This window comes from Heliomarina baculiformis, from assembly GCF_019966545.1.
Taxonomy (GTDB): Bacteria; Pseudomonadota; Alphaproteobacteria; order Rhodobacterales; family Rhodobacteraceae; genus Heliomarina; species Heliomarina baculiformis.
In genome coordinates this window covers 1-56,368 of sequence record NZ_JAIMIC010000015.1, presented here as the reverse complement: position 1 = coordinate 56,368, position 56,368 = coordinate 1, and the positions used below count along the sequence as shown (strand labels likewise).

General features: G+C 61.0%; 57 protein-coding genes (1 of these 57 cut by a window edge). 22 read left to right on the top strand and 35 right to left on the bottom strand.

Annotated features, from left to right (window positions below):
* From MF268_RS22935 to MF268_RS22875, 13 genes are all read left to right on the top strand, one after another.
* Positions 1-873, top strand: partial view of a TrbL/VirB6 family protein gene (locus MF268_RS22935; protein ID WP_224557930.1) — the 3' portion only. 129 nt of this gene lie to the left of the window's left edge; only the last 873 of its 1,002 coding nucleotides appear in the window; the start codon falls outside the window, past its left edge; its stop codon occupies positions 871-873.
* 2 nt (positions 874-875) lie between these two features.
* Positions 876-1,520, top strand: a complete 645-nt coding sequence (locus MF268_RS22930) for a VirB8 family type IV secretion system protein (RefSeq protein ID WP_238373086.1) — start codon at positions 876-878, stop codon at positions 1,518-1,520.
* 3 nt (positions 1,521-1,523) lie between these two features.
* On the top strand, positions 1,524-2,255 hold the full coding sequence (locus MF268_RS22925) for a TrbG/VirB9 family P-type conjugative transfer protein (RefSeq protein WP_238373085.1): 732 nt from the start codon (positions 1,524-1,526) through the stop codon (positions 2,253-2,255).
* A 2-nt stretch (positions 2,256-2,257) separates the two neighbouring features.
* Positions 2,258-3,715: a TraB/TrbI/VirB10 family type IV secretion system protein gene (locus MF268_RS22920; RefSeq protein WP_238373084.1), complete on the top strand. Its 1,458-nt coding sequence runs from the start codon at positions 2,258-2,260 to the stop codon at positions 3,713-3,715.
* A 110-nt stretch (positions 3,716-3,825) separates the two neighbouring features.
* Positions 3,826-4,836: a P-type DNA transfer ATPase VirB11 gene (gene virB11 / locus MF268_RS22915; RefSeq protein WP_238373083.1), complete on the top strand. Its 1,011-nt coding sequence runs from the start codon at positions 3,826-3,828 to the stop codon at positions 4,834-4,836.
* 126 nt (positions 4,837-4,962) lie between these two features.
* Positions 4,963-5,211 carry a FitA-like ribbon-helix-helix domain-containing protein gene (locus MF268_RS22910; RefSeq protein ID WP_009819916.1) on the top strand — a complete coding sequence of 83 codons (249 nt, stop codon included), beginning with the start codon at positions 4,963-4,965 and terminating at the stop codon, positions 5,209-5,211.
* A gap of 3 nt (positions 5,212-5,214) precedes the next feature.
* Entirely contained in the window at positions 5,215-5,637 is a 423-nt protein-coding gene (locus MF268_RS22905) for a type II toxin-antitoxin system VapC family toxin (protein WP_068247303.1), read from the top strand.
* Positions 5,634-8,384 (top strand): class I SAM-dependent DNA methyltransferase, encoded by a 2,751-nt coding sequence (locus MF268_RS22900; protein ID WP_238373082.1) that lies wholly within the window; start codon positions 5,634-5,636, stop codon positions 8,382-8,384. The genes MF268_RS22905 and MF268_RS22900 overlap by 4 nt, the downstream gene beginning before the upstream one ends.
* A complete protein-coding gene (locus tag MF268_RS22895; RefSeq protein ID WP_068247295.1) occupies positions 8,381-9,265 on the top strand; it encodes a hypothetical protein in 885 nt (294 codons plus the stop codon). Before MF268_RS22900 ends, MF268_RS22895 begins: the two co-directional genes overlap by 4 nt.
* Positions 9,262-9,411 carry a hypothetical protein gene (locus MF268_RS22890; protein ID WP_238373081.1) on the top strand — a complete coding sequence of 50 codons (150 nt, stop codon included), beginning with the start codon at positions 9,262-9,264 and terminating at the stop codon, positions 9,409-9,411. Before MF268_RS22895 ends, MF268_RS22890 begins: the two co-directional genes overlap by 4 nt.
* The gene (locus MF268_RS22885; protein ID WP_082705206.1) at positions 9,408-10,880 is read left to right on the top strand and encodes an ATP-binding protein; all 1,473 of its coding nucleotides are present in this window, start codon (positions 9,408-9,410) and stop codon (positions 10,878-10,880) included. The genes MF268_RS22890 and MF268_RS22885 overlap by 4 nt, the downstream gene beginning before the upstream one ends.
* 175 nt (positions 10,881-11,055) lie before the next feature.
* The gene (locus MF268_RS22880; RefSeq protein WP_238373080.1) at positions 11,056-13,104 is read left to right on the top strand and encodes a pseudomurein-binding repeat-containing protein; all 2,049 of its coding nucleotides are present in this window, start codon (positions 11,056-11,058) and stop codon (positions 13,102-13,104) included.
* Positions 13,097-14,287, top strand: coding sequence for a GIY-YIG nuclease family protein (locus MF268_RS22875; RefSeq protein WP_168578274.1), 1,191 nt, complete (start codon positions 13,097-13,099; stop codon positions 14,285-14,287). The genes MF268_RS22880 and MF268_RS22875 overlap by 8 nt, the downstream gene beginning before the upstream one ends.
* A gap of 42 nt (positions 14,288-14,329) precedes the next feature.
* Here MF268_RS22875 and MF268_RS22870 read toward each other — a convergent pair whose 3' ends face one another.
* From MF268_RS22870 to MF268_RS22860, 3 genes are read right to left on the bottom strand one after another with little or no spacing between them, the layout of a single operon-like run.
* Positions 14,330-16,261: a type IV secretory system conjugative DNA transfer family protein gene (locus MF268_RS22870; RefSeq protein WP_238373079.1), complete on the bottom strand. Its 1,932-nt coding sequence runs from the start codon at positions 16,259-16,261 to the stop codon at positions 14,330-14,332.
* Between the two features lie 12 nt (positions 16,262-16,273).
* A complete protein-coding gene (locus MF268_RS22865) occupies positions 16,274-18,148 on the bottom strand; it encodes a relaxase/mobilization nuclease domain-containing protein (protein ID WP_238373078.1) in 1,875 nt (624 codons plus the stop codon).
* Positions 18,141-18,689 (bottom strand): helix-turn-helix domain-containing protein, encoded by a 549-nt coding sequence (locus MF268_RS22860; protein WP_114273193.1) that lies wholly within the window; start codon positions 18,687-18,689, stop codon positions 18,141-18,143. Before MF268_RS22860 ends, MF268_RS22865 begins: the two co-directional genes overlap by 8 nt.
* 677 nt (positions 18,690-19,366) lie before the next feature.
* On the opposite strand from MF268_RS22860, the gene MF268_RS22855 reads away from it, so the two are divergent.
* Both MF268_RS22855 and MF268_RS22850 read left to right on the top strand, forming a co-directional pair.
* Entirely contained in the window at positions 19,367-20,158 is a 792-nt protein-coding gene (locus tag MF268_RS22855; protein ID WP_238373077.1) for a nucleotide-binding protein, read from the top strand.
* Between the two features lie 148 nt (positions 20,159-20,306).
* Positions 20,307-20,840 (top strand): hypothetical protein, encoded by a 534-nt coding sequence (locus tag MF268_RS22850; RefSeq protein ID WP_238373076.1) that lies wholly within the window; start codon positions 20,307-20,309, stop codon positions 20,838-20,840.
* Here the strand turns inward: MF268_RS22850 and MF268_RS22845 are convergent.
* Complete coding sequence (locus tag MF268_RS22845; protein WP_068247265.1) at positions 20,797-21,138, bottom strand: hypothetical protein; 342 nt, start codon at positions 21,136-21,138, stop codon at positions 20,797-20,799. The genes MF268_RS22850 and MF268_RS22845 overlap by 44 nt on opposite strands.
* Before the next feature lie 181 nt (positions 21,139-21,319).
* Here MF268_RS22845 and MF268_RS22840 point away from each other — a divergent pair, with 181 nt between their 5' ends.
* The 4 genes from MF268_RS22840 (at position 21,320) to MF268_RS22825 (ending at position 26,730) form a co-directional block, all read left to right on the top strand.
* On the top strand, positions 21,320-21,499 hold the full coding sequence (locus tag MF268_RS22840) for a hypothetical protein (protein WP_068247264.1): 180 nt from the start codon (positions 21,320-21,322) through the stop codon (positions 21,497-21,499).
* 159 nt (positions 21,500-21,658) lie between these two features.
* Positions 21,659-21,928, top strand: a complete 270-nt coding sequence (locus MF268_RS22835; protein WP_009819899.1) for a hypothetical protein — start codon at positions 21,659-21,661, stop codon at positions 21,926-21,928.
* A 418-nt stretch (positions 21,929-22,346) separates the two neighbouring features.
* Positions 22,347-23,366, top strand: coding sequence for an IS110 family RNA-guided transposase (locus MF268_RS22830; RefSeq protein ID WP_238373075.1), 1,020 nt, complete (start codon positions 22,347-22,349; stop codon positions 23,364-23,366).
* A gap of 385 nt (positions 23,367-23,751) precedes the next feature.
* Positions 23,752-26,730, top strand: a complete 2,979-nt coding sequence (locus tag MF268_RS22825) for a TrlF family AAA-like ATPase (RefSeq protein WP_238373074.1) — start codon at positions 23,752-23,754, stop codon at positions 26,728-26,730.
* An 86-nt stretch (positions 26,731-26,816) separates the two neighbouring features.
* Here the strand turns inward: MF268_RS22825 and MF268_RS22820 are convergent, their stop codons facing one another.
* The 5 genes from MF268_RS22820 to MF268_RS22800 form a co-directional block, all read right to left on the bottom strand.
* Positions 26,817-27,047 carry a DUF6429 family protein gene (locus MF268_RS22820; protein WP_238373073.1) on the bottom strand — a complete coding sequence of 77 codons (231 nt, stop codon included), beginning with the start codon at positions 27,045-27,047 and terminating at the stop codon, positions 26,817-26,819.
* Positions 27,048-27,097: 50 nt separating this feature from the next.
* Complete coding sequence (locus tag MF268_RS22815) at positions 27,098-27,355, bottom strand: WGR domain-containing protein (RefSeq protein WP_067296573.1); 258 nt, start codon at positions 27,353-27,355, stop codon at positions 27,098-27,100.
* Between the two features lie 85 nt (positions 27,356-27,440).
* Positions 27,441-28,373, bottom strand: a complete 933-nt coding sequence (locus MF268_RS22810) for a DUF2493 domain-containing protein (RefSeq protein WP_238373093.1) — start codon at positions 28,371-28,373, stop codon at positions 27,441-27,443.
* Positions 28,374-28,745: 372 nt separating this feature from the next.
* The gene (locus MF268_RS22805; RefSeq protein WP_238373072.1) at positions 28,746-29,777 is read right to left on the bottom strand and encodes a DUF7146 domain-containing protein; all 1,032 of its coding nucleotides are present in this window, start codon (positions 29,775-29,777) and stop codon (positions 28,746-28,748) included.
* Positions 29,778-29,780: 3 nt separating this feature from the next.
* On the bottom strand, positions 29,781-34,160 hold the full coding sequence (locus MF268_RS22800; protein ID WP_238373071.1) for a strawberry notch family protein: 4,380 nt from the start codon (positions 34,158-34,160) through the stop codon (positions 29,781-29,783).
* Between the two features lie 175 nt (positions 34,161-34,335).
* On the opposite strand from MF268_RS22800, the gene MF268_RS22795 reads away from it, so the two are divergent.
* A complete protein-coding gene (locus MF268_RS22795) occupies positions 34,336-34,629 on the top strand; it encodes a hypothetical protein (protein ID WP_238373070.1) in 294 nt (97 codons plus the stop codon).
* 524 nt (positions 34,630-35,153) lie between these two features.
* Here MF268_RS22795 and MF268_RS22790 read toward each other — a convergent pair.
* From MF268_RS22790 to MF268_RS22730, 13 genes are all read right to left on the bottom strand, one after another.
* On the bottom strand, positions 35,154-35,855 hold the full coding sequence (locus MF268_RS22790; RefSeq protein WP_238373069.1) for an RES family NAD+ phosphorylase: 702 nt from the start codon (positions 35,853-35,855) through the stop codon (positions 35,154-35,156).
* Positions 35,852-36,253, bottom strand: coding sequence for an MbcA/ParS/Xre antitoxin family protein (locus MF268_RS22785; RefSeq protein ID WP_238373092.1), 402 nt, complete (start codon positions 36,251-36,253; stop codon positions 35,852-35,854). The genes MF268_RS22790 and MF268_RS22785 overlap by 4 nt, the downstream gene beginning before the upstream one ends.
* Positions 36,254-36,311: 58 nt before the next feature.
* Positions 36,312-36,956, bottom strand: a complete 645-nt coding sequence (locus MF268_RS22780) for an antitoxin of toxin-antitoxin stability system (RefSeq protein ID WP_238373068.1) — start codon at positions 36,954-36,956, stop codon at positions 36,312-36,314.
* The gene (locus tag MF268_RS22775) at positions 36,949-37,368 is read right to left on the bottom strand and encodes a hypothetical protein (protein WP_238373067.1); all 420 of its coding nucleotides are present in this window, start codon (positions 37,366-37,368) and stop codon (positions 36,949-36,951) included. The genes MF268_RS22780 and MF268_RS22775 overlap by 8 nt, the downstream gene beginning before the upstream one ends.
* Positions 37,369-37,443: 75 nt before the next feature.
* Positions 37,444-37,641 carry a hypothetical protein gene (locus tag MF268_RS22770; RefSeq protein WP_238373066.1) on the bottom strand — a complete coding sequence of 66 codons (198 nt, stop codon included), beginning with the start codon at positions 37,639-37,641 and terminating at the stop codon, positions 37,444-37,446.
* A 1-nt stretch (position 37,642) separates the two neighbouring features.
* Entirely contained in the window at positions 37,643-38,020 is a 378-nt protein-coding gene (locus MF268_RS22765) for a DUF6915 family protein (RefSeq protein WP_238373065.1), read from the bottom strand.
* A 10-nt stretch (positions 38,021-38,030) separates the two neighbouring features.
* Entirely contained in the window at positions 38,031-38,522 is a 492-nt protein-coding gene (locus tag MF268_RS22760) for a DUF6878 family protein (RefSeq protein WP_238373064.1), read from the bottom strand.
* A 102-nt stretch (positions 38,523-38,624) separates the two neighbouring features.
* Positions 38,625-39,143: a DNA repair protein RadC gene (locus MF268_RS22755; RefSeq protein ID WP_238373063.1), complete on the bottom strand. Its 519-nt coding sequence runs from the start codon at positions 39,141-39,143 to the stop codon at positions 38,625-38,627.
* Between the two features lie 106 nt (positions 39,144-39,249).
* Complete coding sequence (locus MF268_RS22750) at positions 39,250-39,690, bottom strand: JAB domain-containing protein (RefSeq protein WP_238373062.1); 441 nt, start codon at positions 39,688-39,690, stop codon at positions 39,250-39,252.
* Positions 39,691-39,818: 128 nt separating this feature from the next.
* Positions 39,819-41,018, bottom strand: a complete 1,200-nt coding sequence (locus MF268_RS22745) for a DUF932 domain-containing protein (protein ID WP_238373061.1) — start codon at positions 41,016-41,018, stop codon at positions 39,819-39,821.
* Between the two features lie 125 nt (positions 41,019-41,143).
* Positions 41,144-41,773 carry a LysE family translocator gene (locus MF268_RS22740; protein ID WP_238373060.1) on the bottom strand — a complete coding sequence of 210 codons (630 nt, stop codon included), beginning with the start codon at positions 41,771-41,773 and terminating at the stop codon, positions 41,144-41,146.
* Positions 41,773-42,225, bottom strand: a complete 453-nt coding sequence (locus MF268_RS22735) for an Lrp/AsnC family transcriptional regulator (protein ID WP_238373059.1) — start codon at positions 42,223-42,225, stop codon at positions 41,773-41,775. The genes MF268_RS22740 and MF268_RS22735 overlap by 1 nt, the downstream gene beginning before the upstream one ends.
* A gap of 202 nt (positions 42,226-42,427) precedes the next feature.
* Entirely contained in the window at positions 42,428-42,832 is a 405-nt protein-coding gene (locus tag MF268_RS22730) for a single-stranded DNA-binding protein (protein ID WP_161763811.1), read from the bottom strand.
* A 566-nt stretch (positions 42,833-43,398) separates the two neighbouring features.
* Between MF268_RS22730 and MF268_RS25510 the strand changes: the two genes are divergently transcribed.
* The gene (locus MF268_RS25510; protein ID WP_420485457.1) at positions 43,399-43,581 is read left to right on the top strand and encodes an H-NS histone family protein; all 183 of its coding nucleotides are present in this window, start codon (positions 43,399-43,401) and stop codon (positions 43,579-43,581) included.
* 296 nt (positions 43,582-43,877) lie between these two features.
* Here the strand turns inward: MF268_RS25510 and merA are convergent, their stop codons facing one another.
* The 5 genes from merA to MF268_RS22700 are packed head-to-tail and all read right to left on the bottom strand — an operon-like array spanning position 43,878 to position 46,418.
* Complete coding sequence (gene merA / locus MF268_RS22720; RefSeq protein WP_216338284.1) at positions 43,878-45,311, bottom strand: mercury(II) reductase; 1,434 nt, start codon at positions 45,309-45,311, stop codon at positions 43,878-43,880.
* The gene (locus tag MF268_RS22715; RefSeq protein ID WP_238373058.1) at positions 45,308-45,448 is read right to left on the bottom strand and encodes a hypothetical protein; all 141 of its coding nucleotides are present in this window, start codon (positions 45,446-45,448) and stop codon (positions 45,308-45,310) included. Before MF268_RS22715 ends, merA begins: the two co-directional genes overlap by 4 nt.
* A 33-nt stretch (positions 45,449-45,481) precedes the next feature.
* Positions 45,482-45,700: a mercury resistance system transport protein MerF gene (merF, locus tag MF268_RS22710; RefSeq protein WP_216338286.1), complete on the bottom strand. Its 219-nt coding sequence runs from the start codon at positions 45,698-45,700 to the stop codon at positions 45,482-45,484.
* Between the two features lie 4 nt (positions 45,701-45,704).
* On the bottom strand, positions 45,705-46,010 hold the full coding sequence (locus MF268_RS22705) for a heavy-metal-associated domain-containing protein (protein WP_216338287.1): 306 nt from the start codon (positions 46,008-46,010) through the stop codon (positions 45,705-45,707).
* A gap of 18 nt (positions 46,011-46,028) precedes the next feature.
* Positions 46,029-46,418, bottom strand: a complete 390-nt coding sequence (locus MF268_RS22700) for a mercuric transporter MerT family protein (protein WP_216338288.1) — start codon at positions 46,416-46,418, stop codon at positions 46,029-46,031.
* A gap of 76 nt (positions 46,419-46,494) precedes the next feature.
* On the opposite strand from MF268_RS22700, the gene MF268_RS22695 reads away from it, so the two are divergent.
* Positions 46,495-46,911 (top strand): MerR family transcriptional regulator, encoded by a 417-nt coding sequence (locus MF268_RS22695; RefSeq protein WP_216338289.1) that lies wholly within the window; start codon positions 46,495-46,497, stop codon positions 46,909-46,911.
* A 238-nt stretch (positions 46,912-47,149) separates the two neighbouring features.
* On the opposite strand, the gene MF268_RS22690 is transcribed toward MF268_RS22695, so the two are convergent.
* From MF268_RS22690 to MF268_RS22655, 8 genes are all read right to left on the bottom strand, one after another.
* Positions 47,150-47,314, bottom strand: coding sequence for a hypothetical protein (locus MF268_RS22690; RefSeq protein ID WP_165375273.1), 165 nt, complete (start codon positions 47,312-47,314; stop codon positions 47,150-47,152).
* Between the two features lie 387 nt (positions 47,315-47,701).
* Positions 47,702-48,175 (bottom strand): hypothetical protein, encoded by a 474-nt coding sequence (locus MF268_RS22685; RefSeq protein WP_238373057.1) that lies wholly within the window; start codon positions 48,173-48,175, stop codon positions 47,702-47,704.
* Positions 48,176-48,274: 99 nt separating this feature from the next.
* Positions 48,275-50,431, bottom strand: coding sequence for a ParB/RepB/Spo0J family partition protein (locus MF268_RS22680; RefSeq protein WP_238373056.1), 2,157 nt, complete (start codon positions 50,429-50,431; stop codon positions 48,275-48,277).
* A gap of 114 nt (positions 50,432-50,545) precedes the next feature.
* Positions 50,546-51,679, bottom strand: coding sequence for a helix-turn-helix domain-containing protein (locus MF268_RS22675; RefSeq protein WP_111550029.1), 1,134 nt, complete (start codon positions 51,677-51,679; stop codon positions 50,546-50,548).
* A 203-nt stretch (positions 51,680-51,882) separates the two neighbouring features.
* Entirely contained in the window at positions 51,883-52,806 is a 924-nt protein-coding gene (locus MF268_RS22670) for a ParB/RepB/Spo0J family partition protein (protein ID WP_238373055.1), read from the bottom strand.
* The gene (gene repA / locus MF268_RS22665) at positions 52,796-53,941 is read right to left on the bottom strand and encodes a plasmid partitioning protein RepA (RefSeq protein ID WP_157729110.1); all 1,146 of its coding nucleotides are present in this window, start codon (positions 53,939-53,941) and stop codon (positions 52,796-52,798) included. Before repA ends, MF268_RS22670 begins: the two co-directional genes overlap by 11 nt.
* Positions 53,942-54,234: 293 nt before the next feature.
* Positions 54,235-55,119 carry a recombinase family protein gene (locus MF268_RS22660; RefSeq protein WP_111550027.1) on the bottom strand — a complete coding sequence of 295 codons (885 nt, stop codon included), beginning with the start codon at positions 55,117-55,119 and terminating at the stop codon, positions 54,235-54,237.
* Between the two features lie 58 nt (positions 55,120-55,177).
* Positions 55,178-56,308: a tyrosine-type recombinase/integrase gene (locus tag MF268_RS22655; RefSeq protein ID WP_238373054.1), complete on the bottom strand. Its 1,131-nt coding sequence runs from the start codon at positions 56,306-56,308 to the stop codon at positions 55,178-55,180.
* Positions 56,309-56,368 lie beyond the last annotated feature (60 nt).

Below are 56,368 nucleotides of genomic sequence, written 5' to 3'. Positions count from 1 at the left end.
CTCGTTGGTGCTAATTTGCTGATCCAAAGCGTTGAACTTACGCGTGCAACGATCGTCGCCCTTGGTCTGCGTTTGGCGTTGGTGAACGTGTTCCTGACCTTCGCGAACCTCTCTGTCCCCTATGACGCTTTGACAAACGCCCCGGCGGAGCTCGGCGCGGGGATACTGAACTCACTGTCAGGCGGCACAGTTGGGAACCTTTATGATGGAATCGACGATCTCTACTCCCAAGCCCTGAATGTCGGACAGGCGATCAGCCAGAATGGAGGCTGGCTGGCCGGTGCCATGACCAGCGTGGTCATGTTTCTTGTGGCCGCCGCCATGGCGACGATCACCATCATCGTTCTGTCGGCTGCCAAGATCATGTTGGCGGTATTGATCGCTATCGCACCTGTGGCCGTGGCCTGCACCTTGTTCAAACAATCCGCGCCGCTGTTCGAGGCCTGGGTCAAACTCGCCATCGGCTTTTCCTTTGTGCCGCTGTTCGTGGCTGCCATGGCAGGATTTACCATTGCCACTGGCAACGCCGTCGCGCCGGGGAGCCTCGACAGCGTCGAAACACTCGGGGACGCGATTTCGTTCGTCGTGGTGATGATGATCGGCGCCGGCCTGATGTTGCTCGTGCCAACTTTCGCGCAAGGGCTTGCCGCCACGAACATCGGCCTCGCCTCGATCGGTGCAAATGCCGCGCGGATGCCCGGGAACGCGTGGCGCAATACCGGTGCCGCGATCCGGGGCGGAGATGACATGCGACGGGGCTTCAATGCAGGACTTCAGGGACAAGGCGTCTCCGACCGATCGTCCAGCGCGGCCCGCGCCGGGAGCTATGCGGGCGGTGCGGTCAAGCTCGCCGGAAAGATGAAGAAGGGATAGTCATGAGTGATTTCGATATCGATTTGGTGATGGGTCCGCGCCGGGCAGCGCGCGCCGCATGGATCGTTGCGGGCTGTTCCTGCGCCGTATCCGTGCTGTTGGCCCTGACCATTACGGTTATGTTGCCCCTGCGCGAAACCGAAGTGTTTACCGTCCTCGTCGACAGCACGTCGGGTGCAGCAGAACGCATCTATCAGGTTCAGCCGACTGGTATCACCGATGAGGAAGCGATCAAGGAATCCCTGCTTGTCAGTTATATCAGCGACCGCGAAAGCTATTTCAGGAACGGCATTCAAGAACGGCTCGAAAGTGTCCAGCGGCGCTCCAGTGGGCCCGCCCGCGCCTCGCTGATAGAACTCTGGACCGCGGGGTCCGAGAATTATCCACCGCGCAGCTACGGCGCGAATGCGCAGGTCGATGTCCGCGTGCGGGCGATCACCTTCCTGCAGGACGAAGTGGCTCAGATCCGGTTCGACAAACGCCTCACCCGACCCAACCAGACCCCCGTCACGCAAACATTCATCGCCACCGTAGGGTTTGAGTTTGCCCCCCGCCGCGAACGCTCCCTGACACGCGTTTGGGAAAATCCCCTTGGCTTCTCGGTGACCGCTTACCGGGTCGATGCCGAAACACTGACACGAGAATAGTTCATGAAAACCTTTATAATTGCCATCGCAACGGTCGGCGGGTTGCTCGGAACGCCCGCTTTGGCCGAGCGCGCACCGGTCACCATGGGTCAGGACGCCCGCGTTCGCCACGTGACCTTCAACCCTACGGATGTGATCCGGATCGACACCCACCTTCGGGTAAACACGTCAATCGAACTCGGTCCCGGCGAACGGATCAATCAAGTCCTGATCGGTGACTCCGCGTCCTATGAAGTGGAGGTTCTGTCAAACCGCAATACGATCTCGATCAAGCCTGTCGAGGCTCGGGCCGCGACAAACCTGACGATCTTTACCAACCGCCGCGCTATCGCCTTCTATCTGACAGAGGGACGCTCGCGGACACAGTCTTTCCGGGTCGTCGTAAACTTTCCCGACGAGCGCCCCGCCGGGCGCCAGCTTGCGGCTGGAGGCCGAGATACCGGCTATCAGTTCGCGGGCAGCGGTGCGATCCGCCCGGTGCGGGTCTGGAATGATGGGCGCTCGACCTTCTTTGAATTCCGGCCCGGCGTGCGGCCCTCGATCTTCGGCTTGAACGCCCAAGGCTACGAGATCACCCAGAACAGCCAGACGCAAGGTGCGGTCGTGCGGGTCACCGGCGTGCGGGACGCCTACACGATCCGCATGGGCGACGATCATATCTGCATTACCCGTGAAACTGGTGGGTTCACGACCGAGGCTGCTGCCGTGGCCGCCCTGCGTGGACGGGAGTTCTGATCATGAGCGACGAGAAAACCGGGGAAAAGGAATACAGCTTCGCACCCAAGCGGCGCGCATCTCTCGGGCTCAGGCTTGGTTTGGGTGCGTTGCTTCTGGCAGGGACCGCCATCATTGCCTACCCGCTTGTGCAAGGCAGCGGCATCACGTCTGCCGTTGAAACATCGAAAGCCGACGACTTTCAGGATCAGGTCGACGGTGACGGGTTCGGCCGCATGACAGTTGACGCTGAACCGACCGAACAAAGATCAGCGCCGAGGTTCGATCCCGGACCAATCGAGGATGAACTCGCGGCGCAGCGCCAAGCCCTCGAGGAACAGAACGCCAAGCTTGCGAGCGACGTGGTCGCCCTACAAGCCCAGTTGGCAAGACTGGCCGAGGCCCCTGCCCCCGACAATTCCGCCGAGCTGGCCGAAGCGCTGCGCTCGGTCCAGGAACAGAACACGGCGCTTATCGCCCAGATGCAAAGCGAGATGGACACCCGGTTGGCAGAAGCCGATCTTGAAGCGCAAAAGCGTATCGCTGATGAGGTTGCCGCACGCGCGCGTGTTGCCGATGGCCGGATGGAGCAGTTGATGGAGCAAATGCTCGGACTGCAGCGCCAGAACGACGACCTGCAACAGCAGATCGATGACGGTATGAGTGACGCTCTACGCGCGCAAACCGAGAGGGATCAGCTCGCCGCCGAGGAAGCCGCGCGGCGGGCTGAACTGGACCGTCGGCGTGCCAAGGCGGCGGCGCTGCGCGACACACAAATCCGGTCCGAAGGGGTGATCTTTGATGCGGGCGGACAGACGGGCAGTCCGGCATCCGACCCCGAGAGGGGGCCCGCGGTCGGAGATGCGGCGGCGCGCGCCTTCGTGTTGGACGGTGCCCAGCCCGTTCAAGTCGCGACAGCGGAGGTAATCGCCAATCCTTCCAATACGGTTCTGCAGGGCACGCTCATTCAAGCGTCACTGGAAACCGCCATCGAATCCACATTGCCCGGACAGATTACCGCCATCGTGAACTACCCGGTCTGGAGTTTCGATCAGTCCCGCGTTCTCATTCCCGAAGGCTCCCGCCTCTTCGGGACCTACAATTCGAATGTCTCTTTGGGCCAGGCCCGCATTCTGGTTGGCTGGTCACGCATCGTCACACCCGAGGGGCAATCGGTTCAGCTCGCCGCATTTGGCGCGGACGATCAGGGCCGCTCGGGCGTGACGGGCTCCGTGAACTCCCGCTTTGGGCTGCGCTTTGGCACAGCTGCATTGCTCTCGATCATCGGCGCAGGACCGGCAATCGCCGCATCCGAGGCCAGCTCCGAGACCGGATCAGAAATTGCCGAGGATGTCGCGGGCAGTTTTTCGCAGACCACCAATGCGGTGATCGGCGAATATGCCACCCTGCCTCCGGTTATCTCGGTCCAGCCAGGTGCTGCGATCAGTGTGATCGTCGACCGTGATCTCGAGTTCTATTGAGTGCGTTTCAGGTTCGACAAAATAATCATGTGCCGAAACACGCGTTCGACCGAAGGGAGAGGCCGCGTGTCTCAAAACAACACAAACCTGAAACGCACAGGCGGCCAGCCATGAACCCGTCGGCAGAAAAAACCAGTTTTCTTTCGACCTATCTAAAACCTCTGGCTGCACCGCTCGCCGATCCCTGCGTGGTCGAAATAGCGGTCAATCCCGATGGAAAGGTCTGGGTGGAAACCCGGGGGGCTGAGCATATGGTCGGCCTCGAAGGTGTGTTTTACTCCCCTTCCCAAGCTCGGGACCTTGCAACATCCATTGCCAGCGCCACCCACGGACAGATCAGCGAGAAAAAGCCGCTCGTCTCCGGCAAGATCGAGATGAACGGCAAGCCGATCCGGGCACAGGTCGTCTATCCACCGGTCGTGGATGGCGGGCCGTCGATCACCTTGCGCCGCTACAGTGAAGACCAACTCACCTTGGGCGACATCGGTCTGTTGCACGGTGCACTGGTGGATTTGGATGCCGAACGACAGGCAAAAGCCGAACGGGTGATCGCACTGACGCAGGCGGGGGATATTCGAGCCGCCATGAAACTCTGCATCGATGAGCGGTTGAACATCATGATCAGCGGCGGGACGTCCACGGGCAAAACGACTTTTGCCCGGGCACTTCTCGCGCTGGTGACCGAGGCGGAACGTATCGTGACCATCGAGGACGCATTCGAGCTCTTTCCTCCACAGCCCAATCGCGCGATGCTCAAGGCTGACCGTATCCCCTCAAGTGAACGCACCGCGGCCAAATTGCTGGAGACCTCTTTGCGCATGCGTCCTGACCGGATAATTCTTGGCGAATTGCGCGGCGATGAGTGCAAGACCTTCCTCGACGCGATCAACACCGGCCATTCCGGCTCTTTCACCACAATTCACGCCGATACCGCGCAGAAGGCGCTCGACCGCCTTGCCCTCATGGTCATGTCGGTGGGCATCAATATGAGTTTTGAGGAGGTAAGGCGCTATGCCGCCTCCAGCATCGATGTCGTGGTGCAGCTTGGTCGGAAAGACGGAAGACGTGGGGTCGAACAGGTGTGGGTGCCTGGTATCTTAAAATCAGAAGTGACCAGCTGAGGGATGTTTGGAAGGGTGCGCATTGAGCACTATCGGACGGTAACCTCTCCCGTCTTGTCACAACATGAACGCGTTTGCGCTTGATCGCATTGATTGCGATGATTACACTCCTCTCAGGAGGACATCATGGCAAGCATTACCATCCGGAACCTTGACGATGACGTGAAGCGCCGCCTTCGCATCCGCGCAGCCGAACATGGCCGTTCAATGGAAGAGGAGGCGCGCGAGATCTTGCGCCACGTCGTCGGCGAAGCGAAGCCCTCCCACGATCTTGCCGCGGCGATACGTGCGCGGGTCGCGCCTCTGGGCGGCGTTGATCTGGACCTTCCGCAGCGTGAGGCCATGCGTGAACCACCCGCGTTCGACCGGGCCTGACGCATGATCATCCTCGACACGAATGTCATCTCCGAGCTTTTGCGCCCGGCCCCGGAGCCCAAGGTCGAACACTGGTTGTCGGCTCAGGAAGGGCTCAACGTTTACCTGACCTCGATATCGGAGGCGGAACTGCGCTTTGGCCTCGCAATCATGGGGAACGGCAAGCACCGCGCCGCGCTGGTTGACGCCGTGGACCGCATCCTGCGCGAAGACCTGGCCGGGCGCATTCTGCCCTTCGACAGCAACGCCGCGCAGTCCTTCGCTACCATAGCAGCGGCACGACGGTCCGCCGGGCGACCGATCGCTCAGGCCGATTGCCAGATCGCTTCCATTGCCCACGCCTGCGGCGCCACCGTCGCCACGCGCAATACGCCTGACTTCGAGGGTTGCGAGATCGACCTGATCAACCCCTGGACAGCCGCATGAACGCCGTTGAAATCGAACAAGCTGTTTCCGAACTCGCCGAGCAGCCCTTTGATGCTGCCGAGTTCCCATATGCCTTCCTCATGGCCTTCGGCAACAAGGACACGACCATCAAGCGGCTGCGCACCGGCGCGTCGAACAAGTCCGACCTCGGCGGCGTCCTGCAGACCAACAACATCCACCTTGCGACCTGTGCGCCGGGCGATATCGCGGCAACGCTCACCGCCTTGCGCGACAGCCCAACCACCACCCGCGCTAAGGCCAAGTTCATCCTCGCTACCGATGGCATTGATCTGGAAGCCGAAGATATCACCACTGGCGAGACCATCGCCTGCCGCTACACCGATTTCCCCGACCATTTCGGCTTCTTCCTGCCGCTCGCCGGTATCTCCACCGTCAAGCAGATCCGCGAAAGCGCCTTTGACATCCGGGCGACCAGCCGCCTCAACCGGCTCTATATCGAGCTGATCAAGGACAACCCCGACTGGGGCAGCGCGGAAAAACGCCACGACATGAACCACTTCATGGCGCGGCTGATCTTCTGCTTCTTCGCCGAAGACACCGACATCTTCGTCAGCGACAACCTGTTCACCGCCACCATCGACCAGATGGCTAACCGCGACGGGTCGAACACGCATCAGGTCATCGGCGAAATCTTCCGCGCGATGAACACCGCCATCCCCAAACGGGCCGAGGCCAAGCTGCCCCGCTGGGCCGACACCTTTCCCTATGTGAACGGTGGGCTCTTCTCGGGGTCCACCGAAGCCCCGCGGTTTTCCAAGATCGCGCAGCGCTACCTGTCCCATATCGGCAGCCTCGACTGGACCCAGATCAACCCCGACATCTTCGGCTCCATGATCCAGGCCGTCGCGGATGAGGAGGAACGCTCGGTCCTCGGCATGCACTACACCTCCGTGCCGAACATCCTGAAGGTGCTGAACCCGCTCTTCCTAGATGACCTGCGGACGGAACTGGAGGCGGCGGGCGACAACGCGCGGAGGCTCTCCAATCTGCGTGCGCGCATGGCCAAGATCCGCGTCTTCGATCCCGCCTGCGGGTCGGGCAACTTCCTTGTCATCGCCTACAAGGAAATGCGCGCCATCGAGTATGAGATCAACAAGCGCCGGGGCGAGCCGCTGCGGCGCACCGACATTCCCCTGACCAACTATCGCGGGATCGAGCTGCGGGATTTCTCGGCCGAGATCGCGCGGCTGGCGTTGATCATCGCGGAATACCAATGCGACGTGACCTATCGCGGCCAGAAAGAGGCGCTGGCAGAATTCCTGCCTCTGGACGCGCAGAACTGGATCACCTGCGGCAACGCCCTGCGGCTGGATTGGCTGTCGGTCTGCCCGCCCACGGGGACGGGGGTGAAGTTTCAGGCCGATGACCTGTTCATGTCCCCGCTGGATCAGGCGCAGATCGACTTCGCGAATGAAGGGGGCGAGACCTATATCTGCGGGAATCCGCCCTATCTTGGGTCAACCTGGCAAAGCACCGAACAGAAAGAGGATTTGCAGCGCATTTTCGACGGGCGCACGAAAAGCTGGAAATCGCTCGACTATGTTGCAGGCTGGTTCATGAAGGCCGCCGATTACGGGCTGCACACGCCCACCGTGTCGGCCTTTGTGTCCACCAACTCGATCTGTCAGGGGCAGCAGGTGCCGATCCTGTGGCCGCTGATCTTCAAGACAGGGCACGAGATCGCCTTTGCCCATACGAACTTCAAATGGGCGAACCTGGCCAGCCATAATGCTGGCGTGACCGTGGTCATAGTTGGAATATCAAACCGCGCTGGTCACACCAGAAAGCTGTTTTCGTTAACTTCGGACGGTGAAACCGAAGTCAAAGAGTCCGGATTCCTGAACGCTTACTTGATCAATGGTGCAAACGTAATCGTAGAGAAGCGGTCAAAGCCACTATCCTCGCTGGCCGAAATGACATTCGGTAGTAAGCCTGTTGACGGGGGAAATTTGCTGTTTAGTTCAGACGAAGTTTCAAGCTTGGCTCTAACCCCAGAACAGCGGCGAAAATTTATTCGCCCCATTCTTGGTTCTGAAGAGTTTATTGCGGGGAAGCAGCGATACTGTCTTTGGATAAAGGATGCCGAGGCAGAACAGGCCAAAGAAATCCCTGCAATTGGGAAGCGACTTGAGGCTGTGCGCGCAATGCGCCTCGCCAGTACAAAGTCGGCAACACAGAAAGGGGCTAAGTGGCCCCATAGATTCGATGAACGTCGCCAAACGGGCGATGAGAAAGTGATCGCGATCGCAGCGATTAGTTCCGAGAACCGCGACTATCTCCCATGTGGACCTCTCCCTGATGGAACCATTATTTCCAACAAACTTTTTGCCCTCTACGACGCTCCGCTCTGGAACATGGCGCTGATCGCCTCGCGTCTGCATTGGGTCTGGATCGGCACGGTTTGCGTGCGGATGCGAACTGATTTCAGCTATTCCAACACCCTCGGCTGGAACACCTTCCCCGTCCCGAAACTGACCGAAAAGAACCGCGCCGACCTGACAGCGGCGGCAGAAGGCATCCTTCTGGCCCGCGAGGCGCATTTCCCCGCCACCATCGCCGACCTCTACGACCCCGAGAAAATGCCCGCCAACCTCCGCGCAGCGCATGACCACAACGACGAGGTTCTGGAACGCATCTATATCGGCCGCCGCTTCCGCAACGACACCGAACGGCTGGAAAAGCTGTTCGAGATGTATACGAAGATGACGACGAAGGTGAGCGTATGAGCAACTTCAATAGCATGACGCTGATGGCAGCGGGCGAGATGATTGCTGAAATGTCGACGCAAGCCGCGTTCTCATCTCTTATTTTAGGGTGGGGTGTAGAGGAATTCTGTGGCTCTGGATCGGTAGCATCGAAGGCCAATGATTTGGTTAGGTTCGCCAAAAGCAGTATGGGACAGCGTTCTGTTCCGACGGTCAATGGGAACTGCGACCTGCGTAGGGCGATGGTTGAACATGCAACTACCGCGTCCGATCGAGACAAACAAAACAAGCCTGACGTCTGGTTGCGTCTTGTTGCTGGTCTGAAAATGGATGGCTTCGAACTTGTGGAAGAAAGGGTTCCGGATCCGATGGGCGGAACTTCAATCTTCGACGATGCTCCAAGGATGATCAAAAAAATCGTCCTAAGGCGGATGCTACCTGAGGATGTGCCTGAGGCAGACTTTCGTGAAGCGACAAGCGAAGTTGAGGCTCTGCTTGATCGGCATGGGTTTAATGTGGCCAAGGGACACTTGGCGCAAGCAACTCAGAATTTTTCGCAAGGGAATTGGTCATCTGCAAACGCGATGATCCGAGATTTCTATCAGGAACTGCTGGACAAAATTGCGGAGTATTTTGGATGTGATCCTAAGGTTAGTGATGATGCGAAGAGGCAATATCTTGCAGATACAAAATCGGGACCATTCCTACTTCACGAATACAATGAGTGGGAGAACGACAGAGGCAAACCCGCATACGTATTGGGGTTGTGGGCAAGATTGCATCCCCACGGCAGCCATCCGGGTCTATCAGATGAAGAAGATTGTGCTTTTCGGTTTCAAATAATCCTGATCACAGCCCGCATATTTTTAAGACGTTTTGATAAGCGAGTGAAAGATCAATGATCAAAGGTTTTCCCTCCATTTCGATTATTTATGCCACCAACGGTAGCCCGGCCAAGCCGAACGATCAGCGTCGTCGGGACATACAGGAATGCGCCTACGAAAAACGCTGCCCGATCGTGATGGGTCAGAAAGTGAACACACCATGACGCTTGACCCTGTCATGAGCGCGGAACGCACCCGCAGGCTGGTGGACGATCTGCGCGCCAAACCAGCGGAAACCACCTGGATCGAGTTCAAGGAAAACAATGCTGACGGACCGTTGATCGGCAAGCTGATCTCGGCCTTGTCCAATGCCGCACGTCTGGCCGATCAGCACTTTGCCTATGTGGTTTGGGGGGTGCGAGACGGTGATCATGCGGCTGTCGGCACGGTTTTTGAGCCGACAGTGAAGAAGGAGAAGGGGCAGCCGCTCGAACTGTGGATTGCGAACCACCTGTCGCCAAGCATCGAGTTTCGTTTCGAAGAAGTCGATCACGATGGGGGGCGCCTGATCCTGCTGACCATCCCCGCCGCCGCAACCGCCCCGGTAGAATTTGACCGCACAGCCTATTTGCGCATCGGCAGCGCCACGCCGCGCCTCTCCGACCATCCGGAACGCCTGCGTGCCCTCTGGGCCAAGTTGCAGCCCTACGCTTGGGAGACAGGGATCGCGGCCCAGTTCCTGACCGGTGACGATGTTCTTGAGCGGCTGAATTACGCCAACTACTTCGATCTTACGGGCCAGCCCTTGCCGGATAACAGGCAGGGGATCTTCGACAGGCTATTGGCGGATCGCCTGATCCAGAAAGATGTAAGCGATCGTTGGAACATCACCAATCTAGGTGCAATCCTGTATGCCAAGAAACTTGCCGATTTCGGCCCCTCTGTAGAGCGCAAAGGCGTCCGTTTCGTGGCCTATGCCGGCACCGGACGTGCAGATGACGTGAGTCACCGCCAGGATGGCCAGCGCGGCTATGCAGCGGGATTTCAGGGGCTGGTGGATTACATCGACGGCCTTCTGCCCCGCAACGAACTGATCGGTAAAGCATTCCGCGAGGAGCGACCACTTTACCCGTCGATAGCGATCCGCGAATTGATCGCCAACGCATTGATCCACCAAGACATGACAATCACCGGCGCAGGACCACTCATCGAGTTGTTCAGTGATCGAATGGAGATCACGAACCCGGGCGCCCCCTTGGTTAGCCCCGACCGGTTTTTGGACTCGCCGCCGCGTTCCCGAAATGAAGCCCTTGCGTCGTTGATGCGGCGGATGAAACTTTGCGAAGAACAAGGCACCGGCATCGACAAGGTGATCTCGGCGGTTGAGCTACACCAGTTGCCCCCACCGGATTTCCGCATGGAGGGAGACGCCGTGCGCGTGGTTCTGTTTGCACCACGCCGATTTGCGGACATGACACCGGAAGAAGCCGTGCGAGCGTGTTACCAACATGCCGCGCTCAAATACGTAGGCGGTCAGAAGATGACGAACGCGACACTTCGCGAGCGGCTTGGTATCGACGACCAGAACGCTGCGCAGGCATCGCGGGTTATTCGCGCAACGCTGGATGCTGATCTGATCCGTCCTGCGGATGCTGAACGCCCTCGGGCCGGATATGTCCCCTCATGGGCGTGACAGGGACAACATTTGATCGGGTTTTGATTGTGCGTATGTGGGCTGGAGGGCGTAAATTGGAAAATACATATAAATCATACTGTTACGATAGGCAGGGTGCGGTATCGCTACTTGATCGGGTTTTGATTGCCTGCCCCAAAGCGAATGATTCCGCGCCCCTCAGAAGGAAAACATCATGACACAGCAGGTTCCTTCCGTCTCTGTCAATTACGCGGCCAATGGAAGCTCGACCAAATCGAACGAGCTTGGCATGCGCGAAATGCAAGAGGGTGCCTATGAGAAGCGGGGCGAGCAATACCTGCTGATCAAGTCGCCCCCGGCCTCGGGCAAGAGCCGCGCGCTGATGTTCATCGCGCTCGACAAGCTGCACAATCAGGGCCTGCGCCAGGCCATCGTCGTGGTGCCGGAAAAGTCCATCGGGTCCAGCTTCAACGACGAGCCGCTGAGCAAGTACGGCTTCTGGGCAGACTGGACCGTGCAACCGCGATGGAACCTATGCAACGCTCCCGGCGGGGATGACGGCAAGGTCGGCGCTGTCGGCAAGTTTCTGGCGAGCGACGACAAGATTCTGGTCTGCACCCACGCGACCTTTCGGTTCGCCGTGGACAAGTTCGGGATTGAAGCGTTTGATGATCGGCTCATCGCGGTAGACGAGTTTCACCACGTCTCTGCCAACCCTGATAACAAGCTGGGCACGCATCTGGGCGCACTGGTCGCGCGCGACAAGGTGCATCTGGTTGCGATGACCGGGTCCTATTTCCGCGGCGATGCCGAAGCCGTTCTGTCGCCCGAAGATGAGGCAAAGTTCGATACCTTCACCTATACCTACTATCAGCAGTTGAATGGTTACAAATACCTCAAGACGCTCGACATCGGGTATTTCTTCTATTCCGGGTCCTATGCGGACGACATCCTCAAGGTTTTGGATCCGACCGAGAAGACAATCCTTCACATCCCGAACGTGAACTCGCGCGAAAGCACCAAGGACAAGCATCGCGAGGTCGAGCATATCATTGACGCCCTGGGCGATTGGCAGGGAGCGGATCCCATCACAGGCTTTCAGCTGGTCAAGACGCCCGACGAGCGATTCTTACGCATCGCCGATCTGGTGGACGACGAGCCATCCAAGCGTGACAAGGTTTCCGCCGCGCTGAAAGACTCCACGCAGAAGAACAACCGCGATCATGTCGACATCATCATCGCCCTGGGTATGGCGAAAGAAGGGTTCGATTGGATCTGGTGCGAACACGCCCTGACGGTGGGTTATCGCGCCAGCCTGACGGAGATCGTGCAGATCATCGGCCGCGCCACCCGCGATGCCGAGGGCAAGACCCGAGCGCGGTTCACCAACCTTATCGCGGAGCCCGACGCCGCGGCCGAAGCCGTGACCGAGTCAGTCAACGATACACTGAAGGCGATCGCTGCAAGCCTGCTGATGGAGCAGGTGCTGGCCCCACGTTTCAACTTCACGCCCAAGACCGTGAAAAGTGGCCCTGTCGAAGGGTTCGATTACGGCGAGGGCGGCTATGACCCCAACAAAGAGAACGTTGGCTTCAGCGAGGCCAGCGGGCAGTTCCAGATCGAAATCAAAGGTCTGGTCGAACCCAAGAGCAAGGAAGCCAAACGCATCTGCCAGGAGGACCTCAACGAAGTCATCACAGCTTTCGTTCAGGACAAGACCACGATCGAGCGCGGGCTCTTCGATGAGGAGCTGGTGCCGGAGGAACTGACGCAGGTCCGCATGGGCAAGATTGTCGGTGCCAGGTTCCCAGAGCTAGATGCAGAGGATCAGGAAGCGGTGCGCCAACACGCAGTTGCTGCGCTGAACCTGACCCAGAAGGCGAAAGAGATCGCGCTGTCGAACCGCGATGACACAGAAACAACCGGCAATACCGCCTTGATCGACGGGGTGCGCAAATTCGCAATGGACGTGCGCGAACTCGACATCGATCTGATTGATCGCATCAACCCGTTCGGCGAAGCCTACTCGATTCTGGCAAAGACGATGAGCGAGGAAAGCCTTCGGCAGGTCCAGGCCGTCATCTCTGCGAAAAAGGTGCAACTGTCACCGGACGAGGCGCGAGATCTGGCGAAACGCGCCGTCAAGTTCAAGCAGGAGCGGGGCCGTCTGCCTTCCATCACATCGCCTGATCCGTGGGAGAAGAAAATGGCCGAAGGCGTCGCCTATCTCGCGCGCATGAAGCAGGAGGCTGCCAATGGCTAAGGGTTTCACCGACGAAGACGACGCCCTTCTTGCTGAGCTTGGCGTCGAGGTCGAGGTCAAGAAGCAGTTCAGCCGCACACCACGCGAAGAACGCATCATCGCAGGTTTTGAGGAAATCTTGCGATTTGCAGATGAGCATGGCCGGCCTCCCCAGCACGGGGAGGATCGTGATATCTTTGAACGCCTCTATGCGGTGCGTCTTGACCAGATCCGTCAATTGCAGGAGTGTCGCGACTTGCTGGGCCCACTGGACGAGCACGGTCTCCTAACAGACACCCCTCCGCCTTCAGCGTCAGACTCCGATGACCTCGATGACGATGCCCTCCTCGCTGAACTGGGTGTGGAAGTGGCTAGATCACCCCTCACGGAATTGAAACATGTCCGGTCGACAGCCGAGAAAAAGGCTGCCGATGAAGTCGGAAACCGCGAGAAATGCGAGGATTTTGCCACGTTCAAACCCTTATTCGAGCAGGTACAGAAAGAGCTGGATAGCGGCTTGCGCGAAACCCGCCCGTTCGAGATGAAAGCCGAGATTGAGAAGGGACGCTTCTTCATTGTCAGCGGTCAAAAAGCCTATGTCGCCGACAAGGGCGAGACCATCACCAACGAGCAAGGTCGCACGGATGCGCGTCTGCGGGTGATTTTCGACAACGGGACCGAGAGCAACATGCTGATGCGCTCGCTTCAGCGCGCGTTGAACAAGGACGACGCCGGACGGCGGATCACCGATCCATCGGCAGGGCCACTTTTTTCCGATCAGACACTCGACGGTGATGAGGCGAGCGGGATCATTTATGTGCTTCGCAGCAAATCCGATCATCCACTTGTGGCCGAAAATCGCGACCTCGTACACAAGATCGGCGTCACCAATATGAGCGTTGAAAAGCGGATCGCTGGCGCACATCTGCAACCAACGTTTCTGATGGCGAACGTCGAGGTGGTTGCGACTTATGAACTCTACAACATCAATCGGACAAAACTGGAGAACCTGATCCATCGCATCTTCGAGCCCGCGCGGCTCGAGATCGAGATCATGGATCGCTTTGGTAGGCCCGTGATTCCGAGAGAGTGGTTTCTCGTGCCAATATTCGCGATAAAGGATGCAGTTGAACGGATCAAGGACGGGACGATTTCGGGCTATGTCTATGACCCGAAACAGGCGCGATTGGTATCTGTCTCATAGCTGGCGCATGGCAGAACAGCACAGCCACATTCGATTTCCAGATCATCCCCTCGCCTTTGCGTCCGAAGAGCGCGCCCGACCACCAAAACGTGTTTTCTTTGGCTTTGCCCTCGCAGCTTCTGCGTATCCCTGTAGCGCGCCTGTGTAGGTCTGCACCGCAGTCTCGAATTCCTTGTCGCCCATGGAGACCGCCGCGGGTGCTGCAGGTTCTGAATGCTCGAGGGTGATTTTCTTCGGCCTGTTCGAGACTGGCGCTGCAGCAGGAGGATAGGGCAAGGAATGCCCCTGCCGTGCTTTGTCGATCTCCTCAAAATGCCGGTCCGCATAGTAGCGGATGTGATCCGCCTTGATTGGATATTGCCCCTCAGGCAGGACTAGGACCTTGTCGAGCGGGAAACGCAGCAATTCAGCGGGGGATACCAGCGCCCGTTCTTCCGAGCGACGGCTGATATTTGCGCTCTCCGAGAGCTTGCGCACGGTTGCCTGTGATCTGGTCTTGCCCACGATCGTGCGTTTGCCGAGGGCTGCGGACAGCACGTCTGCGGTGCGATCATCCTGCGGGGTCATGTAGATCTGCACACCAGCGCCGGCCTGCAGAGCGCGGCGGTCGGTTTCGCCGTAGATGCCCTCAAGACCGGGGATCGACTGCGAGATGATAAACAGCCGCCCGCCATAGGAGCGGATCGTCTTGATGCTCTGCAAGACCAGGGGTTGTTTGCCCAGTTGGTCGAATTCATCCATCAGAAACATGACGGGATGTGGCTCGTCCGGTCCGGGATGCGCGCGTTGCAGACATGCGATGGCATCAGCGAACAGGAGCCGGATCAGGGGGGCCAGTGTTTTCAGGTGCTCCGGCTGCACGACAATATAGAGCGACTGTGGCTCTCGTCGGAACGTCCCGAAGTCGAAATCGCTTGCCTGTGTCGCCCGGTCCACCGCCGGATCGAGCCAGAGTTCCAATCCAGCCCCGCGGATCACACTGACATAGGAATCGAGAATCTTGTCCACTTCGTCGGCCATGCTCAGGAAAATCTCTGCCACCACCGGGTTTGCAGTCTGCATCGCGGCCCGTTTGTAGAATTCCTTTTTGTTGCCGACGCCAGTCATGATCCGCAGCGCCTCACCGATCGTCGGCTTTCCGGTCTCGATGGCATAGAGGCAAGACGCCACGAACAGGCTGCGTCCGGCCTGGAAAAAGCTCTGCGCGTTCACGCTTTCGACGATGAGGAACAAGTCCGCCATGGTGTTGACGGCGGTGTATTGCTGCTCGGGGCTGGGCAGATCGGCAATGCGCTGGAGAGGATTGAACCGGTGCGTGCGGGTCAGGACGGGCCCGTTCTTGCCCTCGGGCTGAACGTAGTCATAGGGCGAAAAGTACCAGACCTGATTGTTCAGCGCCTTTTGGCGGTGGATGGATGTCTTCTCGAAATTCTCGCCCTTGACGTCGAGGATCACGGCGCTGCCCTGGAAGTGCAAAAGGTTCGGTAAAACGAAGCCTACCCCTTTGCCCCGGCCCGTTGGTGCGATCATCATTGCGTGCGGGAAGCGATCTGGCGTGGCAGACACGAAAGGCGCGCGGGACGCAGGTGACCCGAGCTTGCCGAACAGAAAGCCGTTCTGGGAAAGAGATGCCGACATACGGTTGCGGCGGAGCTCGGGACGCGACTGGAAATGCGCATCATCATAATCGGTGAGCGACCCGCGATGAACGGATGTCGCTCCTGTCGCCGCCAGAAGCAGGGCAGGAAGTGCCGTGATGAGCCACGCAGTATGTTCCACCGCAGGGTTCGCCTTGATCCGTGGATCAGACAGATTGAGCAGCCAAAGTTCGAAAATATCGAACCCACCCAGGTCTTCGCCAAATCGCGCCATCAGATAGAGCGTGGCGATCGCGGCACCGATCCAGGTGCCAACACCGAGACCGAGCAGGATGGCGATTGGATACCGCCAACGGCTTTCCATTGCATGCAGCATGTTTTGAATCCTCTAGAGGCCGTAATCGCCACTGGTATCGTCCCGGTCGCGCCCCCGCACCTCGGCGCGCTCGAAAGCCTCGATCCGGGTCCGGTAGGTGGCGGCTGGTTCGCTGTCGCGCCCGGTAATGTCATCACCCGCATCCACTGCGGCGATGGCCTTTAGCTCCGAGAACACGGCTTGTCGCAGACCAGGGTCTTCGATGCGGTCCATGAGCGGATCGATCCGGCCAGCGGCCAGCTGATCCATATCCCCGTCGCGCAGGTCTTGCCGCACGTCGGAGATCAGCTTGTCCAGCGTGGCGATGTCGGCAAGGCGACTGCCCTGCCCCGCGTCAAGAATATCCTGACGCGCCAGATCCGCCAAAAGATCACGATCCATGTGCAGCCCCGCAAAAACATCACGCGCGCGCGCCTGCAGGTCGCGTTCGAGCCCAAGCCAGTCCGAGCGCTCCTGGGCGTCCACTGGGCGTGAGGCTTCGAGTTGCGCCTCGCTGCGATGGGGTGCGGTGAAACGGGCAGCAACTTCTTCGATACTGCTGCCCGCCTCCTCGAGTCGTGCCTCCATCGGTGCCAGAACGCGCGCCAACTCCGCTCTGAAATGACCCAATGCAGCATCGGCCTCGGCGACGAGCGGATTGCCCTCCTCTGCTGCCCGTGCAGCCAGCCTCGCAATCCCCTGAACACTGTAGGGATCGCGCTCGGGCGACACCGATGAAGAATGATCCGCAAGAAAGTCGCGGCCCAGAAGCGTGCCCATTTCGCGGGCCTTCCCCGCAAAGAGCTGTTCCAGTTCGACCTTTTCGGCACCGGGAGCCATGTCCTGAATGGCGCTCCACGCGGTGTCGGCTTCCGCTTGCAATGTCTCGCGGGCGGCGATCAGACGACCGATCACATCCGCTCCGGCAGCGGGGATATCAACCCCTTCGGCAAACCCTTCTTTCACCGGCATTCCTTTCATCAAGTTGGTGGCGGCAAGCTCTGCGCCCTCCGCGATGCGCCCCATCCATCCATCCGGAGGGGTGTCGGCCTCGAGGCGCATCCCGGCGAGTTGCGCCAGCTGCCGATACCCCTCGGCATGCCTGCGTATCTCGGCCTCTCGCAGAGCGCGGCTTTCAGGATCCAGCGGGGCAACCACTGGCTCCCGTCCCTCCTTGCGGGCCGCCTGCAAATCAGTGTCCCGCGGGGCGTTTTCCATGATGCCGCGCGACAGACGGGAAGAGGCATTCAGCACCAGCCCGTGCTCGCCCGCGATCTGCGCATGCAGCTCGCGCATCATGTCATAGCTGATCTCGGAATGGCGGCTGATCGAGAGGAACTTGCCGTCCTCCATCCCGACCTTGTCGACAAGAACATGGGCATGCACATGATCTGTGTCGCAATGAAGGGCCGCCACATACCGATATCGATCCCGGTAATCCCCGCCGAACACCACCTGCGCCCATTCGCGCGAGATGGCTTCCGCCAACTCCGCCTCGGTTCCCTTGGGAAAAGACAGGATGATGTGATCGGTGTGACCCCGTTTCGGCGCCCCGCACCAGGAAGCACTCCAATCGGCAATGACATTTTCCATGCCGCGCTCTCCAAAGACACGATCGATGCCGATCTGGTTCGACCAGGCTGCGACCCGCGCCTCGTCGCGCAGGATGTATTTCATCTGTCGGCGCAACTCTTTGGGTGAATGACACCCGCCCGTGCCGACCCGCTTCACCACGCTTTGCGGCACCCGCAGCGCGTTCCAGGACATTACCGCAACCGCCCCGCCGGACGTGCCACGCCGACGGCCCGACGATACGCGCGCTTCGCCTGCCATGGCTGCAGACCGCCGCCCCACATGAGGCAGTATCTCGCCCAATACCGCCTGCTGGAGGGTGCGTGGTTCAGCCATCGCGCTGCCCCTCCCCAACGTCCCGAAGATCGGACACCCGGACGAAGGACCCGCGCAGCGAGGCCGCGCGCAAAGCCTGCACAGCCCGGGCAACCTCTTCGGCCCGATCCGCAAGCCGACCGACCATTGCCGCGTCGCGCGCGTTCCACCGCAGCTTGCCCGCATGGGCAAGCTTCAGCATCTGCACAAGATTGCGCGCCAAGGCATTGAGCTGATTGGCCGACGCCTTGAGCGCCGTGACCTCGTCCCGGCGAAACGCGACAATGCCGGATGACAGACGGATCATGTGCCGGAGCAAACCCGACGTGGTCATGCCCGTCTCAGCCACAAGCGCCTCGAATGCTTCGGCCTCACGGGCGGACACCCGAACCTGCAGCACGCGGCCCTTTGTGGTTCGATCCGTCACCACACCGCGCGCCCGCACGCGGGCGACAGTGGGCCGGGAGCAGCCAACACGCACGGCGATCTCCCCATCGCCAAGCCCTTGAGCGGCAAGCCGGAGAACCTCCTGTCGGGCTATGGTGGAGAGGCGTTTCGACATGGGCGGCAAGATTTATCATTAGATAGTTTTTGTAAACACGAAAACTCTAATGAGTCGCCGCACAAGTTTTGTCATACACAATACCGTTCCTGTCAACGTCCCTTCGGTCCGTTGTCGCACCTTCGGTGATCAGCAGGCAGGGCCTTGGCCATGCCTGCTGTAAGCCCCACGCGACAACGAACAGACCGAAGGGACACCGCCTCCCCCGCGCCGCGATCCGGGACCCCGGCCCGGATCCTGAACAGGCGCGGGAATGACGTCGGCGCAGCCGACACGATATCCCTTCATTGGCGTTGAATGCTCAAAGGGGTTCTCCCGGAGGGAGAAGAAGACCTTGTGGGATTGGAACGCCTGCGCAGCACCGTGCGTATTACGTCGGCGCTGATACGGATAGTCGATGGTCAGGTGACCCGACACCTCGAAGGCTGATGGCAGCATTGGGAAATTGCCACAACGACGCGAAGGCGAAAAGGATGGACGCTGCAATGAGGGTTGGCGTGAGTGACCTGCTGACCGATTGACCGAACGCGTACGCAGATGATCGCCAAAACAGCACATCACCTCAGCAGCTGCACATCTGTCTGACCCAAAGGTTGAACGCCTGTATCACGCAAGGTCTGGACGCCATCCCGAGGCATCGCCATAACGGCGCAAAATATATGTTATGGAGACATTGAATGCTTGTTGTGACGGCCATCTCCGCGAAGGGCGGTTCGGGAAAGACAACTCTCATACAGATGCTTGCGTCCGCCATGCTCGCACGCGGCCGCCGTGTGCATGTCATGGATGCGGATGCTGACAAGCAGATCCTCGAATGGGAATCAAAAAGCGCGCGCGCCGACTTCGGTGATCTGCCACGCCTTCCATGGCCCACAGGCTTGACCGTGGCCGATGCCCCCGAGACCGTTGAAGGCCTTTACCACGCGCTGGACGGTTTTGAGGCTGAAGGTGTGGATCTGGTTCTGATCGACACCCGCCCCGGCGAACACCCCGACACCGAAACACTGGCGCTGGCCTGCGACATGATCCTGGTGCCGGCCGTGCCGGTACAATCGGATTTCGTGGCGGCCCTGAAAACCCTGACATGGGTAATGCGCATGATCGAGACCCTCGGGCCGGATGACCCCGCCCCGCTGTTTTCCGCGGTATTGATGAACGCGGACAAACGCGCGATCGATTTCGTGACCGCAGGCGATGACTTTGAGCGTGATGCGGCAAGACGCAGGGTTCACCGGCAGGACCTTGAGGTCTTTGAGGTGATTTCCACCCTGCCACTTCTGGCCACGCCGGTGCCCCATCTCGCCGCGATCCAGCGCATGCCGTTGACCGGACCGCTGGGATACGTGCGGGACATTTATGAACAGGATCTTCGTCATCGGTTGCAGGCGGGGCATCTTTCCTCCGCCCTGACACTGTGCGGCGATGTCCTTTGCGACATCGAGGCAATCGTGGACTCCGCCAATGGCTAGGAAGATTCCAAGCCGGTCCGGGACCGCTGTCTCGAACGAAGACAGGCTGGCGCGATCGCGGCAGTTCGCCACGAGCGCCACAAAATATACCGCATTCAATCAGAGTACGGCGGCAGCGGTCGCGACAGAAGGCCCTGCGGCAAATTCAGTGGACAAGAAAGAACCCCGGAAAGGGGAACAGGCAGCCTCGGCTGAAACAGCGCGCATCAACCTAGGGGTATCCACCCAGCCGGTGGCGGATGATGCTTGCAGCACTCGCACCGAAGCGCAGTCTCGAACCTATTATGTGCGCATCGGAGCTGAGGATCAGGCACGGATTGAGGCGCTGGCAGAACGATCTAACCTTGACCCGGACTACGTTCAGCGTGCCTTGATCAAAGCGGTTCGCGCCCGCATACAAAACCTGCGCGACACCGCGACCTGGCATGAGGTTGCCTCTGCTGCGCGACCACGCCTGGCCGAGCCCAAAGGCACTGGTGCCCCCTTCATGAAATCGATGATCAGGCTCGACGCCGCCCATATGGCGGCGTTGCAGACAAGCATTGATGACCCGCTCAACGTCTATGGGGTGACGCAGCTGTTATCCGCCTTCGGTAAGGCGCTGCTGCACTCCGAGATCGAAGAGCTCGCTCAAAAGATCAGCGGCATCGAAGCCCGGGCAGCGCGTCCTGATCCAGCGTAAAGGCATCGCGTGCGGTCACGACAGCAATCTGACCGCCCGCCTCGATCATATCGATGAGCTGTGCCCATTCGGCAGGATCAGCATCCCGTTGCGTTGCGATCCCGTCCTGCACTGAAAAGGCAGCCTGCTCTCCGGTCGCCGCGAGAAAGACAATGCGTTGTGGCGCTTTGTCATCGCTGTGACGCGACAAAAAGTACGCATGGCTCTCGTTTGGGTTGTAGACACGGTCAGGATCGCAAACTAAGAGCAAGGTCCCGTCGTTTGCAGTCGCAGCATAGGTCTCCAGACCTCGCGACAAGCCGATCTCCCACTCGGCAGCGACAGCCGATGAAGCCGCGCCCAGAAAGAGCGCAATATGTAGAGGCCTGTAAAGCAAGTTTGTAAACTCCGTTTTGTGTTGGCCAAGCATATATAGGGACAGGCAGATACCTGCCACCTGATTACTGCGGCTCCGACCAAATGGAGGTCAGGAGAAGAGCATGAAGAAGTATGCGGGATACCCCGTCGAAGTCATTTGGACGACGGTAAACGGTGAAGACGTCGAGGTCGGCGTCGTATTCCAATGGAGCTGCGGCATGCGCCGTACCAGATGGTCCGATGACTTTGATCAGGCGGACGGCGCGAACCTGAGGTACGAGCCCTATGAGGACGCGGGATAGACCGCCTCCAGCCCTAAAATGTTCGCAAGCGACCGGAGCAGGACACGATTGTGATCCGGGCCAATGACACCGAGAGAGGGAACACGCGGGGCAGAGATCGTTGCAAAGGCGACGACGGTTTGTAACGCTACCAAAGAAGACCGATAGGAGACCCATGAGATGAAAGAGATTTTCAACGTTGGCGAGACAATCTTGCTGGACGGCGCGCCGCTTGCACTGGTGACCCCCGATGGCGTCAAGGCCTGGATCGAAGACGGCGTTCAGCACAGCTTTCGCTATGACCAAGTGCGCGATCCGCTGAGCGGCCAGATGAAATACCGCTGTCTCTACGAGAAGTACGGGTCGGATATGCCGTTCGTGCTGGTAGGCAACCCTGACAGTGAAGAAGGCGCGCACGTTATTCTGTTCGACCAGAAGCCAGACGCATAGCCCTTCGGAGTCTTATGCCAAGTGGCGAAGACTAGAGCCCCTCGGCTTCGCCTGGCGGCAGCGTCCGCCTTGCAAGAGGGATGCAGACCCGTCAGGGCTCAAAGCGGATCGTGAAGGCGACCATGTGGCAAACGTTTTGGGATGGCTCAGGATGAGACAGACCAAGACGTATTGGCACAGGAAGACAGCAAGGTCAGAATTCAGGGCGGAGCCCCAGCAGCCCGGCCCCGCTTGCGGGGCTTGCCCATGTCAAAAAGAGCCCAGCAGCGAAATTCAGGCAGGCCGCAGCGTACAAGGCCGCTTCGCAGGTGAAGCATCGTGCTCACCCCAAAGCGGATGAGGTGGGTGGCTCCTGCTCCACCGGCATCGAATGTGCCAAAGTGCAGTTGTCATCGACTGCAAGGAAAGGAGCCACCCAATGACAGTTAAGACAATCGGCCTGGATTTGGCCAAGGATGTTTTTCAAGTTCACGGTATTTCTGAGAACGGACGTGTGATCTTCAACAAGGCAATCAAGCGGGCGAAGCTTTTGACGTTCTTTGAAACCTTGCCGCCTTGCACTGTCGGGATGGAAGCTTGCGGATCAGCTCACCATTGGGGTCGCACATTACGCAGGCTCGGCCACGATGTCAGGCTGATGCCAGCGAACTACGTGAAGCCCTACGTCAAACGCGGAAAGACAGATGCGGTTGATGCGGAAGCGATTTGCGAGGCAGTCAGGCGCCCGACGATGCGTTTTGTCGAGATCAAAACTGAGGATCAACAGGCGGTTCTGTCGATCCATCGCACCCGCGATTTGGCTGTCCGGCAGCGCACCCAGATGGCCAACATGATCCGCAGCTTGCTACGCGAGTTTGGGCATATTCTGCCGATTGGGATTGAGGCGGTCACAGCGTTCGCCAAGCGCCATCTGGATGGAGATCGCCCAGACATGCCGGATATCGCAAACGGCATGCTCGGCATGCAGTGCTATCAGTTCATCGGCTTGAACGAGCGTATTGCGGGTTACACGAAGATGATCGAGCAGCATGCGATGCTGAGCACAGACGCACGCCGACTGATGCGCATGCCTGGCATCGGGCCGATCACGGCCTCAGCGATTGTCGCCACGATCGGGGACGCAAAGCAGTTCCGCACAGGGCGCGATCTGGCGGCCTGGCTCGGACTGACCCCTCTCAACAAATCCAGCGGTGGCAAGGAACGTTTGGGCAAGATCACGAAGCAGGGTGATCGCTACATTCGCAAGTTGCTGGTCGTGGGCATGACGTCTCGCGCTGTCATGGCGAAACGTTCGCCACAGAAGGTCGATCTCTGGACTGCGAAGATCATCGCAGAGAAACCATTCCGATTGGCAACAACCGCCATGGCCAACAAGGCCGCTCGGGCCATCTGGGCGATGCTCACGAAGAAACAGGAATACCGGCAGCCTGCGTTCTAACCGCGCCGACTGCCCACGAGATGCAAGACGTTGAAGTGATGATGCGGAAATAAGTCAACCAAGAGCAAGGACACTCCGGGAATGGCAGCGGCCCTTTGAGGTCGATAAGCCGATTGGAACCTCGCTCGCGGAATTCATCAGGGCCAGTGGAACACCACCACACAAACAGGCCGGACAGACGACAGTACTGACAAAAATGACCGCAGAAATCGCCAAAAAACTCTTGCAATGCAGGAGCCACCCACAGACGCCGTTTGGATTCTACAGCACGCCGCAGCGCGGCTTCCCCAGATCGGTCATTCATGCTTGTCGCAGAAAATTGCGCGGTACAATGTATCCCATGTGACTTGAAGCGCTTCCTCTATGCGCAAGTGGATTAAAAGCAATGACTATTGATTACAAGAAAGATGGGTCGGGATGGCATCGGTGGGATCTCCATCTTCACGGGCCAGGAACCAAACTGGCAAATGGCTACGGCGATACCAGTGAGGAAAATCTCCGCGCCTATCTCGAAGTGCTAGAGGGCTCAGACGTTCAAGTATTTGGGATCACAGATTATTTCTCCTTTGACTCTTACTTGGCCGTTTCAGAGGCGTATGAGCGCCTTTACCCACACGGCACAAAGGTTTTTATCCCGAATTGTGAATTCCGGCTCATGGAAACCGTGAGTTCGGACGGCCGCAATGTTCACACCCATGTCCTGATCGACCCTGCGCTTGCTTCCGTAACGAAGCTGCGCACCTTGCTCAGCGATCTGCATACGCACAAAACTCGGGAAGGGCTGCGCCTTCGCTGCAGTGAGCTCACATCGCGCGAAGAATACGAACAGGCCACAATCAGCCTGTCCGATCTTCAAACGGCTCTCAAGAAGGTGTTCCCCGACGAGACGGCCTATCTGATCGTCACGGCGGCCGGCAATGATGGTCTGCGCGGCGTTGACACGAAATCCGCCCGCAGCAAATCGATCTCGGATGAGCTAGACAAGGCCAGTCACGCTTTTTTCGGGTCAGACAAGAGCACTGGCTATTTCCTTAGTACGGACCGCTACGAAGACGGCAGCCCTTCCGAGAAGAAGCCCGTCTATTCAGGTTCGGACGCTCATGCGATGGCCGATCTTGGCAGGCTCTCCGGCGACGAGGCAGGATACCCGCCGACCTGGATCAAGGCCGACTTGACGTTTAGAGGGCTCCGTCAAACGCTCTTTGAACCAAAGGGTCGCGTGCATATCGGCGAGCATCCCACCGTGTTGGAACGGCTCAATCAGGATGCAACCCGTTTCATCGCGGGGCTGCGCATTGATCAGATTGCGGGATATGCGGGAGCCAAAGGCTCCTGGTTCAGGAATGTTGCGATACCCTTCAACCCCGAGCTAACGGCTATTATTGGCAACAAGGGGAGCGGCAAGAGCGCCATCGCCGACATTCTTGGGCTCCTCGGGGAGTCGCGCCAGCAAGAGCATTTCTCGTTTCTGACCGACGAAGCCCGCAACCGAAAGTTCCGCCAAAAAGGCTACGCCGAAAATTTCACGGCAACTCTGACCTGGGCGAGCGGAACCGAGCGGACGAAAAAGCTCGATGAGGATGTTGATGCGCTCCGGCCCGAAGCTGTGAAGTACCTTCCCCAGAACTACTTCGAAAGCCTGACGAACGAGATCGAGGTCAAAGCGTTTCGCAAGGAGATAGAAGAGGTTGTTTTCTCGCATGTGGAGGAATCCGACCGCATGGGAAAATCGACGTTTTCAGAACTCGAAGACCTGAAGACCGCGCAGAGCAAGAGCGACATTAGCGCCCGAAAGGTACGTCTGCGCGAGCTAAATATCGAGATCATTGAACTTGAGCAGCAAGCAGATCCTTCGACCAGCGCCCGGTTGAAAGAGCAGTTGAAGCAACGGCGCGAAGAGTACCGCGTCCTTGAGAATTCGAAACCTGCGGCTGTCGAAAAGCCGGAGGAAGAAACGCCCAAGCAGCGCGCCGTGTCCGAGGAGATAGAACGAACGCGAGCCCTTCAAGCGACTATCACAGAACGCGGCAAGCAGGCGGTCGACCGACTATCGGCTATCAAGACCGACCTGACGTCGCTCGGATCGCTGAAGGAGTCCATCAACGCTCTCGACGCTCACGTGAAGCAAGGTAAGGAAGAGCTTAGGCCCATCTGTACAAGCTTTGGTCTGGATATTGACCTCATCGTTTCCCACAGGATCAGCACCGAAAGCATCGATGCCAAGGCTACCGAACTTGCCGCCGAAGTGAAGGCGCTGGAGGCCGAGCACGCTGGCGAGTTTACCGAGGGCACGGACTTTGCCGCGCTCACCAGCGTCCCCTCTCTACGCAAAGCCCACCAGTATCTCGCTGATAAACTGAAGGCCTTGCAGGAAACTCTGTCCGCGCCGCAGCGCCGCTATCAGCGCTACCTCCAGACCCTTTCGGAAATCAATAAGAAGATGGAAGATGTCATGGGGGAAGATGAGAGCCCCAAGCCTGGAACCTTCAAAGACTTGGAGGCCCGTATCCGCTACATCGAGGAAGACCTGCAGGCGCAACTTGATACCCGTTATTCCGACCGCGACGATCTCGCGCGTTCGATTTTCACCTCCAAGGAAAAGGTGCGCTCTTTCTACGAAGGCCTGAAATCCAGCGTCGAAGAGAAGCTGGCAACCGTAAGTTCGGAGGCATTCGATGTATCGATCGACGCGTCATTTGTGCCGTCGCACGAATTTCCGGGGCGCTTTCTGGAACTCGTGACCCAGACGGCGCGCGGGCCGTTTCGCGGTGCTGTAGAGGGGCGCAGCGATCTGGAAAAGCGCATGATAGACGTGAACTGGAATGATGTTGAAACCATCCTGAGCTTTGCCAAGACCATCATTGCCGACATCAAAGCGGAAGATATCTCGAAACAGATCAAGGACGTTAAGCGTCTCTACGATCTGCTTTTCTCGCTGGAATATTTCGAGCCGCGCTATGAGCTTCGATTGGGCGGAAAAAACCTGAACCAGCTTTCCCCAGGTGAAAAAGGTCTATTGCTGCTGGTGTTCTACCTGCATCTCGACAGAGAAAAAACACCGCTGATTATCGACCAGCCGGAAGACAACCTCGACAATGACAGCATCTTTACCGTGCTCGCGCGTTGCATTCGCGAGGCTAAGAAATCTCGGCAGGTGGTACTGGTCACTCACAACCCGAACCTCGCCGTCGGGGCCGACGCCGAGCAAATTCTTTACGTGACGCTCGACAAGGCCGACAACTACAAATTCACCTATGAAAGTGGTTCGATTGAAAACCCGCGCATCAACGATGCCATCGTCAAAATTCTGGAGGGCTCCAAACCCGCGTTCGTTCAACGACGACTGAAATACCAGATAAAATAGAGTGTCCGCGTTGTAACGATGCTGCGGATGCGAGCAAATTGCACGCAGATGCAGCGAACGACTGTAAGGTCCCGCAAAGCCGCCCGTCACTCGGCCTTGCTGAACTCCCGCGCGAGAATTTCCCGCGCATGCGCGACCCCTTCTGGGGTCAGGCTCAGCGATTTCGCCTTGTTTTTGGGATCAAAAATCAGGCCTTTCTCGAAAAGCCGGTTGGTGATGGTCCAATCGATTCCCTTCCAGACCTGATCGCCGTAATGCAGCGTCAGGCTAAGGATCGCGAGAGCCGCATCATCGATCTTGTCAGTGTCGAGTGCCATCTCCCCCTCGTTTTCCTGTGTCTGCCCGCTTTTCGAACCGCGGCCGCGCATCATGCATAACCCCGCCGCTTCTTTATCGCCGCAAGTTTCATCAGCGCGGTTACGGCGCGCCCTTCATCTGGATGCTGCTCAATCATCATCTGCCCGCGCGCGCCAATGCGGCCCCATTCGCGCACCAAGCTGGCGCCCCCAAAGAGATCGGGCTGAATGCTCATGCGGTAAAACCGCCGCATGTTGCAGGCTGGATCGATCCGCCGCATCTGCAGGTCGGTCGGGAACACCTCAAGTTGAGCGACAGAGTGAGACATATCGTGATCCAGCAGGCTTTCTTCCAAAATATCAGGTGGAAGCCTGCTCTTCCACCTCGATTTCCCCGCGAGGGGAAAAGGGGGCTCATGCCCCCTTCTCGAACTTCATGACCGGGATGCCGAGCTTTTTGGCCTTGTCGGCTAGGTTCTCCTGGATGCCGGTGCCCGGGAAGACGAGGACGCCCACGGGTAGCACGTCCAGCATAGCGTCGTTGCGCTTGAAGGGCGCCGCCTTGGCGTGCTTGGTCCAGTCGGGCTTGAAGGCCACCTGCGTCACGCCGCGGGCCTCGGCCCATTTGGCGGCGATGAGTTCCGCGCCTTTGGGGCTTCCACCGTGGAGAAGGACCATGTCGGGATACTTGGTCCGGACCTGGTCGAGCTTTCCCCAGATCAGGCGGTGATCGTTGAAGTCGGTCCCGCCGGTGAGGGCGACCTTGGGACCTGCGGGCAACATCACCTCGGTCTCCGCGCGGCGCTTGGCGGCGAGAAAGTCGCGGCTGTCGATCAGCGCTGCGGTCATGTGCTGGCGGTTCACCATCGAGCCAGTGCGGGGGCGCCAGGTGGAGCCCGTGTGATGGACGAACTCGGTGGCGGCGTGATCGCGCATCATGTCCATGCAGTTCCGCCGTTCGATCAGTGTCAGACCTTCGGCCGTCAGGCGCTCGAGTTCGGTGGATTTCACCTCAGAGCCGTCCTGCTCGCGCTGAAGGCGGCGCTGCACCTGCTCGTTCTCGTCGAGCGACCGCTCGATCCGGGCCGTGGCGCGGTGAAAGAGGTTGACCTGGCCCCAGAGCACCTCTTCGAGGTCGGGTTCCATGCGGGTGTCTTCAAGGCTCGCGACGAGGGCATCGAAGATGTCGGCGACGGCGACCGCAAGGCGCTGCCCATCGGGCATCGGGCGCGGATCGGGCTCGTCAAAGGGGCGGTAGCCATAAAGCTGCAGCTCATCGAGCGCATGGGCGGTCTGGGATGCAGTGTGGGCGGGTTCATACGCGTCGTCGTGGGTGTGGATCGTCATCAGTTTCTTGCCTCCGGGCATGTCTCATCCGCGCGACAACCCGCGCGGCCTTCATGGGCAGCACTGAGCCGTCATGGCGGACGCCCCTTCACCCCCTCTTCAGGGCCGGAACGCATGTGGAGGAGGGCGGCAGGCAAGCTATTTGTTTCGCGATGCAAAGCGGGGGCTCGTCCCCCGCGGCGGAAATAGCTTGCCTGCCGCCCTTGATGGGGCGTCCCCTTTGACGGCCGCCTGCCCATCTCTTGAAGGCCGCTCGGGTGTCGGGTGGATGAGATTTACCCGGGAAGAGGCAAAAGGTGATGATCCACACCCACGACAGGACGGCAGGACCCCTACCCCCTCTGCCCCTGACCGCCCCCTGCGCGATGCGGCTCAGCCCAACAGGCGTTGGCGATCCTCAAGCCCGATCTGCCCTGCCAGATGCTGGCGCAGCGCCTCTTTGCCGGTCGCCCGGAGATCATCGTTGAAATCTCCGAGCAGCGGTTCCAACACCCGAACGGCAATCCCGACCTCGGTTGCTCTGGCGCTCAACCTCTCTGCCGCGCGTTGCCCGGCCGGATCGCGGTCGATGGCGATGTAAAGGCGCTGCAGCCCCTTCGGCAACTGGACCGCCCCGAGGTGACCCGACGAGAGCGCCGCCCAGACGGGAAGGCCGGGGGCCGCTTCGGACAGGGACAGCATGGTCTCGATGCCCTCGCCGATCACGAGGATGTCATCATGCGGGGTCAGCCTGACGGCATTGCCGAGGAGGTGACCCATGGCACGCCGCTGCGTCTCGACAGCCGCCTTTCCCTGTCCGTCAGGCGCCAACCAGGTGCGATGCACGCCCTGCAAGGCCCCTGCCCCATCGGTGACAGCCGCGATCAGCGCCGGTCTGGGGATACTGCTGGTCTGGCCCTCATCCCGATGCCAGCACTTCGGATGGAAGCGCAGCGCACTCGTCATGCCGCCTTTGGTCAGGCCCCGGGCGCGAAGGTAGGTATCAGCAAGCGTGCCTGCGACTGGCATAGAGGCTGCAAACAAACGCGCCGCCGCCGCTGGTGTGCCGCCGGGGGCCTGGGCCTTCTTCGGCACTGGCCTATCCGGGAGAACCGGCTGCGGACGGCCCAGATGTGCCCGGGCCTCGGCCAGAAGATCGGGAAAGCGGGAGATCCCGGTCCTCTCGCGGATGATGTCGAGAAGATCGCCATGCTCGCCCGTGGCACCATCGGTGAACTTGCCAGCCGCGCCCGGCCCCGACGCAGGCCCGGTCAGCCGCACGAAGAGCGACCGGCCGGGATTGTTCTGCAGATCGCCAACGATCCAGTAGGATCCTTCCCGCCGCCCGGCGGGAAGGTAATGGCGACACACGCTCTCGGCACTCTCCGCCAATGCGCGGATCAGATCTTCGGTCTCGGAATACATGGCTCAGCACCCTCCGCGCGCATGTAGTCCTGTTGCAGGGCAACGTGCAAGCATACGATCAAGCACTGCGATGCCGCTCGAGTCTGCTGGGCAGAAGAGCCGCAGCTTCCAGGCGATGATCTCCGAGAAGAACCCATCTGCCTTGAGCCGGTCCTTGGCGGCACCCAAAAAGCCCGACAGTTCGATCCGGTTGACGCCCATGACGCGGGACCGGTGCAACTCCATCCCCTCGGCCAAGCGCACGACCGTCTTGCCCTCCAGAACAAGGGCATGGACCTGCGCAGCTGTGAGCTGCGGCGCATCATCCGCCAGCGTCGTCGCGACCCAAGACGGCGAAACGCGGCGACCGATGATGCGCTGACCATCGTCGGTCTGCAGCCGGTAGACGCGGGTCTCGTCCTGCGGCAGTTGCTTCCAGATCGGCAGCAAAAGCCCCGCCACGATATGCAGGGTGGTTTCCGAGAATTCCGGCACCTCGGCCAGTTCCGCGGTCCATGCGGCGGCGAAGGCCGTGCGGTCGGCTTCCAGCCAATGGGTGTCTTCCATGATCTTGGCAGGCACGGTGCTTGCCTCGGTGGGGCGGATCAGCCGCAAGCGGGGCTCGATCGTGCCATCGTCCAGCATCAGGCTGGTGGCGGGCACCTGCACGGCGGCCCGACCCGAGCGGCTGTTGACCAGCAGGCGTGTCTTTGGGTCGTCGAGCCAGTCAAGCGCATCCGCGAGCGCGGTCGGAGCATTACGCCGCTTTTCCGCGATGCTCAGGAGCTGGGTTTCCGCGCCGGAGCCGGGATGGGTGTAGATCACCCGCGCATCCGTCACCCGGAAGCTCTCGGCGCGCAGCGTCTCGAGCCCGAGATCATAGACCCCGGCGGCGATGGCGCCTTCGATCCGTTGGTCCAGAAGCTCCTCAAAGGCCGAAAAGAGCACGGCCTGCATGTCGATCGTCAGCGCCAGCAGGCGATTGAGGAAGGTCGTGATCGGCGGCAGGTCATCCTTCAGCCCATTGTCATCGGTCAGGCTGAGACCGGTCGCATCCTCAAACGCCCCGAGCGAGCAGCCCGCAACATCACCGCGAAAGAGGCGGCGGTAAAGCTGGCGCAGGGCGTCGCGGGCGTAAGGGCTCTCAAGGTTGTCCTCGGGCCGGAACAACCCCTGACCGCCGGTTTGGCGCTGACCGCGCGTGATTGCCCCGAGCGTGTCGAGACGACGGGCGATGGTGGAGAGAAACCGCTTCTCCGCCTTCACATCGGTGGCGACGGGTCGGAAGAGTGGCGGCTGTGCCTGGTTGGTGCGGTTGGTGCGCCCAAGGCCCTGGATGGCGGCATCAGCCTTCCAGCCGGGTTCCAGAAGATAGTGAACCCGCTGGCGCTGGTTCTTGGCCCCAAGATCGGCGTGGTAGCTGCGCCCGGTGCCGCCGGCATCCGAGAAGATCAGGATGCGCTTCTGATCATCCATGAAGGCGGCGGTTTCCGCGAGGTTGGCAGACCCCGCCCGGCTTTCGACGACGAGGTGCGCGGCAGGACCATCGCCTTTTCTCACGATGCGGCGCGAGCGGCCCGTGACCTCGGCCACAAGGTCGGTGCCGAAACGCTGGATGATCTGGTCGAGCGCCCCGGGCACCGGCGGCAGGCTGGCCAGATGCTCGATCAGCGCGTCGCGCCTCCGGGCGGCCTCGCGGCATTCGACCGGCTGGCCATCGCGCGTGACCGGGCGCGAGGAGAGGTTGCCTTCGCTATCGGTGAAGGGCTCATAGAGCTGCACCGGGAAGGAATGGGCGAGGTAGTCCAGGCAAGCCTCTCTTGGCGTGATATCCACCCGCACATCGTTCCACTCGTCCGTGGGGATCTCCGACAGGCGGCGCTCCATCAGCGCCTCACCTGTCGAGACGATCTGGATGACAGCCGCATGGCCTGCGGTGAGATCAGCGTCGATGGCGGCGATCAGGGTGGGGGTTTTCATGGAGGTCAGGAGATGGCCGAAGAAACGCTGCTTGGCGGATTCGAAAGCCGAGCGCGCTGCAGATTTGGCCTGCCGGTTCAGAGTGCCGTTTTCAGCGGTGATATTGGCCGCCTCCATCGCAGCGGCGAGGTTGTTGTGGATGATGGCGAAGGCCCCGGCATAGGCATCGTAGATGCCGCGCTGCTCGGGACTGAGCGCATGAACCAGCATCTCGTATTCGACGCCGTCATAAGAAAGCGAACGGGCGGTGTAGAGACCAAGGGATCGCAGATCGCGCGCGAGCACTTCCATGGCCGCCACGCCGCCCGCCTCAATGGCATCGACGAATTCCGCGCGGGTGGCGAACGGGAAATCCTCGCCGCCCCAAAGACCGAGGCGCTGCGCATAGGCGAGGTTATGGACCGAGGTCGCCCCCGTGGCCGAAACATAGACCACGCGGGCATTCGGAAGTTTGTGCTGCAGGCGCAGACCCGCCCTGCCCTGCTGCGAGGCCGTGACATCGCCGCGCTCACCCTTGCTTCCTGCGGCATTCGCCATGGCATGGCTTTCGTCAAACAGGATCACCCCGTCAAAATCCGCCCCAAGCCAGTCGACGATCTGATCGACGCGGGATTTCCTGGCGCCGCGTTCTTCCGAGCGCAGCGTGGCATAGGTGGTGAAGAGGATGCCTTCGGTCAGCGGGATGTCTTTGCCTTGCGCGAAGCGCGACAGCGGCGTCACCAGCAAGCGTTCCTGTCCGAGTGCGGACCAGTCGCGCTGCGCATCCTCCAGCAGCTTGTCGCTTTTGGAGATCCAGAGCGCTTTGCGCCGACCCTGCGCCCAGTTGTCGAGCAGGATGCCGGCGGACTGGCGGCCCTTGCCCGCGCCCGTGCCATCGCCGAGGAAGAACCCGCGGCGGAAACGGATGGCGTCAGCGGCATCGTCCGGCGCGGCCGAGACCATATCGCCGGTTTCATCGACAGTCCAAGACCCCGCGAGATACGCGCCATGCGCCTCGCCCGCGTAGATCACGGTCTCGAGTTGCGCCTCGGAGAGCAAACCATCGCGCAGGATGGCGGCTGGAAGCTTGGGCCGGTAGCTGGGTTTCGGAGGAGCGACCGAAGCCATGGCCGCCGATTGCACCAGCTTGGTCGGGTGCGGTTCCGCCCCGGGGATGTCGATCGCCTGCAGACGGAAGGTCTCATAAATGGCATCCGACAGGCGCGTGCTGACCCCGTCCTCGGTTGCATCGCGCAGGGTATAGGCGAGATCTGCGGCCTCGATCTGTGGAACGGTGTTGGTGGCGGGTGTTGGTGACGTGATGCGCGATGTGCTGATGGCAGCGCGCGTGGTGCGGGTAGGATTTCCCGGAAAGGGGGAAGTGAGGCCCTGCCGGGCTGGTGCGACCTGCGCCAGCGCAAGGCGCGGGGGGACATGAGTAGTGATCAGCGACAGCAGGCTGGCGACATCAGGCGAAATCGGGCGCGCCAGATCGGCTGTGATGCCGCCCGCCTCGCCGCCGCGGCATTTGTCGAAGACCGAAATCCGCGTCTCGAAGCTGGTGCCGTGCTTGGCGAAGGCCGCACCCGACACAGCGCCGGTGAAGACCAGATGCGCGGTCTCGGTCAGGCGGGCGAAGGTTTCCGCCCAGGCAGGGGCGTCGGGCGCGAAACTGGCACCGGTGATGGCGACCAGCCGTCCGCCGGGGACCAGACGCGCAAGCGCCGAGCGCAGATGCCGGGCTGTCGTCTCGGTGCTGCGGGCATCGACATTGGCCACCGCCGAGAACGGCGGGTTCATCAGGATGACGCTCGGGCGCAGATCCGCGTCGAGATGATCGTCGATCTGTGCCGCGTCGAAGCAAGTGACCGGACGCCCCGAAAAGAGGCGGCGCAGAAGATCGGCGCGGGTGTCGGCAAGCTCATTCAGCGCGAGACTGCCGCCCGCGATTTCTGCGAGGACCGCCAGAAGGCCCGTCCCAGCCGATGGCTCCAGCACCAGATCGCGCGATGTGATCTGTGCTGCCGCCAGCGCCGCCAAGCCCATGGGTAGCGGCGTCGAGAACTGCTGGAACCGCTCCATCTCTTCAGACCGCCGCGTATGGGTCGGCAAAAGGCCGGACACCTTGGCAAGGATCGGCAGCAAGGCGGCGGGCGAACCGGCACGTGCCAGTAGCGCACGGCCGAACTTCCGCAGGAACAGGACCAGCGCTGCCTCGCCCGCCTCATAGGCCAGCTTCCAGTCCCAGGCGCCGGTCGCGTCAGAGCCGCCAAAGGCGCGCTCCATCTCGACGCGCAGGCGCAGCGCATCGATCTGGAAACCCTGCGCCAGATCAGTCTGCAGCGCTTCGGCCACGCTCAAGATCGCAGCGGCCGTATCGAGGGACGGGATAGGGGCGACAGGCGCAAGGGCGCGCTCGGTCGCAAAGGGGGCGAGATGGGTCATCGGGAAACTCCGGAATGAGGAACAGGATCAGGCCCGGACACCCTCTTTCGGGCACCCTCAGGCCTGACCTTCCCCGGCCCTCCTCTTCCTCTCAAACCTCATGATTTTCGCGGGTGGCTTGATTTTGTTCCTATTATGTTCTATGTTAAGACCACGCTAAGAAGGGAGATCCCCGATGGAAAGCACCACTTACGCCCTGCCCGCGACGCCCAAGCAGATCGCCTATGCGCGCGCGCTGGCCCTGCGCAACCAGACGCTTCTGCCGTGGGAGGTTCAGCAAGATCGGCGCTCCTTGAGCGCCTGGATCGACGCACAAGCCAAGCTGAAGCCGGGCACGCAGGACAGCCGCCCGACATCAAAGCAGGTCGCCTTCGCCGAGCGCCTCGCCCGCATTAAGCGCCGTGCCGTGCCGGATGAATGTTTCCGCGACAAGGGGCTGATGTCGAAGTGGATCGACGGGAACAAGTGAGCACGGCACCGGCTAGCTCCGGCCTTCCGGAGCTTCTGCCATACCGTGGCTTGGCAAACCGAGCGTAGTTGCCAACCTATAGATTGGCAGATTTGCCCTTTGGGACATCAGCCTCGGTCAAGCTCCTGTCCGAAGGACCAAGGTCTGGTCGCGGCGGCAGACCGGGACGTACACCGCTGAGACCTTCGGCAACCGCTGCAAGTCGTTGCCGTCTTTCGACCCAGCGTCTTCAGATCTCCCTTCACGTGGGGCTAGTCCATCAATTCTTTAGAAATGGTGATATTGGAGCGTCCATAACGCTGGAAAAGCAACCTCTTCGAAGAAAACTATAGTGGTCTCTTGGGGCAGAGACGTCGCCTTCCTCAGCGCGTCTATAGGAAGCCCAGAAGACCGGCGGACTCGGTCCAAAGCCTCAAAGAACAACTGATGGTCACATGACTTCAAGTGCGTGACGTCCAGCCTGTTGCCGTTTGCCGGTTTCATGTCTTCGGACCCCGCCAAAAAAGCGCTTGCGCCGCAAGGCGTCAGCCGACGGCCGTAAGCGAGTAGTGCGGTGTCCCGTCCCAAACAAGATCCCAAGACGCGCCAGGCCGGACGTTCTGGATGGCGTGGGGCTCGAAGCAGACGAGGCAATTCCCGCCCGGCGCGGGAGCCCGAACTGAGGGGTAGATCAGGCCCCGCGATCCAGCCCGGCGAAGATGTTGGGCCAGGCTTTGGCCCTCGGGATATCCGACAGCCGGATCGGGATGCAGCGCTGGGTGTTCCGGCTCATCGGTCAGATCATCGAAGATCCCGATGAAATCCGCCAACAATTCCACATAGCGAGCGCTGTCATGGAAGCTGCCGGTAAAGCCGAGTTCACGGGTGCGGTGCCAGGCCACTTCGCTGACAGAAACCATCACCTCCCACGCGCAGTACCAGGCGCCACGATCTTCGGTGTTGAAGCGGTTCCCGCCGGCGCGGGTATAGGTGAAGGCGGCGTTGACATGGCTGTCGCCGTAGATGCGCAGATCTCGGCTGCGGCGCTGCCAGGCCAGCTCGCGCGGGTCCAGATGCGGGTTGCGGCCACGTTCCGCCAAAAGACGGCCGCTGGTCAGGCCCTCGATCTCCGCCAGGATCTCCATTTCGTCATCGGTATCAACGAGACCCCGCAAGGACGGTGGCTTGTGGTAGGTGGCTGGCAGGAGACGAACGAGACCACGATCGGAAACCTCGGTCTGCTTCATGCCCCACCACGCAACGCATCGAGATAGGTCCGCACCGCGAGGATCTGCGGCAAGCCACCGTCGATGGCAGTGTCAACCGGACGGCTCCCTCCGAACAGCGGGCCGGTGTTCGGTCGGGTAAACCAGCTTCGCGCAAGCGGCTCGGAGAAGTAGAGTTCCAGCGATTTGTAAATGCCGATAACGGCACTGAGCCGCAAAAGCTGATCCTTGGTCAGTTCCCCCGCGAAATCCGGCTTCTTGGCGCGCTTCCAGGTACTCTCTGACATGTCGGCAAGGCTAGCCGCTTCCTTGAGGCTGAGACCCCAGGCGTCGGCCACGCGCGCATAGGCCTTCAACGCGACGGCGTTGATCTGTGCAGGTTCCCGGATTTTCTCAGCAACGTACATGGCGTCCTCCATTGACATCAATGTAGATCATATGGCCTTCTTGTAAAGATCAAATGAACTGCCTGCGCTCTCACCCGAACCGCTGCCCGGCTTCCGTGAACGTATACTCGTTCACGATAATCCCCTCCTCGATGGCCTCGTCCGAGGTGAGGTGGTCGTATTCGGCCTCAAGCTGGCGGTAGAGCCAGCGGGCCAGATCGCGCAGCGCCTCGGTCACGATCTCCTCCGCGTCCTCGGTCGGCGGCTGCCAGGTCGGGCTGTCGCGCGTGACGTCCACCGACATGCTGTATTCGTGGTAGTAGCGACCGCGGTGGTTGGCCTCGGCGGCGAGCTGGTAGAAGTTGCGCCGCTGGATGGCCTGCAGCCGGTCGGCGATGCCATGTAGCGTCGCGTCGGTCGGGGCGTAGTCCCGGATGCGCGCAGCGACGCCCTTCGCGTGACCAAAGTACCCTTCGAACGACGCTCCATCACCCTGGCTCCAGAAACCTGAAAACCAGATGCAGGGTTTGGCCCGCGTCCCGCCGCCCATCAGCCGCACAGGCGTGGTTTTGAGCCGGACGCCGAGAATATCGCAGATGCGCTCGAAATCTTCGTAGACCGCGTCCCACCAATCGTCGTGAGGCCCAAGCTCGCGATACCAGCTGCGGGCCTTGTCCTTGGCTGCATCCGAGAGCTCGAGGAACTGGTAGACTGTTGTGCAGATCACCTCAGGCATAGACGTCCTCCCCGTTCAGCGCGGCGGCCAGCCATTCTTGCGTGCTGGTCCAGCCGATGGATTTGCGGGCACCAAGATCGATGACATGCGCGCGGCCGCCGAAGGCGTCGAGGCGCGGCCGGGAACAGGTCAGCCCGTACTGGAACCCCCAGAGGCCGGTGAGGTCGAGGTCTTCTGCCAGGCGCAACACGAAGCGGATAACCGCCTCGACATCGCCGTGCTCGTCGTCATGGATCCAGAGCGTGCTGTCCTCGGGAGCATCCTGGCGCACGAGATCGAAGCCAGCGACCTCCGGGTCGTCAGCGTCCTGATCAGCTTCGCGCAGTTCTTGGAACAGCGCGAGCGCGCGGACGGCCTTGTCGGGTGTGCCGACGTCGAGCAGGCACGAGAATTGGGTGAAGTAATCCGCCATGGGGACCTCCTGAATGGGGAAAACCCGGCCGGGCGGCCGGGCGTTGTGTTGGAATAAAGGGGTGGTTGGGGGCGATCAGCCGGCGGGCTCGTCGCCCCCCGCCTGTCGCGCGGCATGCGCGCAAAGCATCTGCCGGTAGAAGCGCTTGCGCGCGCCCCGGAAGCTGCGAACGGCGCGCGTGTCGGGGTGAAGCGCCCGGACCGCCGCGCGAACCACTGCCAGTGGCGAAGCGGTCGGCGGCAAGGCAAGACGTAGATATGTGGGATCGGTCATGTCACGTGACCTCGACCACGGGCGAGGCGAGATGCGGATCGACCAGTGCCTCGATCCGCGCGGTCCGACCCATCCAGGGCTCGGGCCGGATGGCCTTCACCCAGTCAGCAAAGCTCGGGATGAAGCCGAGGTCTTCCTTCACATGTTGCTCGCCGACCCAGCGGGTCGGGATAATGCGCCCGGTCGAGAGGGTGAGGGTCGGACCGAAGATCGTCTCGGCCATGAATATGCCCTCGGCATGGTGGCGTAGCGCCCGGTGCCGGAAGTCGGCCGTGATCTCCTTGCTCTGGTCGAACCAGGTATGCACGGCGATGAAATCATCGACCGTGCCGCCCCATTTCTTCACTGAGGACAGGGCGTGGTGATAAGGATGTGCCATCGTCGCCCCCTCAGAAATCGTGCGTGTAGAGTTCGGACGAGGTGAAGCGCTCGTTGAACTCGAGATGGATGCAGCGGGCCGCGGCGTCGAAGCAGAACTCGCCGTAAGCGCCGTCGTTGTTTTCCCAACCGCCATGGGTATCGGAGAGGAAGTCGTAGGTGAGCTGCTCGACGACATCCTCCAGTGACAGGCTGCGCATCTCGACCTCGGGGTCATCCCAGGTCAGCGCGGCATAGGGGATTTCGGTTGCGGGAAAATCGACAGCCGTCTCACCCGCCCAGGCGCCGATGCTTTCGATCTGGCCGCTGTCACCGGCGCCGTCGAAGGTCACGGTGACATTGGTGATGCCGGCGGCCATGAGGCCATCGAACAGGCGGTCCTTGTTGCCCGGGCGCAGGGCGAGGGTCCGGGCGGTGCGTTCGGCATGCGCGGCAAGGATCGCCCCGAAATCGACAGTGGAAGGCCGCAGCGGGGCGGCCAGAGTGGGTTCAGTCTGGGTCATGGATAACTCCTTTCGGTGAGGACAGGTCAGACCCCCGGGTGGCGCACTCTTCTGCCCCCCGAAGGCTCAAACCCTTCCCATCCCTCCTCTGTCTCTCGGGCGTCACGCCGCGTTCTGCAGCGCGCGGGCGGCAAAAGCGCGCCAGAGCGGGTCGACAAGGCGGGCATCCAGCAGATCGGCACGGTGACGCAGCCGCTGCGCCAACTCAGGCTCGCGCCAATCAATGGCACGGCCAGCCTGGGCGCGAAGTTGAACTGCCTCGGTCACGACGGCCCGCGCCTCAAGAGCATTGGCGACAGGGTGGCACCAAGCCACAGCGCAATGACTGGCGGCACCGGCAAGAACCAGGCGCTGGTCGCAATCAAGGATGGCCAGAAGCTGCGGCGCGGCATCGGAGCCGTTGTCCTCAGCAAGCTCATAGGCCCCCTGCATGGCATCGGCCAAGGTCGCAAAACGCTCAACGACCACGGGTGCAGCGGTGCCCGACATCAGGGCCGCTGGCGTCCGGTGCATCCGGGTCAGCGCGAAAGGCAGGCTGGGATCAGAAGCGACAGTCCCACCATTTGTGCCAGGACCCATCGGGCGCGGGCTCGGTTGGATCGGCAGGGGAAGGTCAAACATGGCAATATCTCCAACGGCGCGGGAAGCCACTCTCCCCGCCTCATCCGTCAAAGACCAAACCGCCGCCCTCTTCCTCGAAGGGGCGGCGGCAGGTCTGTTGGCACCATCAGAGCTTGCCAAGGGCCCGCAAGCTCAGCTCCGTTCCGGCACCCACGATGATGTGGTCATGCATTGTCAGACCGAGGTATTTGCAGCCCTTCTGGATCTCCTTGGTCATGCTGAGATCGGCCTCCGACGGCGTCGGATCGCCCGAAGGGTGGTTGTGGATCAGGATCAGGGCGCTGGCGTTCAGCATCAGGGCCCTCTTGATCACCTCGCGCGGATAGACGGGGACATGATCGACTGTGCCGGTCGACAAAAGCTCATCGGCGATGATGCGGTTCTTGCGGTCGAGATAGAGGACATGGAATCGCTCGATGGGACCGCGAACCGTGAGCGCGCAATAGTCCATCAGCGCCTGCCAGCTGCCGATGACCGGGTTCTGGCTGAGGTAGCGGCCGAGGATATCGCGGGCCTCGAGAATGACGGTTTCTTCCTGGGGAGTCATAGGTGTCTCGCTGAAATGCGCACACCGACGCCCCCTGCCCTTTCGGGGCAAAGCCAACGGCGTGCATGTTGAGAAAAAGGCTACAGCGACCGCCCCGGTGTCGGGCGGTCGCTGCATGGGGCGCTCTGTCAGCCGACCCGGTCGAGCAGCTTCTTGGCGCGCCCTTCCATGTCGAGGCGGGCATCCTGCTGGGTCTTGTCGCGCGCCAGCCGCGTGATGCCCTGCACGAAGTCGAAGATACTCTCGGGCGGGCGGCCTTCTTCCATCAGCACTTTCTCGATGATCTTGCCGGACTCCGCCTTCGAGAAGCCCCGCTTGCGCAGGAAATCCGCGCGATCCTCATCGCTGCGCGCCACGATCTGCTGCCGCGCGGCCTTGATGCCGTTCAGGAAGCCCTGCGGCGAGGAATTGGCGAAACGCGTCAGCGCCGGGGCCGCCTCATGGGCAAAGCGGGAGGCGGCGTATTTCGAATGGCGGATCCGGATCTCCTGAAAATCCTCGACGCCCCAGAGGTTGCGGTTCTGGCACACTGCCCGCAGGTAGAAGCTCGCCATGCCGAGGGTCTTGGCGCCCACCTCCGAATTCCAGCAGTAAAAGCCCCGGAAGTAGAGGTCGGGAGAGCCGTCCGCCAACTTGCCCGCCTCGATCGGGTTGCGATCATCGACAAGAAACAGGAAGACATCGCGGTCCGAGGCATAGAGGGTGGTCGTGTCGCGGCTGATCTCGACATCAGGGTTGTAGACCCCGGTCGACCAGTCGAGCACGCCCGGCACCTTCCAGCGCGTGTCGCCCGTGCCATTGCCCGCGATGCGCTGCACCGCCTCGACCAGTTCATGGTCATGGATGCGGCCGTAGTCGGGGCCGGTGACCGCACGCAGTTCGGTGCGGCCGTCTTCCGTCTCGAAGGTCTTCACCTGCTCGGCGCGGTGGTTGGTCAGGCCGTATTGCAGGTTGATGCCCGCCAACGGCGCGGGCAACTGGCGCAGGTAGGACGCCGGCGCGCCGACGATGCTGGCAAGCTGGCCGAACGCCCAATGCGTGGGTGCAACCGGTTCATGTGCCTTCGGCAGCATCAGGTGCAAACGCTCGGGGTTATCGCGCGCGGCCTCGACGCGGATATCCGCCGTCTGCACCACCCGGCTGCGGCTGCGCTCGGACCGGCCTTTCACATTGGCCCAGAGATCATCGAGCGAAAGATACCGCTCGTCATCCGGCCGGTTGAACCATTCGGACGACACCCGCCCGTTCCGCTCCCCCCGGCTCACATCCACCTTCCAGCCACCCGCACGCGCCGGTGCGACCGGATCCAGAACTTCCACAACGCCCATCGGCTATCTCCCGCGACGAGCGCCGGGAGCCACTCTCCCAGCCTTCAACCCGTCACCGGGAAACCGGCACTCCTCTCACTCTCAGGGAACGCGGCAGCAAAGTCCAATGAACGGCCTCACGGATTTCATTGGACGGACCACGCCAGCAGAACCGATCCAATGGCCCAGATGCCGAAACCAAGCAGGATGATTGCCGAGACCCGCGAGGTCCAGATGGCGAAAGCAGGCGGCAGGCGGTGCCGCACCAGTGCCACGCCACCCGACAGCACGGTCCACCACAGCATCGAGCCAAGGACGACACCGGCGATCACCGTCAAGGCCGCCGACACACCCGAGGCCGAGGCCAGCCCCAATCCCGCAAAAAGCGCGATGAAAGACAGGATCGTCATCGGGTTGGTGATCGTCAGAAAGAACGTGGCTGCCGTCGTCCCGACCAGATCACGCGTGGACACCGTTGCCGCGACGACCCTCGGTTTGGCTTGGAATGTCTTCCAGCCCAAGTAGAGCATGAAGACGCCGCCCGCGAGGCGCATCGGAATGTCGATCCCGGTCAGGATGGCCGAAAACGTCGCGAAGCCGAAAGCCACGAGCGTGGCATAGACCCCATCGGCGATGGCTGTCCCCAACCCTCCCGCCACGCCAGCCAAGAAGCCGCGTTCGAGCGTCCGGTTGATGCACAGCGCACCGATCGGGCCCAGAGGTGCTGCGATGGCGAGCCCGAGCACCACACTCTTCAGGAACAGCGCGACATCCATCAGGCATCCCCGTCTGCAACGAACACCCCGAGAACCGGAGACGACAGGGCAAGGATCGTCTCGCTTCTACCAAGGAACCGGTGCGCTTTCAGCGCGGCCAGAAAGGGTTCGATGTCAGCGGGTTGCGCGAACCTGATCTTGATCAGATAGGACCATGCGCCCGTCACATGGTGGCATTCCAGAACATGGGGGCTCTCGGCAACGAAGCTGCGGAACAGGTCTTCATCGGCATTCTCGCGCAGGGCGACCCAGATGAAGGCAAGGACCGGAAGGCCCATCGTAGCGGGATCGGTCTCGACCGTGAAGCGCCTGAGGGTGCCGGAGGCACCCAGACGCTTGATCCGCTCGTTCACACTGGACGGGGCGAGGCCAACAGCATTGCCGATATCCGACAGCGACCGCCGGGCATCCTCGGAGAGGATCTTAATGATTTTTCGGTCGATGTCGTCCATGGCCGGTCTTTCTTCGGTGAATCAGAATGTCGACCGTTCTGTATTCGATATCGCTGCAAATCGCCATAGCTTTTTCGGTCCGCTTGGCGTCCTTCCTCATAATATGCGGTTGGCGAGGTAATAAGCCGAAAGTTTCGCGACTTCGGACGCGCCAAGAGACCCGGCGGGTTTCCCCGCCGGGCCCGAGGGGGAGACCCCGTTCTCAGAACGGGATCTCGTCGTCGCGGTCGACCAGCTCGGGGCTTTCGTTCTCGGCCGACTTCGGACGGCTCAGGAAGTCGACCTTCTCGGCGATGATCTCGCAGCCGTAGCGGTCGTTCCCCATGCTGTCGATCCACTTGGTGTAGTGGATGCGACCGTGGACGAGGACCTTCATGCCCTTTTCGCAATGCTCAGCGACCGTCTTGCCGAGACCGTTGAAGCAGGTGATGCGGTGCCATTCGGTGTCCATGACCCGGTAGCCGTTCTCGTCGCGCAGGACGCGACCTTCCGAGAGGCGGGGGCGGGAGGTGGCGAGGCTGAAGTTGGTGATCTTGGTGCCGCCCTGGGTGGTGCGGACTTCGGGGGTCTGACCGATGTTGCCGGCGAGGATGACGATGTTCTGCATGATAAGCTCCTGTGTTTCCTGTCTTCGGGACCGTCCCTTCGACAAGACCCGGAAAAAGCCCGTCGGGTGATGCGTGCACGGTGGACAGCATGGACACCGGAAACCCCCAAAGGACCGGGGTGGAGCGGGCAGGACGCCATAGGCGGCCAACACGGCCCGGGCTGACGCGGGGTTGCGCGCAGGAGACCGAACGGGATTAGGGGATTGTCAGTCGAAGGGATGGACCAGAAGCCAGAGAGGCGGAGGGAGCCCATGCCAGACCCTCTCATCTTGCCAATCGGGACTGCCTGAACCCAAGCCCAGCACCCCACTGGCGGCGAAAATGACGATCACCGGCTCCCGCCATCCCTCGTCTTGCCTGGCGGGAGTTGCGGGGCCATGCCCCGGCGGGCTATCGATACCGGAACATTCAGAACACGAGGCATAGCATGGCTGATTACAATCTCGAGGCGTTGTCGCTTCCCGAGCTGAAGAAAATGCAGAAGGACATCGCCAAGGCAATCTCCACCTTTGAGGATCGATAGAAGGCGGAAGCCCGCACCAAGCTCGAAGCTGTGACCAGAGAAATGGGCTACTCCCTGGCGGAACTGGGCGGGACAGACAGCAAGGCCAAGCGCGCCCCAGTCGGACCAAAATGCCGGCACCCTGAGAACCCAGCCGTCACCTGGTCCGGTCGTGGGCGTAAACCGAAGTGGTTCGTGGACGCGCTGGCTACTGGCACACCTGCTGGTGACCTGGAAATCCGCTGAACTATCACCAACCCTGCGGCTAAAGAACCCGAGGCTGCGCGGTGCCCGACACGTTCATTTGAGCCTGGTGCCCGCGCAAGACATAAGCGGCCTCATCTGGGCGCTCAGTGTGGCTAGCACCTTCAAGCGACCGTGACAGAGCGGCGGACTGCGGTCATTCGCTGCGCTCGCCCTGAATGTCGGGTTCGCAGACGCCGACCTGCCACAGTGGTGGCAGTTTACGTACTCGAGAGCGTGATTGGCCCAAAAAACGGCCGTCGGTTCAAATGGGTTGCAACACTTGTTCCTTTGCTGGATCAGCCCGCGCAGCACGACAGCTTCGCGACATCCTTGTCGAAGGTCTGCGCGGCGAGCTTCAGCCCCTCTACCGTGGTCAGATAGGGGAAGATCGTCTCGCCGAGCGCCTTTGTCGTCATGCCGACCTTGAGCGCCATGGCGAGCGTCTGGACACTGTCGGCTCCCTCCGGCGCCATGATCACGCCGCCCAGCAGGCGGTCGGTCGCCCGGTCCGCGACCAGCTTGATCAGGCCGCGCGTGTCGCGGGCGGCGAGCGCGCGGGGTACGTTGTCGAGGGTCAGCACACTGGTCTTGACGTCATGACCCGCCGCGCGGGCCTGCGCCTCGGTCAGGCCCACGCCTGCAACCTGCGGATCGGTGAACACCACCCACGGCATCGCGGCGTTTTCGTAGCGCTCCGCCCCGCCCAGAACGGCGTTGCGGGACGCGAGCTTGGCGCCATAGGCGGCCATGTAGACGAACTGGTCGCGGTCGGTGACGTCGCCTGCCGCGAAAATGCCGGCCTTCGTGGTCTGCATGTCGTCGCCCACCCGGATCGCGCCGCGCGCGTCGGTCTCGACGCCCATCTCCGCGAGGCCCAGCCCCTCGGTGTTGGCTGCGCGTCCCGTCGTCAGGACGAGGCGGTCGGCCGTCAGATCGCGTTCGGCGCCGTCCACCGTCACCGTCAGGACCGCACGGGCCCCGTCGCGCCGTGCGGCGTCGTAGGTCGCGCCATCGACAACGGCGACGCCCTCGGCGCGCAGCGTCTCCGTCAGCGCCCGGGACACCTCCGGCTCGGTACGCGGCAGCAGGCGCGAGCGGCAGAGAAGCGTGACGCGGGTGCCCATCCGCGCCATCATCTGCGCCAGCTCCACGCCGATATAGCCGCCGCCGAGAAAGATCAGGCTCTCGGGCAACTGGTCCAGCTCCAGCAGTGATGTGCTGTCGAGCGATGGTGCGTCCTGGACCCCAGGGATGTCGGGCACGGCGGGTCGGCCGCCGGTGGCGACGATGACCTTGGGTGCCGTGATCCTGCGCCCGCCGACATCGACACCGCCGGGGACGAGCCGCGCCGGACCCTCGTCGAGATAGGTCACACCGCCGTAGCCCGGCAGCAGATCGGCGTATTTCTTCTGGCGCAGCGTCGCCACCAGATGGTCCTTGGCCGCAATCAGCGCCGACCAGTCGGCGACCTGCGCCTCGCCGTTCAGGCCCGGGAACCGATGTGCTGTCTGCGCACCGTGCATGGCTTCCGCGGCCCTGATCATCGTTTTGGAGGGCACGCAGCCCACGTTCACGCAGGTCCCGCCGATGGTGCCATGGCCGATCAGCGCGACGCGCTTGCCTCCCTCGGCGGCGGTGATCGCGGCCGAGAAGCCGGCCGATCCGGCGCCGATCACGGCAAGGTCGAAAGTATTCTGGTCTGATTGGGGAATGGTGCAGCAGTCGTTCATTGTGAAATGTCTACGGAGGTTTCATCCGACCGCTTGGTCAGCAGATAGGTCGCGGCCACGGCTGCCGCCATCAAAGCGAGGGTAAACGTCCAGCCCGGGCCGAAACTGGTCATCGTGGAGAAGCAATTGGTCATCATTGTGTATCCTCTCAGGTGTCGTTTTTTCAGGTGTTATTTTTTGCGCCGTTGCCGCCGCAAAGTCGCATACACGGTCAGTGCGACGAAAAAGGCGAACGCGGGCAGCAGCACATAGTCGAGCCAACCCAGCCAGGCTGACAGGCCCACGGCACCGAAAAGCACCACGAGCACCGGCGTGAAGCAGCACAGCGCCGCGATGACGGTGCCGACGATCCCTGTCGCGATCAGCTTGCGGTCGGACTGCCCGGTCATCTCGTCAGCCCGCGACACGCGCCGGGTAGCCTGCATTGGCCGACGCGGTTGCGATGGCGTCGGCGCTGGTCGCGGCGGTGTCGAAGATCACCGTTGCGGTGCGCGCCTCGAAGTCGATCTCGACGGCGCGCACGCCCGCGACGCCCTCCATCGCGCGCTTCACCGTCACCGGACACAGCGCGCAGGTCATGTTGTCGACCGCGAAGGTGACGGTCTGCTCGGCGGCGACGGTCTGCGCGGCAGCAGGGATGGCGGTGATGTGTGCTGTGGCGGTCAGGCCGAACAGGGCGAGTGCAAGGATCTTCTTCATGGGGATGTCCTTTCGGGGTCAGTAGAGAAGCGGGGCCCACCAGTCGATGGTGAGCGCGGCGACGACGAGGATCAGGGAAGCCCAGAGCGCGGTCTTTGTGATGCGCGCCGAGGCTGGCCTTGCGCAGTAGGAGTCGGGTTCGCAGACGGTCGGCTTGCGGAAATACAACTGCCAGAAACCCGCCGCGATGAAGCCGAGCGCGATCACGGCGAAGATCGGCTTGTAAGGCTCCAGTGCCGTCAGGTTGCCGATCCAGGCCCCCGAGATGCCGAGGGTCAAAAGCACCAGCGGCCCGATGCAGCAGGCCGAGGCGAGAAAGGCGCCCAGCACACCGCCCGCCGCGAGCCAGCCCTTTCGGGCGAGGCGATCCGCGCCCGTGCTGTCCGTTCTGTCGTCTGTCAGCGCCATGTCGCGCACCTCTCGTCTGTGATTGACGATTAGTGTAGGGTCTGTAGCAACTACAGGCTCAAGAGGAAATTTGCCCATGATCGATCACGAGCGCGAGAGCGGCTTCACACGCGGAGATCTTGCCCGGACGACCGGCTGCAATATCGAGACGATCCGATATTACGAGAAGACCGGCCTGTTGCCCGACCCGCCCCGGACCGACGCCGGCTACCGCATCTATTCCGCCGCGCACGCCACGCGCCTGCGCTTCATCCTGCGCGCCCGCGAACTCGGGTTCTCGATGGAGGACATTCGCGGGCTGATGGGGCTCGAAGACGGCACGGCGCCGACCTGCGCCGAGGTCAAGGAACGGACGGAGCGGCACCTTGCCGATGTCCACGCGAGGATCGCGGATCTTCGGCGTATCGAGACGGTGCTGGCTGAGACCGCATCCAGATGTTCAGGTGCCGAGATTCCGGAATGCCCCGTGCTTGATGCGATCTCTCGAGAATGAACAAATGCTGCAAATGTTCACAACATAGGGTAAATAGACATTCACAGAGTTGAACAGGAATGACCGGAGTGGGCCGAACACGTCTATCATCCTGACCTTGTGGCGGTCGTATTGCGACTGGCGCATCCTCGGCCTCGGGCCGTCTAGCGATGCACCATCGACGGTCCGCTGTGCGAAGGCCCCGCGGATGGCGCGCGCGAGGGCGGCACTGCGAGAGTCTGCCGAGGTAACCGTGGGCCTAAGCCCACGGGTCAATCTCAACAAGCACCTGAACCTCGTCGCCGTCGATTTCATCGGCGGGGACGGCGCCGAAGGTTCCATCCCCTGCCTGGAAGACGACGATCGAGACCATGAGCGTGGCGGCGAGGGAGGCTGCGAAGGCGTGTGCATCTTTGCGGGACATCTGTTTGGCTCCTGTCTGGGAGGCGGGGGACCATCCCCCGCGCGACAGGACCCCGCAGGCCCGAATACTGGCTGACATCACCGGGTGCGTTCGGCTCGCCCGAATCCACCCGGCGGCACGGGCTTGCCCCGTAGTCCGACCCCCCGCGGGTTGATCTCGAAGACGGGATTCGGGGCAAGGAAGGGAATGGCGAGCGGGGGATGGTGCCCTGACGACTGGAGCCGGTTGTCCCGCTGATGCTTGGAACGCCGCCAGCCTCCCGGCCACGCTCTTGGTTGAAGACTCCATCTTTGGGGATTGATCCTTTGGTGCCCCGCTAACTCAAAGGACGAGGCTGTGATGGTTGAGAGGCCCGCGCTTGGGCGGGCCCCTCGGTTTCAGTTGGGCTCAGGCGGCCAGGTCCGCGCCCCCTGCCCTTTCGCCCTGTTCATCGCCGACGATTTCAAGCCGCGCGTTGCGGTATCCTTCCTTGGCGATCCAGAGCTCGGCCGCAGTGACGGACTCCGCCAGATGCAACAGCTCCGTGTTGCCGCCGAAGTCCAGAAGCACGCACACCTGCCCAGGCTTCGGCTCCTCGGCCACCTCGAAGACAAGGGCGCTGTCAGCCGAATGACTGCGCATGATGGTCACGAGGATCACCCCCTCCGAGGAGAAGTTACCCTCATGCAGCGTGAACGACGCGGGAGCCGTCCAGGTCGGATAGGGCCGGGGTGGTTCCTTTTTCACAAGACGGCCAACGCCGTTCGAGCGCTCCCAGGCGGCAAGCTTCTTGGTGAAGCGTGCCGGCGGCTTGGGACTGCCGTCGGTGTAGCGAATGAGCGCCCCAAGGGGCGCGGTGTCGATGATGGTTGTTGCAGACATGATTCCTCATTCCGAATGCGAGAAATCGCACTCATCTTATTGATATTGTTATATTATAGGGTGATTTGGGGCGGAATATCCGCCCCTTGCTGAACTTCGTTACTCGGCGGCCAGCATCGACGCGCTTTCAGCAGGCAGGTCATCCGTCAGGAATGCAGGAAGGTCAGCTTCACTGACGCTGTCAGTCGCTTCGGCACAGTCCTCACCGTCCAGCGCCACGAGATCGTTCCGGCGCAGGACTTCGGGCAACCAGCCGCTGCCCTTCAGCAAGCGCTCGGCCTCACTGGCCATCTCGCCCTTCTTCAGGTGATCGAGGAGCTGTGCAGTCCCCTCCCCTTTCGCCTCGCGCACGGCCTCGAGGATGCGGGCCTTGGGCACGCGGTTGAGATAGGTGTCGACCGTCGGCTCCCATCCCGCCTCGACCATATCGAGACCTGTCGCGCGCGCCACGAGATCGGCATGCGCCATACGCCGGGTCAGACCCCCTGCAGAGATGCCTGCCCCGTAAGGGTTCACCTTCTCATGCAGCGCGTTGACGCCGAAGCTGAGGCAATGCGCCAGCAGGGCCAGCCGACTGCCCTGGTCGAGGATCGTCAGATAGTCCCAGAGTGCCGCATCATCGCCAAGCGGCAGATCGGCTTCCCATTCCGCGTGACGCTCGTCGACCAGCTTTGCCACCACGCTGTCCTTCAGATCGAGCGCCTGCGCCGACATGTAGACCTGACGCACTGAGACTTCGAGACAGCTGCCCGAAGCAGAGGAGGTGCGGAAGGTGTCCGTCACCAGCTTCAGCAGCAGCAGCGTCAACGCCACATCCGGCGAGCGCCCGATCGCTTCACGCAGAGCCAGCGTCCGGTGGGCCGTCAACTCCATGACCAACCGCTCGGGCAGCGGCTTCAACGCCCCGTCGTCCTCATCCTCCGGCAAGTCAGCTCCGATCGGCTGGCCACCCGACATGATGACGGTTCCGCCATGAGCGGCACTGCCATGGCCATCGGCGAGACCACGATCATCCCCCTGCCCCGCTACCGCAGGATCAGTACCATCCTGGACCGCGGCCTCCTCAACAGGCTCATCCTCTGGACGCACATACCCGCGATAGACTGCCAGAGCGCCGTAGCGGTCGAGCGTGACGAACGCCCCTGCCCGCCCGATCTCCTCCGCGTCGAAGATCAACGGCCGGGTCTCGATCTTTTCCATCTCCGTTTCCAACACGCCAAGCCGCGTTTCGACCTCGTCGGGGATGTCATCCTGATCCGCGTATTCCTCCTCGAGCGCCCGGTACTCGACGAGCAGCTTGGCATGGGCCGCACCTTCGTCATCCGTCATCGGTGCCGGATCGCCGGACAAGGACCGCAGCCCGTGGCTGTAGCCGTAGGGCAGGTCGAGTGCGATCTCGATCCACTTCCAGCCCTCAACCGCAACCGTCTCAGCCTCAGCATTGAGTTTTTCCGTCACCAGCCGATCGAGCAGGGCAGGGTCCTCGAGCCAGCCACCGTCATCGCCTTGGAAGAGGTCATGCAACATCGTGCCGCCCGCTGCTTCATAGGCCTCAACACCCACAAAGACCGCACGTCGGTCGTATGCCCGGACCGAGGTCTCGGTCAGCATGCGCCGGATCTGGAATGGCTCCTTGTTCCAGGATGAATGGATCACATCCCAGACCTGAACCTGACGCGCGTGATCGGGGTTCACGGTGAAGGCCATGAGCTGCTCCAGCGTCATGCCATCCTCGGCGTAGACCTCAAGCAGGGCAGGGGCGACGGAGGCAAGTTTGAGGCGCTGCTTCACGATCTGCGGCGTCACGAAGAAGGCCGCAGCAATCTCTGCATCGCTCTGACCCTTATCCCGCAGGGACACAAACGCGCGGAACTGATCGAGCGGGTGCAAGGCGACGCGCTGCATGTTCTCTGCAAGGGAATCGTCCTCGGCCAGAATCTCGGAAGCAGCATCGCGGACGATGCAGGGAATGGGCGTGGTCTTTGCCAAACGCTTTTGCTTCACCAGCAAGGACAATGCTTGAAACCGCCGTCCCCCGGCCGGGATCTCGAACTTGCCGGTCTCGGTCCCATCGTCAGCCAACACGGGCCGCACGCTTAGGCTCTGCAACAGACCGCGGCGGGCGATGTCTTCGGCCAGTTCCTCGACGGACACGCCAGCCTTGATGCGCCGCACGTTGGACTGGCTCAGCACCAGCTTATCAAAAGGGATATCCCGGGAAGGGGACAGGGTGATTTTCTGGACAGCTTTGGTCATCAGATCTTCTCCACGACGGGCGTCGGAAGCCACTCTCCCGATCTCACTTCCCGTCACCCTCAAACCAACAATCCTTTCCCTCTCGATGATCGTTCTTGACCGCGGTCAAGAAGTTCACGTGGGAGCAAGTTGTGTGCGTAGGATCCTTTCGAAATAGGCGTCAGGGTGTTTGATCGTGTCTGCTCTTGCTATCAGGTAGTCGAAGACGAGAAGCAGTTTTCCCGCGCCAGCTTTCTGGATGCCATACCGAAGTTCGTCTTGTCTTATTCTAAGCAATCGACCGAGCTCGTATAGAATGCGGGTAAGGGCTTCTCCTGTCCGCGGCGGTTCTGGGAAAAATCCTGCAACATGGGTGAAATCCTCCCATGCCATGCGTGCTGGGTCTCGGTTCATCGTCGGGTTGGTTTTTGCGGTTTGTTCACTGCGATTGACCGTAGAGGGCGCAATCTTTTTAATATCTTTTTTTATAGACTCTATGTGCCGGACATTTTGTCCGTTTGTGGCGGGCAGATCGTTGGATTCTGGTGCATAACGTCGGTGTTCGATAGCTTGTAAATTATCTTCGGAACCAGCTTTTTCTGCGGCATGGTGTTCACCGTAGCTTGCGTCGGTATCGGCTCCGAGGGCTCTAAGTTCCGAGATAACGCTCAGGACTGCATCAACGGTTAATGTTGCTCGACGCAGGACATTTCTGATCATGTTGAGGGTAGAGAGCTTTGCGTCATCGAAGCGTGTCTGTTGGAGTAGCGAAGTTCGTAGGGCCAACGCCTCAGCCTTCAGTGAGCGCAAGCGCTCGCGTTCCTCGGTGAGTTGCAAGGCTTGCGTCGCGAGCGAGCCGTACCTCTGGATTAAGGGCTTCAGGTCGATGCCAAAGGCATCTCTGATAACGCCTCCATACCGCAGCGGAAAGCGTTTGCCATTTGCTGAGTTCTTGCGTTCGATTAGTTCAGCAGCTGAGAGGCGTCCTAGGCTGCGTCGAAGTGTTCTCTCATCGAGTCCATTTGCGCGCTCTGACAGAGAAGCGTTCGACGGGAACACGACAGTGAGCGTAAGTCGCTGGCTGTCCTGAATCTCACGTTCTTTGCGGGGTAGGAAGCTAATGAGCGCGGTCAGAACGGCGAGGTCATTGGTTGTGAGACCGAGCTCCTTCCTCAGTACGCGAACTGGACCCAGAAGCTCGTAGGGGTTAGGGCAGGGCAGAGATATCCGTTCCGCCAGGGCGGTCGTTGTTTCAGTTGCATGTCTCATGGTGTTTCGGAAGAAAAAGCTTCCCCGTTCACCGCGAGCGGTGTTGAAATCGATTCGTTTTGGGGGTATCAATCAGGTGTCGAGACTGATTGAGGCCCTTCGGAAGCATCGCTTTCGGGGGGTCTTTCTTTTTCTAGCCGGTCCTCCTTTCGTTTTCTGCTCGTTGCTTTTGATGTCTTGACCGCGGTCAAGACACGGGGTCGTCACTCTGGCCCGTCTTGACCGCGGTCAAGAAGCTCCATGACCAGCTTCCGGACTGCCTCCTCAACACGAGGGACAAGATCAGCGTCCACATCGATGGTGATGCGGTTGCCCTTTCGGCCGATCTTCACGCGCTCACTCGGATGTGTCTTCTGCGTCGATGGTTTGGTGGCTGTCAGCAAGGAAACCGCCGCTTCGAGACGGTCGGGGCCCGGTATGTTGCGAGGGATTTCGCCGGCAATTTCTTGGGCTCTCGCGACGTCTTTCTCGCACAGCCTGAAAAGCTTTTCCCAAACCCGTCGGCCAACACCGTGTGCAGGTCCGATAGCCTGGATCAGTTCCATCGGAATGCCCGTAGCGATACGGTTCATCCGCGAGACGAGCGATTCATCGATCTGAAGTGCCCGATACGCGATCGTTTGAGCGTTCTTGCGCGTTTCGTCGGTTTTCCCAAGTTCTCGAATGATCCCGGCGACAAACAGAGCCCTTTCGATGAACGATGGGTCTTGACGCGCATTATTCTCCACGCCTTGGGCAATGAGAGCTTCCTCGTCGGTCATCTCCATGACCGTGGCGCGCACTTTCTGACCAAGTTGGCGACAAGCGAGAAGCCGACGGCGTCCATAGACGATCTCAAGCGCACCGTCCTGGGTTCGGCGAACCAGCACTGGAACCTTTTGACCGTGCTCGCGGATCGAAGAGACAAGCTCATCCAGACCATCGCTTGGATCGATGCGGTCCATGACCGCGGACATCCGTATGGCGGTCGGGTCGATCAGCCGCGTGGCGTGTTTATCTTCTTCGAGCACGGATGCTTGTGCGCGAGCTACAGTTGGGCTCGTTCGCTTCACATCCAGATCCTCGTCCGAAGGCGGCGTTTTGCCCATCGCGTTCTTGAGTGAGTCCCCGAAGACCTTACGCGCCATGGCTACGCCCCCATGCTTTCAGGATTTCGCGTTCGACTTCGTCGGTCACGCGCGAGACGGACTCGATCGCGCGCTCGTAAGTTCTGCGATTCACGTCGCGAGGTTCGACCTCGAAGATGCTCTGCTGGGTGTTCGCAGCATCACCCACGGCTGTTGATTTCAGGAACTCGGCAGACAGCACGGCATCCCCGAGGACTGTCCGAAGCAGAGACGAGATCTGCACCTGCGGACCATCCGTATTTTCGTAGCGGGTGATCAGAACGCGCACGAAGTTCAGTCCATGTTCCGGGGCGTGTGCCTCGACGACGCCCATCAGGTTGCTCGCCATGCCCAGAAAGCTCGCCAGCGACATGACATCGAGCATCGACGCGTTGAGCGGGATCAGGACCCCAGTTGATGCAAAGAGTGCAGAGATCACAGAGAAGTTCAGCTGCGGTGGGGTGTCAAATATCACCACATCATATCGGTTGAGGACGGGCTCAAGCGCTTCCCGGATGCGGCTATGGAACGTGGTAGCGCCGTGCCTGAAGCTCAAGGCGACCTCGAACTCGTACTCCATGATGTCCATGGATGCTGGAATCAGATCCACAGTCGGGAAGTTCGTTTTGCGAATGATATCTGCTGCGGGCAATGGATCGTCGGATCGGATAAGATCGTATGAAGTCGGCATATCCGGATCGAGCTCGGGAGTAACCCCGAACAGGTTTGTCAGACTTGCCTGGCTGTCTAGGTCGATCAGCAAGACCCGGTAGCCGCGCAGACCCAGTAGTTGTCCTACATGGGCAACAGATGACGTCTTTGCCGAACCACCCTTCAGGTTGAAGATCGTCAAGACCTGACAAGCCTCTCCCGGTCTTCTGTGCGGGTGTTCTTCTGGCTTGATCCTTCCAGTCTCGAGAAGTACGCGTTGTGCCTCGACCATCTCCTCTGCAGAGAAGCTACGGCGGTTGCCGCCCTCCAGGACACCTTCGGGAAAGCCTTCGAGGTTTGACACATGATGGCGAAAGGTATTCTGATTAATGCGAAGCAGTTCAGCCGCTTCCCGCATGGCGAAGCGTCGGAGGCCCTTCTGAGCGTCCGGTGGGAAGGTTTCCTGCGCATGTTCACGCAACCGACTACCAAGCCGCTTGGACATGACTTCAAATCTCTGGGAGGCCCGTATCCCGTTCATCACTGCCCTCAAGTCTTTATTGTTTTGCAAAGCTTAACAGATATTGTGGATAAATCCAGACCAAACCGTTGAGCGGCCTGGGGGCGTTGAAGGCACCGATTTCTGTCGACGGTAAACTGTTAAAAATCAGCGTCTTGGGCGACTGCGCTCTCGCTCTACTTCAACACCTCGTTGCCAACTACGTAGTGACCACAAGATGTATTGTGAGTGCGTACAGAAATCAGTCGGCAGAATCGGATGGGCGATTCTCGGGAATCTCAATCGAGCAGCCCCAGCCTCTCAGCCCGCTCCAGTAGCATCTTGACCGAAGAAGGCTGCCAGCTTGTCCGCCCGCGTGGTGTGCGTTCGCGCATCGCTTCCAGCCGGGTACAGATCGCCTGAAGCGTGATGTCGGGGTCCGCGCCCTTGATGCCGGCGACGATGGCGGGCAGACGGTCGCCGGTTTCGCGGCGCCCGGCGCGGGCCAGCACCTCGGCCGGCAGGAAGCCGTCGCGGACATAGGCATTCACAGCGCGCAAGAGACGGCTTTGGGTCCAGCGACGCGCCTCGGGCAATGGGCCGTTGATGATGCGCACCACGTCTTCCCAGGCCAAGTCGGGTCGCAACCGGCGCACATGGGGCACCCAATCTTGTGCCGTCTCGTTCAGACGCTCCATGTAGCCGTCTTGTCGCGCCAGCCGCACTTTGCGAAGAGCAGCAGGGTCTTTGGCCCGCAGTCCAGGGTTCCCGCCGACCCGGCCCTTGGTACGGGCGCTCGCCAGCCCCGCCTTGGTACGTTCCCGGATCAGCGCCCGCTCGAACTCGGCCGCGGCGCCCAGAACCTGCAGTGTGAACTTGCCTTGCGGGGATCCGGTGTCGATCGGGTCCTGAATGGAACGAAAGAACGCACCCTTGGCCTCCAGCCGCTCGATCACCTCCAGCAGATGCGACAGGGATCGCGCGAGGCGGTCAATCCGCACGACCACCAGCGTGTCGCCCTTGCCGATGCGCTCCAACACCCGCGCAAGCACCGGCCGCGCACGATTGCCGCCCGAGGCCTGTTCTTCATGGATTTCGGCGCAGCCTGCGGATTTCAGGGCCTGCGACTGGGGCAGGGGGGTCTGATCTTCGGTCGATACGCGGGCATAACCGATCAGGGGCATCAAAACAGTCTTTTTGCAGTTCTATCTATCACTACTAAACGACCGAATGACCGCGCGATCAGAGCCCGGCTGCCTTCGTCAGGTTCACGCGGAACCTGTCTCGGCGGCGCTGGTAACGGCGGGTCATTTCGGCGCTTGCATGGCCAAGCTGCTTTTGAACGTAACGCTCGTCGACCTCGGCCGAACTGGCCAGGCCGGCGCGCAGGGAGTGGCCAGAGTAGAGTTTGACGCGTTCGGCATCGGGCAGGTCAGGGCGCAGGCCCGCCTTTAGAGCGCAGGCTTTGATCAGCCTAGCGATATGTTTGTCGTTCAACCGTGTTTGCTGCGCGCGCTTGCCATCACGGGTCACGCCGGTGAAAACCGGCCCGAAATCAACTTTCGCGAAGTGCAGCCATTGCTCGAGCGCATGCACCGGGCAGGTTTGTTCCGAAGATCCGCGCCCAATCTCGACCTCACGCCAACCGGTCTTGGCGTTCAGGGTCAGCACCGCGCCATCCTCGAGGATCTCGATCCAGCCGCCGGAGTCCGGTGTGTCGTCCTTGTGCACGTCGAGGCTGACGATTTCCGAGCGGCGCAGTCCCCCAGCGTATCCCAGCAGCAGGATGGCCCGATCCCGCAGCCCGCGCAGGTCATAGGGCAGGGTGGCCACCATCGCGAGGATGTCCTCGGCCAGAATGGCTTCCTTCTGCACCGGCGGACGCGCGTGCTTGCGCTTGATCCCCGCCAGCACCGTGGCGATGTGCCGGTTCTTGCGGTCAAGGGTGAACCCCCGCTGCGCGACGTTCCAGGCGAGGCCCGACAGGCGGCGGTCGATGGTCGAGACGGAGAGGGGTCGGGACGCCGACTGCGAAGGCGAGGGGCCTGACCCGGACGCGAGGTCTGCAAGATATAGCCCGATCAACTCCGGCGATGGTGGCAGCGGCTCGGCACCCTTCATCCGGCACCAGCGCGCGAAGTGTGTCCAGTCCGTCGCATAGGCTTTCAGCGTGTTATCTGAGGCCGCGGCCCGGGCATAGTCGCGGGCCGTATCGACCAGTCGATCGAGCGTGCCGGACCCCGCCATAGAGGAGGGCAGGCGCAAGGCCTCGCCGTCGGGGCGATCTCTCTCGCTGTCGTCGTTGACTGAGGGCCCGTTTGGCGGGTCTGAGCTCGATTTCTCGGTGTTTTCCGACTGTCGTTCTTGTTCCATTGGTGGACACTAACGTATTGATATCACTATGTTCATGTTCTTGTTTCATTCCCGGATTAT

Coding starts and splice junctions, on each gene's coding strand:
- MF268_RS22735 (WP_238373059.1), bottom strand. CDS start 42,225: ATGGACGACATCGACCGAAAAATCATTAAGATCCTCTCCGAGGATGCC.
- MF268_RS22920 (WP_238373084.1), top strand. CDS start 2,258: ATGAGCGACGAGAAAACCGGGGAAAAGGAATACAGCTTCGCACCCAAG.
- MF268_RS22820 (WP_238373073.1), bottom strand. CDS start 27,047: ATGGCACTCGACACTGACAAGATCGATGATGCGGCTCTCGCGATCCTT.
- MF268_RS22785 (WP_238373092.1), bottom strand. CDS start 36,253: ATGGAGGACGCCATGTACGTTGCTGAGAAAATCCGGGAACCTGCACAG.
- MF268_RS22655 (WP_238373054.1), bottom strand. CDS start 56,308: ATGGAACAAGAACGACAGTCGGAAAACACCGAGAAATCGAGCTCAGAC.
- MF268_RS22925 (WP_238373085.1), top strand. CDS start 1,524: ATGAAAACCTTTATAATTGCCATCGCAACGGTCGGCGGGTTGCTCGGA.
- MF268_RS22825 (WP_238373074.1), top strand. CDS start 23,752: ATGACTATTGATTACAAGAAAGATGGGTCGGGATGGCATCGGTGGGAT.
- MF268_RS22880 (WP_238373080.1), top strand. CDS start 11,056: ATGACACAGCAGGTTCCTTCCGTCTCTGTCAATTACGCGGCCAATGGA.
- MF268_RS22930 (WP_238373086.1), top strand. CDS start 876: ATGAGTGATTTCGATATCGATTTGGTGATGGGTCCGCGCCGGGCAGCG.
- MF268_RS22860 (WP_114273193.1), bottom strand. CDS start 18,689: ATGTCGAAACGCCTCTCCACCATAGCCCGACAGGAGGTTCTCCGGCTT.
- merA (WP_216338284.1), bottom strand. CDS start 45,311: ATGAACGACTGCTGCACCATTCCCCAATCAGACCAGAATACTTTCGAC.
- MF268_RS22775 (WP_238373067.1), bottom strand. CDS start 37,368: ATGGCGGATTACTTCACCCAATTCTCGTGCCTGCTCGACGTCGGCACA.
- MF268_RS22690 (WP_165375273.1), bottom strand. CDS start 47,314: ATGTCCCGCAAAGATGCACACGCCTTCGCAGCCTCCCTCGCCGCCACG.
- MF268_RS22815 (WP_067296573.1), bottom strand. CDS start 27,355: ATGTCTCACTCTGTCGCTCAACTTGAGGTGTTCCCGACCGACCTGCAG.
- MF268_RS22745 (WP_238373061.1), bottom strand. CDS start 41,018: ATGGGCGTTGTGGAAGTTCTGGATCCGGTCGCACCGGCGCGTGCGGGT.
- MF268_RS25510 (WP_420485457.1), top strand. CDS start 43,399: ATGGGCTACTCCCTGGCGGAACTGGGCGGGACAGACAGCAAGGCCAAG.
- MF268_RS22685 (WP_238373057.1), bottom strand. CDS start 48,175: ATGTCTGCAACAACCATCATCGACACCGCGCCCCTTGGGGCGCTCATT.
- MF268_RS22875 (WP_168578274.1), top strand. CDS start 13,097: ATGGCTAAGGGTTTCACCGACGAAGACGACGCCCTTCTTGCTGAGCTT.
- MF268_RS22790 (WP_238373069.1), bottom strand. CDS start 35,855: ATGAAGCAGACCGAGGTTTCCGATCGTGGTCTCGTTCGTCTCCTGCCA.
- repA (WP_157729110.1), bottom strand. CDS start 53,941: ATGTCCAAGCGGCTTGGTAGTCGGTTGCGTGAACATGCGCAGGAAACC.
- MF268_RS22810 (WP_238373093.1), bottom strand. CDS start 28,373: ATGACGATCCACACCCACGACGACGCGTATGAACCCGCCCACACTGCA.
- MF268_RS22830 (WP_238373075.1), top strand. CDS start 22,347: ATGACAGTTAAGACAATCGGCCTGGATTTGGCCAAGGATGTTTTTCAA.
- MF268_RS22865 (WP_238373078.1), bottom strand. CDS start 18,148: ATGGCTGAACCACGCACCCTCCAGCAGGCGGTATTGGGCGAGATACTG.
- MF268_RS22755 (WP_238373063.1), bottom strand. CDS start 39,143: ATGTTTGACCTTCCCCTGCCGATCCAACCGAGCCCGCGCCCGATGGGT.
- MF268_RS22780 (WP_238373068.1), bottom strand. CDS start 36,956: ATGCCTGAGGTGATCTGCACAACAGTCTACCAGTTCCTCGAGCTCTCG.
- MF268_RS22795 (WP_238373070.1), top strand. CDS start 34,336: ATGGAAAGCACCACTTACGCCCTGCCCGCGACGCCCAAGCAGATCGCC.
- MF268_RS22675 (WP_111550029.1), bottom strand. CDS start 51,679: ATGAGACATGCAACTGAAACAACGACCGCCCTGGCGGAACGGATATCT.
- MF268_RS22715 (WP_238373058.1), bottom strand. CDS start 45,448: ATGATGACCAATTGCTTCTCCACGATGACCAGTTTCGGCCCGGGCTGG.
- MF268_RS22700 (WP_216338288.1), bottom strand. CDS start 46,418: ATGGCGCTGACAGACGACAGAACGGACAGCACGGGCGCGGATCGCCTC.
- MF268_RS22760 (WP_238373064.1), bottom strand. CDS start 38,522: ATGACCCAGACTGAACCCACTCTGGCCGCCCCGCTGCGGCCTTCCACT.
- MF268_RS22905 (WP_068247303.1), top strand. CDS start 5,215: ATGATCATCCTCGACACGAATGTCATCTCCGAGCTTTTGCGCCCGGCC.
- MF268_RS22900 (WP_238373082.1), top strand. CDS start 5,634: ATGAACGCCGTTGAAATCGAACAAGCTGTTTCCGAACTCGCCGAGCAG.
- MF268_RS22885 (WP_082705206.1), top strand. CDS start 9,408: ATGACGCTTGACCCTGTCATGAGCGCGGAACGCACCCGCAGGCTGGTG.
- virB11 (WP_238373083.1), top strand. CDS start 3,826: ATGAACCCGTCGGCAGAAAAAACCAGTTTTCTTTCGACCTATCTAAAA.
- MF268_RS22680 (WP_238373056.1), bottom strand. CDS start 50,431: ATGACCAAAGCTGTCCAGAAAATCACCCTGTCCCCTTCCCGGGATATC.
- MF268_RS22890 (WP_238373081.1), top strand. CDS start 9,262: ATGATCAAAGGTTTTCCCTCCATTTCGATTATTTATGCCACCAACGGT.
- MF268_RS22770 (WP_238373066.1), bottom strand. CDS start 37,641: ATGACCGATCCCACATATCTACGTCTTGCCTTGCCGCCGACCGCTTCG.
- MF268_RS22730 (WP_161763811.1), bottom strand. CDS start 42,832: ATGCAGAACATCGTCATCCTCGCCGGCAACATCGGTCAGACCCCCGAA.
- MF268_RS22740 (WP_238373060.1), bottom strand. CDS start 41,773: ATGGATGTCGCGCTGTTCCTGAAGAGTGTGGTGCTCGGGCTCGCCATC.
- MF268_RS22705 (WP_216338287.1), bottom strand. CDS start 46,010: ATGAAGAAGATCCTTGCACTCGCCCTGTTCGGCCTGACCGCCACAGCA.
- merF (WP_216338286.1), bottom strand. CDS start 45,700: ATGACCGGGCAGTCCGACCGCAAGCTGATCGCGACAGGGATCGTCGGC.
- MF268_RS22750 (WP_238373062.1), bottom strand. CDS start 39,690: ATGACTCCCCAGGAAGAAACCGTCATTCTCGAGGCCCGCGATATCCTC.
- MF268_RS22870 (WP_238373079.1), bottom strand. CDS start 16,261: ATGCTGCATGCAATGGAAAGCCGTTGGCGGTATCCAATCGCCATCCTG.
- MF268_RS22800 (WP_238373071.1), bottom strand. CDS start 34,160: ATGACCCATCTCGCCCCCTTTGCGACCGAGCGCGCCCTTGCGCCTGTC.
- MF268_RS22765 (WP_238373065.1), bottom strand. CDS start 38,020: ATGGCACATCCTTATCACCACGCCCTGTCCTCAGTGAAGAAATGGGGC.
- MF268_RS22895 (WP_068247295.1), top strand. CDS start 8,381: ATGAGCAACTTCAATAGCATGACGCTGATGGCAGCGGGCGAGATGATT.
- MF268_RS22910 (WP_009819916.1), top strand. CDS start 4,963: ATGGCAAGCATTACCATCCGGAACCTTGACGATGACGTGAAGCGCCGC.
- MF268_RS22855 (WP_238373077.1), top strand. CDS start 19,367: ATGCTTGTTGTGACGGCCATCTCCGCGAAGGGCGGTTCGGGAAAGACA.
- MF268_RS22805 (WP_238373072.1), bottom strand. CDS start 29,777: ATGTATTCCGAGACCGAAGATCTGATCCGCGCATTGGCGGAGAGTGCC.
- MF268_RS22660 (WP_111550027.1), bottom strand. CDS start 55,119: ATGCCCCTGATCGGTTATGCCCGCGTATCGACCGAAGATCAGACCCCC.
- MF268_RS22695 (WP_216338289.1), top strand. CDS start 46,495: ATGATCGATCACGAGCGCGAGAGCGGCTTCACACGCGGAGATCTTGCC.
- MF268_RS22840 (WP_068247264.1), top strand. CDS start 21,320: ATGAAGAAGTATGCGGGATACCCCGTCGAAGTCATTTGGACGACGGTA.
- MF268_RS22670 (WP_238373055.1), bottom strand. CDS start 52,806: ATGGCGCGTAAGGTCTTCGGGGACTCACTCAAGAACGCGATGGGCAAA.
- MF268_RS22835 (WP_009819899.1), top strand. CDS start 21,659: ATGAAAGAGATTTTCAACGTTGGCGAGACAATCTTGCTGGACGGCGCG.